Source organism: Nonomuraea sp. NPDC050643 (genome assembly GCF_040654715.1).
Lineage (GTDB): Bacteria > Actinomycetota > Actinomycetes > Streptosporangiales > Streptosporangiaceae > Nonomuraea.
The window spans coordinates 1-48016 of the sequence record NZ_JBFAIM010000097.1; the positions used below are offsets into that span (position 1 = coordinate 1).

At 73.1% G+C, this 48016-nt stretch carries 47 protein-coding genes; 23 read left to right on the forward strand and 24 right to left on the reverse strand.

Features of this window, described 5'->3' with window-relative positions; translation table 11 throughout:
- The 7 genes from AB0I15_RS61270 to AB0I15_RS61300 all read right to left on the reverse strand — a co-directional run.
- Positions 1-499, reverse strand: a 499-nt coding sequence (locus AB0I15_RS61270) for an LLM class flavin-dependent oxidoreductase (RefSeq protein ID WP_358118649.1), incomplete at its 3' end; no start/stop codon positions are given.
- A gap of 74 nt (positions 500-573) precedes the next feature.
- The gene (locus AB0I15_RS61275; protein WP_358118650.1) at positions 574-1566 is read right to left on the reverse strand and encodes a DNA-binding protein; all 993 of its coding nucleotides are present in this window, start codon (positions 1564-1566) and stop codon (positions 574-576) included.
- Between the two features lie 137 nt (positions 1567-1703).
- Positions 1704-2969, reverse strand: coding sequence for an alpha-amylase family glycosyl hydrolase (locus AB0I15_RS61280; protein ID WP_358118651.1), 1266 nt, complete (start codon positions 2967-2969; stop codon positions 1704-1706).
- A 12-nt stretch (positions 2970-2981) separates the two neighbouring features.
- Positions 2982-3626 carry a response regulator transcription factor gene (locus tag AB0I15_RS61285; RefSeq protein WP_358118653.1) on the reverse strand — a complete coding sequence of 215 codons (645 nt, stop codon included), beginning with the start codon at positions 3624-3626 and terminating at the stop codon, positions 2982-2984.
- Positions 3627-3630: 4 nt separating this feature from the next.
- Positions 3631-4908, reverse strand: a complete 1278-nt coding sequence (locus tag AB0I15_RS61290; RefSeq protein ID WP_358118654.1) for a sensor histidine kinase — start codon at positions 4906-4908, stop codon at positions 3631-3633.
- A gap of 37 nt (positions 4909-4945) precedes the next feature.
- Positions 4946-5233 (reverse strand): hypothetical protein, encoded by a 288-nt coding sequence (locus AB0I15_RS61295; RefSeq protein WP_358118656.1) that lies wholly within the window; start codon positions 5231-5233, stop codon positions 4946-4948.
- A 7-nt stretch (positions 5234-5240) separates the two neighbouring features.
- Positions 5241-5687, reverse strand: a complete 447-nt coding sequence (locus AB0I15_RS61300) for a TIM-barrel domain-containing protein (RefSeq protein WP_358118657.1) — start codon at positions 5685-5687, stop codon at positions 5241-5243.
- Between AB0I15_RS61300 and AB0I15_RS61305 the strand changes: the two genes are divergently transcribed.
- On the forward strand, positions 5688-5762 hold the full coding sequence (locus AB0I15_RS61305; protein WP_358118720.1) for a hypothetical protein: 75 nt from the start codon (positions 5688-5690) through the stop codon (positions 5760-5762).
- 2 nt (positions 5763-5764) lie between these two features.
- A complete protein-coding gene (gene rpmF / locus AB0I15_RS61310; RefSeq protein ID WP_358118659.1) occupies positions 5765-5932 on the forward strand; it encodes a 50S ribosomal protein L32 in 168 nt (55 codons plus the stop codon).
- Here rpmF and AB0I15_RS61315 read toward each other — a convergent pair.
- The 3 genes from AB0I15_RS61315 to AB0I15_RS61325 all read right to left on the reverse strand — a co-directional run bounded on the left by AB0I15_RS61315 (position 5919) and on the right by AB0I15_RS61325 (position 8094).
- A complete protein-coding gene (locus AB0I15_RS61315) occupies positions 5919-6578 on the reverse strand; it encodes a Pr6Pr family membrane protein (RefSeq protein WP_358118660.1) in 660 nt (219 codons plus the stop codon). The two genes, rpmF and AB0I15_RS61315, sit on opposite strands and share 14 nt — an antisense overlap.
- A 24-nt stretch (positions 6579-6602) precedes the next feature.
- On the reverse strand, positions 6603-7073 hold the full coding sequence (locus AB0I15_RS61320; RefSeq protein ID WP_358118662.1) for a VOC family protein: 471 nt from the start codon (positions 7071-7073) through the stop codon (positions 6603-6605).
- A gap of 97 nt (positions 7074-7170) precedes the next feature.
- Positions 7171-8094, reverse strand: a complete 924-nt coding sequence (locus tag AB0I15_RS61325; protein WP_358118664.1) for an AEC family transporter — start codon at positions 8092-8094, stop codon at positions 7171-7173.
- 154 nt (positions 8095-8248) lie between these two features.
- Between AB0I15_RS61325 and AB0I15_RS61330 the strand changes: the two genes are divergently transcribed.
- Genes AB0I15_RS61330 through AB0I15_RS61340 form a run of 3 tightly spaced genes read left to right on the forward strand, consistent with a single transcriptional unit; the run spans position 8249 to position 11899 of the window.
- Entirely contained in the window at positions 8249-8743 is a 495-nt protein-coding gene (locus tag AB0I15_RS61330; protein WP_358118665.1) for a (2Fe-2S)-binding protein, read from the forward strand.
- On the forward strand, positions 8736-9722 hold the full coding sequence (locus tag AB0I15_RS61335; RefSeq protein ID WP_358118667.1) for a xanthine dehydrogenase family protein subunit M: 987 nt from the start codon (positions 8736-8738) through the stop codon (positions 9720-9722). Before AB0I15_RS61330 ends, AB0I15_RS61335 begins: the two co-directional genes overlap by 8 nt.
- The gene (locus AB0I15_RS61340) at positions 9719-11899 is read left to right on the forward strand and encodes a xanthine dehydrogenase family protein molybdopterin-binding subunit (protein WP_358118669.1); all 2181 of its coding nucleotides are present in this window, start codon (positions 9719-9721) and stop codon (positions 11897-11899) included. Before AB0I15_RS61335 ends, AB0I15_RS61340 begins: the two co-directional genes overlap by 4 nt.
- Before the next feature lie 117 nt (positions 11900-12016).
- Here AB0I15_RS61340 and AB0I15_RS61345 read toward each other — a convergent pair whose 3' ends face one another.
- On the reverse strand, positions 12017-13462 hold the full coding sequence (locus AB0I15_RS61345; RefSeq protein ID WP_358118670.1) for a peptidoglycan recognition family protein: 1446 nt from the start codon (positions 13460-13462) through the stop codon (positions 12017-12019).
- 68 nt (positions 13463-13530) lie between these two features.
- Between AB0I15_RS61345 and AB0I15_RS61350 the strand changes: the two genes are divergently transcribed.
- Positions 13531-14079 carry an AAA family ATPase gene (locus tag AB0I15_RS61350; protein WP_358118672.1) on the forward strand — a complete coding sequence of 183 codons (549 nt, stop codon included), beginning with the start codon at positions 13531-13533 and terminating at the stop codon, positions 14077-14079.
- A 25-nt stretch (positions 14080-14104) separates the two neighbouring features.
- Here AB0I15_RS61350 and AB0I15_RS61355 read toward each other — a convergent pair whose 3' ends face one another.
- Both AB0I15_RS61355 and AB0I15_RS61360 read right to left on the reverse strand, forming a co-directional pair.
- On the reverse strand, positions 14105-14998 hold the full coding sequence (locus tag AB0I15_RS61355; protein WP_358118674.1) for an aldo/keto reductase: 894 nt from the start codon (positions 14996-14998) through the stop codon (positions 14105-14107).
- A gap of 95 nt (positions 14999-15093) precedes the next feature.
- A complete protein-coding gene (locus AB0I15_RS61360) occupies positions 15094-16272 on the reverse strand; it encodes an FAD-dependent monooxygenase (protein ID WP_358118675.1) in 1179 nt (392 codons plus the stop codon).
- 29 nt (positions 16273-16301) lie between these two features.
- Between AB0I15_RS61360 and AB0I15_RS61365 the strand changes: the two genes are divergently transcribed.
- The 7 genes from AB0I15_RS61365 to AB0I15_RS61395 all read left to right on the forward strand — a co-directional run bounded on the left by AB0I15_RS61365 (position 16302) and on the right by AB0I15_RS61395 (position 22476).
- Positions 16302-17075 carry a TetR/AcrR family transcriptional regulator gene (locus AB0I15_RS61365; protein WP_358118677.1) on the forward strand — a complete coding sequence of 258 codons (774 nt, stop codon included), beginning with the start codon at positions 16302-16304 and terminating at the stop codon, positions 17073-17075.
- Positions 17041-18096, forward strand: coding sequence for a protein kinase family protein (locus AB0I15_RS61370; RefSeq protein WP_358118679.1), 1056 nt, complete (start codon positions 17041-17043; stop codon positions 18094-18096). The genes AB0I15_RS61365 and AB0I15_RS61370 overlap by 35 nt, the downstream gene beginning before the upstream one ends.
- Before the next feature lie 42 nt (positions 18097-18138).
- On the forward strand, positions 18139-18471 hold the full coding sequence (locus tag AB0I15_RS61375; RefSeq protein WP_358118680.1) for a YnfA family protein: 333 nt from the start codon (positions 18139-18141) through the stop codon (positions 18469-18471).
- 39 nt (positions 18472-18510) lie between these two features.
- On the forward strand, positions 18511-19524 hold the full coding sequence (gene speB / locus AB0I15_RS61380) for an agmatinase (RefSeq protein WP_358118681.1): 1014 nt from the start codon (positions 18511-18513) through the stop codon (positions 19522-19524).
- Complete coding sequence (locus tag AB0I15_RS61385; RefSeq protein WP_358118682.1) at positions 19524-20123, forward strand: GNAT family N-acetyltransferase; 600 nt, start codon at positions 19524-19526, stop codon at positions 20121-20123. The genes speB and AB0I15_RS61385 overlap by 1 nt, the downstream gene beginning before the upstream one ends.
- Entirely contained in the window at positions 20120-20608 is a 489-nt protein-coding gene (locus AB0I15_RS61390; protein WP_358118684.1) for an NUDIX domain-containing protein, read from the forward strand. Before AB0I15_RS61385 ends, AB0I15_RS61390 begins: the two co-directional genes overlap by 4 nt.
- A gap of 872 nt (positions 20609-21480) precedes the next feature.
- The gene (locus AB0I15_RS61395; RefSeq protein ID WP_358118686.1) at positions 21481-22476 is read left to right on the forward strand and encodes a hypothetical protein; all 996 of its coding nucleotides are present in this window, start codon (positions 21481-21483) and stop codon (positions 22474-22476) included.
- 86 nt (positions 22477-22562) lie between these two features.
- Here the strand turns inward: AB0I15_RS61395 and AB0I15_RS61400 are convergent, their stop codons facing one another.
- Together AB0I15_RS61400 and AB0I15_RS61405 are read right to left on the reverse strand one after the other, a co-directional pair.
- Entirely contained in the window at positions 22563-23156 is a 594-nt protein-coding gene (locus tag AB0I15_RS61400) for a DUF2867 domain-containing protein (protein WP_358118688.1), read from the reverse strand.
- On the reverse strand, positions 23153-23779 hold the full coding sequence (locus AB0I15_RS61405; protein WP_358118689.1) for a TetR/AcrR family transcriptional regulator: 627 nt from the start codon (positions 23777-23779) through the stop codon (positions 23153-23155). Before AB0I15_RS61405 ends, AB0I15_RS61400 begins: the two co-directional genes overlap by 4 nt.
- A gap of 90 nt (positions 23780-23869) precedes the next feature.
- Here AB0I15_RS61405 and AB0I15_RS61410 point away from each other — a divergent pair, with 90 nt between their 5' ends.
- Positions 23870-24148 (forward strand): antibiotic biosynthesis monooxygenase, encoded by a 279-nt coding sequence (locus AB0I15_RS61410; RefSeq protein WP_358118690.1) that lies wholly within the window; start codon positions 23870-23872, stop codon positions 24146-24148.
- 50 nt (positions 24149-24198) lie between these two features.
- Here AB0I15_RS61410 and AB0I15_RS61415 read toward each other — a convergent pair whose 3' ends face one another.
- The 3 genes from AB0I15_RS61415 to AB0I15_RS61425 all read right to left on the reverse strand — a co-directional run bounded on the left by AB0I15_RS61415 (position 24199) and on the right by AB0I15_RS61425 (position 29104).
- The gene (locus AB0I15_RS61415; RefSeq protein ID WP_358118691.1) at positions 24199-24663 is read right to left on the reverse strand and encodes a hypothetical protein; all 465 of its coding nucleotides are present in this window, start codon (positions 24661-24663) and stop codon (positions 24199-24201) included.
- 185 nt (positions 24664-24848) lie between these two features.
- A complete protein-coding gene (locus AB0I15_RS61420; RefSeq protein ID WP_358118693.1) occupies positions 24849-28580 on the reverse strand; it encodes a helix-turn-helix domain-containing protein in 3732 nt (1243 codons plus the stop codon).
- Between the two features lie 35 nt (positions 28581-28615).
- Entirely contained in the window at positions 28616-29104 is a 489-nt protein-coding gene (locus AB0I15_RS61425; protein WP_358118694.1) for a hypothetical protein, read from the reverse strand.
- A 117-nt stretch (positions 29105-29221) separates the two neighbouring features.
- Between AB0I15_RS61425 and AB0I15_RS61430 the strand changes: the two genes are divergently transcribed.
- The 7 genes from AB0I15_RS61430 to AB0I15_RS61460 all read left to right on the forward strand — a co-directional run bounded on the left by AB0I15_RS61430 (position 29222) and on the right by AB0I15_RS61460 (position 38495).
- Positions 29222-30577 (forward strand): leucine-rich repeat domain-containing protein, encoded by a 1356-nt coding sequence (locus AB0I15_RS61430; protein ID WP_358118696.1) that lies wholly within the window; start codon positions 29222-29224, stop codon positions 30575-30577.
- Positions 30578-30758: 181 nt separating this feature from the next.
- The gene (locus AB0I15_RS61435; RefSeq protein ID WP_358118697.1) at positions 30759-31040 is read left to right on the forward strand and encodes a hypothetical protein; all 282 of its coding nucleotides are present in this window, start codon (positions 30759-30761) and stop codon (positions 31038-31040) included.
- 100 nt (positions 31041-31140) lie between these two features.
- Positions 31141-31668, forward strand: coding sequence for a PadR family transcriptional regulator (locus AB0I15_RS61440; RefSeq protein WP_358118699.1), 528 nt, complete (start codon positions 31141-31143; stop codon positions 31666-31668).
- Positions 31665-32375 (forward strand): ABC transporter ATP-binding protein, encoded by a 711-nt coding sequence (locus AB0I15_RS61445; protein ID WP_358118701.1) that lies wholly within the window; start codon positions 31665-31667, stop codon positions 32373-32375. The genes AB0I15_RS61440 and AB0I15_RS61445 overlap by 4 nt, the downstream gene beginning before the upstream one ends.
- Positions 32372-34669, forward strand: coding sequence for an FtsX-like permease family protein (locus tag AB0I15_RS61450; RefSeq protein WP_358118703.1), 2298 nt, complete (start codon positions 32372-32374; stop codon positions 34667-34669). The genes AB0I15_RS61445 and AB0I15_RS61450 overlap by 4 nt, the downstream gene beginning before the upstream one ends.
- A gap of 7 nt (positions 34670-34676) precedes the next feature.
- On the forward strand, positions 34677-37052 hold the full coding sequence (locus AB0I15_RS61455) for a penicillin acylase family protein (protein ID WP_358118705.1): 2376 nt from the start codon (positions 34677-34679) through the stop codon (positions 37050-37052).
- A gap of 159 nt (positions 37053-37211) precedes the next feature.
- A complete protein-coding gene (locus tag AB0I15_RS61460) occupies positions 37212-38495 on the forward strand; it encodes an MFS transporter (RefSeq protein WP_358118707.1) in 1284 nt (427 codons plus the stop codon).
- On the opposite strand, the gene AB0I15_RS61465 is transcribed toward AB0I15_RS61460, so the two are convergent.
- From AB0I15_RS61465 to AB0I15_RS61475, 3 genes are all read right to left on the reverse strand, one after another.
- Complete coding sequence (locus tag AB0I15_RS61465; RefSeq protein WP_358118709.1) at positions 38492-39073, reverse strand: hypothetical protein; 582 nt, start codon at positions 39071-39073, stop codon at positions 38492-38494. The genes AB0I15_RS61460 and AB0I15_RS61465 overlap by 4 nt on opposite strands.
- On the reverse strand, positions 39073-41034 hold the full coding sequence (locus tag AB0I15_RS61470; protein ID WP_358118711.1) for a tetratricopeptide repeat protein: 1962 nt from the start codon (positions 41032-41034) through the stop codon (positions 39073-39075). Before AB0I15_RS61470 ends, AB0I15_RS61465 begins: the two co-directional genes overlap by 1 nt.
- Before the next feature lie 164 nt (positions 41035-41198).
- Positions 41199-41387, reverse strand: a complete 189-nt coding sequence (locus AB0I15_RS61475) for a hypothetical protein (protein ID WP_358118712.1) — start codon at positions 41385-41387, stop codon at positions 41199-41201.
- Between the two features lie 273 nt (positions 41388-41660).
- Between AB0I15_RS61475 and fxsT the strand changes: the two genes are divergently transcribed.
- Complete coding sequence (gene fxsT, locus AB0I15_RS61480) at positions 41661-44195, forward strand: FxSxx-COOH system tetratricopeptide repeat protein (RefSeq protein WP_358118714.1); 2535 nt, start codon at positions 41661-41663, stop codon at positions 44193-44195.
- On the opposite strand, the gene AB0I15_RS61485 is transcribed toward fxsT, so the two are convergent.
- The 3 genes from AB0I15_RS61485 to AB0I15_RS61495 form a co-directional block, all read right to left on the reverse strand.
- The gene (locus tag AB0I15_RS61485; protein WP_358118716.1) at positions 44192-45442 is read right to left on the reverse strand and encodes an FxsB family cyclophane-forming radical SAM/SPASM peptide maturase; all 1251 of its coding nucleotides are present in this window, start codon (positions 45440-45442) and stop codon (positions 44192-44194) included. The genes fxsT and AB0I15_RS61485 overlap by 4 nt on opposite strands.
- Before the next feature lie 156 nt (positions 45443-45598).
- Complete coding sequence (locus tag AB0I15_RS61490; protein ID WP_358118717.1) at positions 45599-46066, reverse strand: helix-turn-helix domain-containing protein; 468 nt, start codon at positions 46064-46066, stop codon at positions 45599-45601.
- A gap of 166 nt (positions 46067-46232) precedes the next feature.
- Complete coding sequence (locus tag AB0I15_RS61495) at positions 46233-46835, reverse strand: TetR/AcrR family transcriptional regulator (protein WP_358118718.1); 603 nt, start codon at positions 46833-46835, stop codon at positions 46233-46235.
- Between the two features lie 203 nt (positions 46836-47038).
- On the opposite strand from AB0I15_RS61495, the gene groEL reads away from it, so the two are divergent.
- The coding region (groEL, locus tag AB0I15_RS61500; RefSeq protein ID WP_358118722.1) for a chaperonin GroEL at positions 47039-48016 on the forward strand (978 nt) is incomplete at its 3' end.

A 48016-nucleotide genomic window follows, 5' to 3' on the forward strand; every position in this document is an offset into this window, starting at 1 on the left:
TCTCGCGCAGGTCCACCGTGACCGGCACCCCGCGCAGCAGCGGCTTGACGAAGTCCGGCCACTGCTCGCCGTCGAAGCCGATCGTGGCCGGCTCGCCGCGGATGAGCCCCGGCAGCACCCGCAGCGCGGCGTCCGTCCAGGCCCCGCGTCCGGTCGATGGCGCTCCCACCGCCCGCCAGAACGGCGACCCGGGGAACCCGCCGATCCCGACCCCGAGCACCACCCGGCCGCCCGACAGGTGCTGCAGGGTCTGCACCTGCGAGGCCACCCAGGCGACCGGCCGCAACGGCAGGCTGAGCACACCGAATTCCAGCCCGATCCGCTCCGTCGCGCTCGCGGCGGCGGCCAGGACCAGCGCGGGATCCAGCCCCGGAGTGCCGTCCCCGATGATGACGTCGGCCATGCCGACGGCGTCATAGCCGAGCCCTTCGAGGTGGCGCGCCGACGCGAGGTCGGGCAGACCTCCCGGGTCCGTGGGCATGTTCGTGGTCAGCCGCATCGCGAGCCTCCGTGGTCACCTGGGCGAACGGGTACGCGGGCCACGCTAGAACCTCAAGTCCGCTTGACCTCAAGTCAGGCGATGTCGGACGCGATGTGCGTGACGGCCGCCATGGCGCCGTACGCCAGCAGGTACACCGTGCAGTGGTCGCTGAAGCGGCGGTCGGTGGCGCGCCAGGCGGCGACCAGTTCGTCGGTGACGGCCTCCGGCGCCAGGCCCGCCAGCACCGCCACCCGCGCCCCCGCGCGCTCCTGCTCCGGCAGCCCCGCCAGCGGCTCCTCCAGCCAGTCGCCCGCCGTCGGGCGGCGGCCCCGGTGGGCGGCGATCACCGCGCTCGACACGGCCGCAGCCTGCGGGGAGAGCAGGCCGGAGCCCTGGGCGGCGGTGGCGGCGAGGGCGGCGTACGCGGTGCCGATCGGCACCCCGGCCGCCCACTTCGGCGCCTCCCCGGACGGCAGGCCGTCCAGCAGGGGCAGCGTGGCCCCCGGCCGCAGGTCCCGGCGCAGCTCCCGCAGGACCGGGGCGCCCTCGAACGGCGGCTCGTCGGCCGGGTCCATGCTGCCCGGCGTCAGCCCGGCGGGCAGCATGGCGGCCGCCACCCGGTTGACGAAATGCGTGAACAGCACCGTGCCGAGAAATTCGGCGGCCACCTCGGACGGGAACGGCGCCGGCTCCCCGCCCACCGACCCCGTGGAGAACGCCCAGCTCAGCAGCGCCGCCAGCCGGTCGTCGGCCGGCCGGTCCCAGCGCTCGATCGCATCGGCGAGGTCCGGCTCACCCAGCAGTCGCAGCACCGCCAGGAACGCCTGGACGTCGTACTCCAGCCCGTTGGCCTGGGCCACCCCCAGCGCCACCACGGCCTTGTCCAGCGGCGGCACCTGCCCGGCGAGCTGCGCCTCGCGCATCAGCGACCACCCGGCCGCCATCAGCTCCGGCGCGGGCGACATCATCATCACCGCCGGGCCGATGCTGCTGAACTCGGTGTTGACCTGCGTGTACACCTCGGCGAGCAGCCCGCGGGCGCGCTGCGGGGCGACGGGGGTGATGTGACGGATCAGCGACGACATGAACGATGCCTCCAGGAGAGTTCGACAGGCTCGATCGTCGCCGCAGGGGGCGGGGTGTGTCGTCGTACGGCCGGAGACAGTGCGCGTTACTTCCGCCGCCGTAGAGGCGCGCCCGTGTACGGCGGCGGAAGTAGCCCTCAGCCGGACTTGTCGACGAGCACCCGCCACCCGTGGGCCGGGACCAGCGCCGGATCCCCCTCACCGCCGTCGCCCGCCTCGGCCACGGCGCACTCACCGGTGCCGAGCGGGAAGAGGTGGGGCCGGTCCTCCAGGTTGAGCAGGGTGAGCAGCGCCCGGCCCGGCCCGCCGGTACGCAGCACGGCCGTGCGATTGTCCAGGTGCGTCACGCTCGTGCGGGCCCTGGCCAGCCACGGGTGCCGCCGCCGCAGCGCGATCAGCCGCCGGTGCAGCTCGAACACCTCCCGCCCCGCCGCGGGCAGCTCCGCCGGCGTGGCGGGGAAGGCCGGCCTGATGGCGTCGTCGCCGCCCTCCCGCTCCTCCTTCAGGCCCTGATGGCCCAGCTCGTCGCCGTAGTAGACGCTCGGCACGCCGCCGACGGTGAACAGCACGGCCAGCGCGTGCCCCAGGTGGCGCGGGTCGTCCAGGCGGGTGGCCAGGCGGGTGACGTCGTGGTTGCCGGTGAAGGTCAGCGGGGCGAACGTCTCCAGCAGGGCGTCGTGCCGGGTCAGCGCGTGGGCCAGCTCGTACAGGTTGCGGTCGTTGAGTGAGCTCCAGATGGCCTTCCACAGCTCGTACTGGGTGACGGAGTCGAGCCCCGAGCGGGCCACGTAGCCGGCGTAGTCGCCGTGGATGACCTCGCCGACGAACCACGCCCGCGGATGCCGGGCGCGCACGCCGGGCAGCACGGCGCTCCAGAACCCGGCCGGCACGGCGTACGCGGCGTCCAGCCGCCAGCCCGCCGCGCCCCGGTCCAGCCAGTGGCCGAGCACCCCGGCGACGTGCCGCCGCACGCCCTCCTGCGCGTGGTCGAGCGCCACCAGCCGGTCGTGGCCCTCGAAGGTGTCGACGTCGCCGACCGGCCCGCGCCTGAGCCAGCCGGGATCCCCGACGAACGAGCGGCCGACGTGGTTGAACACGCCGTCGAGCAGGATCCGCAGCCCGCGCTCGCCCGCCTGCCGCACCAGCGCGTCGAAGTCGGCGTCGTCGCCGAGGCGCGGGTCGATGGCGAAGTGGTCGACGGTGTCATAGCCGTGCGTCTCGGAGGCGAAGATCGGGCCCAGCAGCAGGCCGGTGCAGCCCAGCTCGGCCGCGTGGTCGAGCCACGGCTCGAGGCGGCGCAACCGGTGGCGCACGGGGCCGTCACCGGACGCCGCGGGTGCCCCGGTGAAGCCCAGCGGGTAGACCTGCCACCAGATCGCCTCATCACTCCACGAAGGGGCCATCCCTTAACGATATTACGGCTCCCTGCGCTCTCCGAGCAGGCCGCTCTCGTACGCCGCCGCCACGGCCGCCGCCCGGTCCTTGACCTCGAGCTTGGCGAAGATGTGCAGCAGGTGCGTCTTCACCGTCGCCTCGGTGATGAACAGCCGGGCCGCGACCTCGCGGTTCGTCGAGCCCCGGGCGATCAGCCCGAGCACCTCCGTCTCCCGGGGGCTGAGCGGCGACGGCCGCCGCCCGGCCTCCCGCGCGCCCCGCGCCAGCACCCCGGCCACGGAAGGCGACAGCACGGTCTCGCCACGGGCCGCCGCCCGCGCGGCCCGGCGCAGGTCGGCGCGCGGCGTGTCCTTGAGGAGGTAGCCGGTGGCGCCCTCGGCGATCGCGGGCAGCACGTCGGCGTCGTCGTCGAACGTGGTCAGCACCAGCACGGGCAGGCCGGGCGTCTGCTCGCGCAGCGCCCTGATGACCTCCGGGCCGCTCATCCCCGGCATGCGCAGGTCCATGAGCACGATGTCGGGGCCGGTCCGCAGGGCGACGGCCAGCGCCTCCGCCCCGTCGGCCGCCTCGCCGACGACCTCGAACTCGCCGTCGGAGGAGAAGATCCCGCGCAGGCCGTCACGTACGACGGGATGGTCGTCGACGATGATCAGACGAACGGGCACGCCTTCACTCCACACGTGTCGGATCCTCCGTTCCCGAGCCGGACTCGGCGGGCAGGGCCGGGAGGGTCGCCGAGATGCCCGTTCCCTGGCCGGGAGCCGATTCGACGGCGAACCGGCCGGCCAGCCGGGTGACGCGCTGGCGCATCGCGACGAGCCCGAACCCACCCGAGCCGCCGGGCGTGAAGCCGGCGCCGTCGTCGCGCACGTCCAAGGCCACCACGTCCTCCATGTACGACAGGGTCAGCCCGGCCCGCCCCGCGCCGGCGTGCTTGGCGACGTTGGCCAGCGCCTCCTGGGCCACGCGCAGCACCGTGTCCTCCACCTCGGCGTGCAACGGCCGCGGCTCCCCGGTGACCGAGACGAACACGGGCACGCCGTTGCGATCCGACCAGGCGGCGGCGATGTCGCGCAGCGCCGTACCGAGCTGCGCCTCCTGCAGCGCCGCCGGCCGTAGCGCCTGCACCGACCGCCGCGCCTCGGCCAGGCTCTCCTTGGCGGTGTCCCGCGCCGCCACCAGCCGCGTGCGCGCCGCGTCCGCCTGCACCCCGGACTCGGCGGCTTCGAGCTGCGTGATGATGGCCGTCAGCCCCTGGGCGAGGGTGTCGTGGATCTCCCTGGCCATCCGCTGCCGCTCCGCCAGCACCCCAGCCTCCCGCGCCCGCCCCAGCAGCCTGGCCTGCAGATCGGCGTTCTCCTGCGCGAGGGCGGTCAGCTTGGCGGCGTTCGCCTCGAGCTGCGCGATCATCACCTTGCGCTGGGCGTTCTGGCGGGAGATCGTCCTGATGAACACCCCGACCGTGGCGGCGACCAGCACCCCGATCAGCACGGAGAGGATCATCTCGCCGGGCCCGCGCCCGTCCGGCGGCCGGGCCACGACCAGCACCCCCGCCGTCGCCGCCACCCCCGCGTACGCCCACCGCCCCGGCAGCAGCTCGAACGACTGGATGAAGGCCCCCAGCGCCGTCACGCTGAACACCGCGTCGATCCTGATCAGCACCGCGACGAGCGACAACAGCACCACGAAGTACGCGACCAGCGCCCAGGGCCGCTCGATCCGCTCCATTTGCTCGGCCCGCCGGATCCGGGCGAACCGCGAGCCCGTCATGAACCAGTGCCACGCCGCCGCGAGCACCGCCGGCCCGGCCGCCACGACCCGCCCCTGCAGCAGGGCGTAGAGCGCGGGCAGCAGAATGAACAGGTAGGGCAGCACCGGCCAGGCCGGATCCCGCCGCGCCCCGTCGACCGCGCCCACTTCTGGGCTCACCACCGCGACGCCCCGCATGACCCGGCCATGCCGCCCACAGTAGCCCGGCCGCCGATCAAGCCCCATCCATCGTCCGGAATCCGGCCGCCGATGCGCGGGGACGGCCTCGATCCACCCGCCTGAACCACGGCAGCCGCGACAGCGGCGCGTCCACCGTGACGACCGCGGGACCGGCCACGGCCACGCCGTCGTCGGCCCGCCACGTGCCGGGCGGCACGACCACCTCGCGAACCGTGGCGTCCTTGTCCAGCACCGGCGCCACCAGGAGATCCGGCCCCAGCAGGAACTGGTCGGTGACCGTCGCGTAGCCGCGCCCCGGATGGTCGAACTCCAGCGGCCGCATGATCGGATCACCGGTACGGGCCGACTCCCGGGCCAGCGCTCGGGATGAGGCTGCTCAGCCCGTCGGGGCCGGCCCAGGCGTGGTGCTTGTCGCGCTGCCGCTGGGCCGGCGGCAGGCCGGCGGCCAGCCAGGCGTCGCGGAACTCGTTCAGCCGGTAGCCGGCGCCGAAACGGTTCCAGGCCACCGTGTACGCCTGCGGATCCGGGCAGCCGAGCGCCGCGTAGAAGGGCGCCTCGCCGCCGTCGAACTCGAACCCGTCCACGCCGATCTCCTGGCGCAGCCGCGTCAGCTCGCCCGACAACCAGCGCAGGGCGCGCGGGTCGAGGAGGTCGAGGGCGGCGCCGTAGCCGTTCCACCATTCGCCGATGGCGACCTTGCCGCGCGCGTCGCGTACGAGCAGGCCGTCGTCGCGCAGCCGCCGGAAGACGGGCGTGTCCGGGCTGATGTACGGCACCTGAGCTCGCGGGTGCGTTTCCGTGCGATGGCGCACCGGGGAGAGCTGCCCGGCGTGTCGAAGGCGAGCTGGTAGCGGTGGCCGTCCCCAAGCGCAGGACCTCCCGCGCCGACACCCGGCACCGCCGCAGCCGGTGGCGGGCGACGGCCCCCGACCTGGTCCCGATCGTGGTGGACGGGCGGGAGCTGCTCGTGCCCCGCCCGCTCGTCCGCGCCTACCAGAGAGGATTGATCACCCCCCGCTGATCCGAACGGGCTCCTCCTCGGGGACGGGTGCCGTGGGGGCGCCGCGTGGTGACGCCAGGCGGTCCAGCCCGAGCAGGGCCGCGCCGAGCACCAGGAAGCCCGCTCCGAGCACGGCCTGCCACAGCAGCACCCAGCCGTAGCCGTGCTCGGACGGGTCCAGGAAGAAGTACGGATACCGGTTCGGCACCGTCGGGAACCACACCGCGCGCAGCACCGACGTCACGCCGTACCCCAGCGGGAACAGCAGCCACAGCGGCAGGTCCCGCCAGGGCACCACGCGGTGCGGCCCGAACGCCACCCAGTCGAACAGGGCCATCAGCGGCACCACGTAGTGCAGCAGGAAGATCGACCGGTGGGCGAGCAGGGTCTCGGGGTCGCCGTGGACGAGGCCCGGCAGCGGGTTCTCGCCGTCGTTGGTCACGAAGTGCGAGACCAGGCACGTGATCATGATCCAGAGCGTGACCGCGCCGCGCAGCCGGGGAGCCGCCGGGTCCACGGTGCGGCGCCGCACCATCCAGTACAGGACACCGGCGTAGTAGCCCAGCACGATGAGGTTGCTCTGGGTGGTGAAGAAGTGGACACGGTGGCTGCCGGTGAGCATTCCCAGCACCCCGGCCGCCACGCCGCCGGCCCGCCGGGTGAGCACCCGGTGGGCCGGTGGCCGTGCGGGTCAGCGGCCGGCGGCCTCTTCGAGGGCCCTGACGTCGATCTTCCGCATCCCCAGCATCGCCTTCATGGCCTGCTGCGCCGCGGCCGGGTCGGGGTCGCTCAGCAGCTCGTGCATGCGCCGGGGGATGATCTGCCACGACAGGCCCCAGCGGTCCTTCAGCCAGCCGCACTGCGACTCCTGGCCGCCCTCGGTGAGCTTGGCCCACAGCTCGTCCACCTCCGCCTGCGACTCACAGTCGACATAGAGGGAGATGGCCTCGGTGAAGGTGAACTCCGGGCCGCCGTTCAGCGCCAGGAACCGCTGGCCGGCCAGCTCGAACGAGACCATCATGGCCGTCCCGGCCGGGCCGGGGCCCGCGTCGCCGTAGCGCCGCACGTCGAGGATGCGCGAGTCGGCGAACAGCGAGGTGTAGAAGGTGGCGGCCTCCTCGGCCTGGTTGTCGAACCACAGGTACGTGGTGATCTTCTGCATGGTGTGTCCCTCCGAGGGGGTCCGTTCGCGTGTACTCCCCAACGCGTCGAACGCCTTGACCCCGGATCGACACCCGCTTCGAAGAACTTTTCCGGGCTCAGCCCAGGACGGCGCCGATCGCGGTCATGATCGGGATCGACAGGCCCGTCGTCAGCAGGATCGTGCCGCGGGCCAGGCGTCGGCCGGTGTCGTACGTGACCGCGTACACGTAGATGTTCTGGGCCGTGGGCAGGGCCGCGAACAGGGTGGCGGCCAGGAGCTGGGTGCCGTCGAGGCCGAGGAGGTAGCGGGCGGTGACGTACCCGACGGCGGGCTGGGCGAACGCCTTGAGCGTCACGGCCAGGGCGATGTCCTTGCCGACGCCGTCCTCCTCGGGGGCGGTGGGGGCGCGGCGGGAGCCGTACAGGCTCAGGCCGTAGGCCAGCAGCGCGACGGGCACGGCCGCGCCGCCGAGCAGGTCGATCGGGCGCATCACCGTGACCGGCAGCGAGAGGCCGCTGAGCGCGAGGGCGAGCCCGAGCAGGGAGGCGACCGTCAGCGGGTTGCGGAAGGGGAGCAGCAGCGCCGTCCGCGGCGACCGCGAGCCCTTGTCGAGGATGAGGAAGGCGACGGGGGTCAGCACCAGGAGCTGGAAGAGCAGCACGGGGGCCACGAGGGCTGCGTCGCCGAGGACGTACAGGGAGATGGGCACGCCCAGGTTGCCGGCGTTGACGTACGACGAGGCCAGCGCGCCGATCGTGGCCTCCCGCGCGGTACGCCGCCACGCAAGCTTCGCCACCAGCACGAACACCAGTTGAGTGAACGCCACCGCGACGATCTCCGTCAGCAGCACCGGCGAGAACAGCGCCCCCAGGTCGGCCTTCGACACCGTGGCGAACATCAGCGCGGGCGTCGCCACGAAGAACGCCAGCCGCGACAGCACCAGCTCGTCACTGGCCCGGAGCAGGCCCGTCACGCCGATGATGTATCCCAGCACGGCGACCGACACCAGAGCGGCGAACGCCGCCACAACCCCCGACAACCCCATTACCTCCCAAAGCGGACGCTCAGGAGCGTATCCGAGGCCGCCGGGGGAGATTTTGCCGGTCCTGGTCGGGCGCGTACGATGAAAATTCGGACACCGGAAGTGGATCTCCCCCCGCAAGACACGGCACCGCCGTCGGGATCGAGGGAGCATGACTCGGACACCAGACAATCGGCCGCACCTCACGGTGACGTTGACGATCAACGGCGAGAAACGTGAACTCGACCTGGACGCCCGCGTCACCCTGCTGGACGCGCTGCGCGACCGGCTCGGGCTGACCGGCACCAAGAAGGGCTGTGACCAGGGCGCGTGCGGCGCCTGCACGGTGATGGCCGACGGGCGGCGCGTCCTGTCCTGCTTGACGCTCGCCGCGCAGTGCGAAGGCCGCGAGATCACCACCATCGAAGGGCTGAGCGCCGACGGCGCCCTGCACCCGGTGCAGGAGGCGTTCGTGCGGCACGACGCCTTCCAGTGCGGCTACTGCACGCCCGGCCAGGTGATGTCCGCGGTGTGCCTGCTGACCGAGGGACGCGCGGGGTCGGACGCCGACATCAGGGAGTTCATGAGCGGCAACCTGTGCCGCTGCGGGGCCTACCCGAACATCGTCGCGGCCATCCGCGAGCTGGCGGGAGACGGCGATGCGTGAGTTCGAGTACGTCAGGGCCGACGAGATCGGCCAGGCCGTCGCCACGGTCACGGCCGACCCGGCCGCCTCCTACCTGGCGGGCGGCACCACCCAGCTCGACCTGATGAAGGACGGCGTGCTCGGGCCCGAACGCCTCGTCGACATCACCCGGCTGCCCATGCGCGGGGTCGCCCGCGAGGGCGGCACGCTCCGCGTCGGCGCGCTGACCACGATGGAGGAGCTGGCCGCCGACCCGACCGTGGCCGGCCGCCTGCCGCTCGTCCGCCAGGCACTGCTGCTGGGCGCGTCGGTGCAGCTCCGCAACATGGCCACCATCGGCGGCAACCTGCTGCAGCGCACCCGCTGCCGCTACTTCCGCGACCCGACCGTGCCCGCGTGCAACAAGCGCAGCCCCGGCACCGGCTGCGCCGCCGTCACCGGCGCCGCCCGCATGCACGCCGTCCTCGGCGCGGGGCGCGCCTGCATCGCGCTGCACGCCTCCGACCTGGCCGTGGCGCTGGTCGCGCTCGACGCCGTCGTCCACGTCCAGAGCCGCGACGGCACGCGCTCGATCCCGCTGACCGGCTTCTACCTGCTCCCGGGCGACACCCCCGACCGGGAGAACGTGCTCGCCCACGGGGAGCTGATCACCGCCGTGGACATCCCGCTGCCGCCCGAGGGCACCCGCTCCGGCTACCTGAAGGTCCGCGACCGCGCCTCTTACGAGTTCGCGCTCGCCTCCGCCGCGGTGGCCCTGATCCTGGACGACGGCGTGATCCGCGAGGCCCGGGTGGCGCTCGGCGGCGTCGGCACCGTGCCGTGGCGGGCACGGGAGGCCGAGGACGTCCTGCGCGGGGCGCCGGCCGCGGCCCCGGCGTTCCTGGCCGCCGCCGAGGCGAGCGTGCGCGACCCGTTCACCGTGCCCGGCACCGCGTTCAAGGTGGAACTGGCGAAACGCACGCTGGTCCGGGCCCTGCGCACCGTTGCGGAGGCGTCATGAACACGAGTGTGGACCGGGTGGACGGGCCGCTGAAGGTGAGGGGCGCCGCGACGTACCCGAACGACGTCGACGTGCCCGGCCTGGCGTACGCCGCGGTCGTGCGCTCCACGATCGCCGCCGGGCGCATCGCCCGCCTCGACACGCGCGCGGCCGAGGACTCGCCGGGCGTGCTGGCGGTGCTCACCCACCTCAACGCGCCCAAGCTGGAGCCGGGGCCGCAGTCCTTCCTCGGCACCCCGCCGCCGCCCCTCCAGGACGACCGGATCGTGTACCACGGCCAGTACGTCGCCGTCGTGGTCGCCGAGACCCCCGAGCAGGCGAGCGCCGCGGCCCGGCGGGTCGAGGCCGGCTACGAGGCGGTGGAGCCGCGCCTGCGGATGGACGACCCGCGGGCCGAGCGGCTGGTCAACCCCTGGGGCATGGACGCCTCCTGGGGTGACGTGCGGGCCGCGCTCAACGACGCCGAGGTCATGGTCGACGCCGCGTACACGACCGCGGAGAACACCAACAACCCGCTCGGCCCGTTCGGCACGGTGGCCGCATGGGAGGGCGACGCCCTGACCGTGCACGACTCGACCCAGTGGCCCGTCCACGTGCGGGCCACGCTGGCCCGGATGTTCGGGGTGCCCGAGGCCGGGGTGCGGGTGCTGGTGCCGTACGTCGGGGGCGGGTTCGGGACCGGGCTGCGCGTCTGGCCGCACGTGGCGCTGGCCGCGCTCGCGGCGCGCGAGGCCGGGCGGCCGGTCAAGCTCGTGCTGACCCGCCCGGAGATGTTCACCGGCGTCGGCCACCGCACCGCCACGACGCAGCGCGTCAGGCTCGGCGCCGCGCGCGACGGCCGGCTGACCGCGATCGAGCACGAGAGCGTCTCGACGCTGTCGATCGAGGGCGACAACATCGAACCCTGCTCGTCCGTCTCGACCGGCGCGTACGCCTGCCCGAACGTCGCCACCAGCGACCAGCTCGTACGCCTGAACATCCCGTGGACCAGCTCCATGCGCGCCCCCGGCGAGGCGCAGGGCAACTTCGCCCTCGAGTCCGCCATGGACGAGCTGGCCCACGAGCTCGGCCTCGACCCGCTGGTGCTGCGCCTGCGCAACTACGCCGAGACCCACCCGCAGCACGGCCTGCCCTACTCCAGCAAGGCGCTGCGCGAGTGCTACGAGGCGGGCGCCGAACGTTTCGGCTGGTCACGACGCCCGTCCCAGCCGCGCTCGACCCTCGACGGAGACGAGTACGTCGGCTACGGCATGGCCGGGATCAGCTACTTCTGGTACCAGGCGCCCTGCCAGGCGATGGCCACCCTGCGGGCCGACGGCACGGCGTACGTGGGCAGCGCCGTCACTGACATCGGCACCGGCACGTACACGGTCATGACCCAGCTCTCCGCCGAGCTTCTCGGCCTCGAACGGGACCAGGTCACCTTCGCCCTCGGCGACACCGCCCTGCCGCCGGGCGTGCACGCGGGCGGGTCGGGCCTGACGGCCGCCGCCGGCAGCGCGGTGTACGCGGCCTGCCGCAATCTGATCCAGGCCTTCCTCGACGCGGCGACCGCCGACCCCGGCTCGCCGCTGGCCGGCTGCGCCCTCGACGACGTCACCGTCGCCGGCGGGCGCATCCACCGGCGCGGCGAGCCGGAGCGGGGCGAGTCGTACACCGCGCTGCTGGCCGCGCGCGGCCTGGCCGAGCTGAGCGCCCACGGTGAGAGCACGCCGCGTCAGCCCCAGGAGGCCGGGATGGCGCCCGCGGGGCCGTTCGGGGCCCGGTTCGTGGAGGTACGGGTGGATCCCGAGCTGGGACGGCTGCGGGTGACCCGGGTCGTCTCGGCGATCGACGGCGGCCGGATCCTGAACGAGAAGCTGGCCAGGAGCCAGATCATCGGCGGGACCGTCGGCGGGATCGGCATGACGCTGTTCGAGGAGACGGTCACGGACGCGGACACGGGCCGGGTGGCCAACGCCACGTTCGGCGACTACCTGGTGCCGGTGAACGCCGACATCCCCGACCTGGAGGTGATCTTCGTCGGCGGTCCCGATCCGTTCAACCCCATCGGGGTGAAGGGCGTCGGGGAGATCGGCCTGGTCGGGATGGCCGCCGCCATCGCCAACGCGGTCTTCCACGCCACCGGCAGGCGCATCCGCTCCACGCCCATCACGATCGAACGCCTGCTCATGTGAGCCACGACCCATCAAGGCCGGCCCGCGTGCTCGACGGCGTCGAGGCCCGCGTCCGGCACACGTGAAAGGTGGCGCCCGGACCGAGGCCCGGACGCCACCTTCAGGTAGGAGAGGCTGCTAGCCGCAGTGCTCCGGAGGGCTGTCGTAGACGGACGCGCCCGCCTTGCCGCCCCACTTGACGCACTTGTCCGCCGCGCTGGCCCGCACCGGCCCCGCGAAGTACGCGAAGTTGCCGCTGTCGGTGGCGCGGGTCTGGCCCTCGACCTCCAGGTAGGCGCTGACGGCGCTGGCCGTGCCGATCGAGGTCTTCTTGATCGTGGTCACGCAGTTGTTGCCGTTGTCGGCGTTGTAGAGCAGGAAGACCGTGCCCGCCGTGCCCAGGGCCGCCTGGTCGATCACCTTGTAGCCGGTGCCGCAGACGGACTCGGGGGTGTGGGGGTTGGTGTTGCCGCCACCGCCGGTGACGAACTGCATGTAGCGGTTCCAGTCCCAGTGGCCGCCCGGGTCGGTGTGGGTGGCGCCGGGGACCTGGTTGTGGCCGACGATGTGGGTGCGGTCCTTGGGGATGCCGTACCGGTCGGCGATGTTACGGGTCAGCGCGGCCGAGGAGCGGTACATGGCGTCGGTGAACCAGGACGCGTTGTTGACATAGCCCTCGTGCTCGATGCCCACCGAGCGCCGGTTGTACGAGCCCGCGTGGAAGGCCCGGTTCTTCTCCCTGACCATCTGCGTCACGGCGCCGTCGGAGGAGCGGACGACGTAGTGTGCGGAGGTGGGGTTCGGGCGGGGGCCGGTCTGGAACCAGTCGATCGTCCCGGCGTAGGTGCCCTGGGCGACGTGGATGACGATCCGGTCGATCGCGTCGCTCGTCGGGCGGTTGGAGACCGCGTAGTTCGAGCTGTGCGCCGCCACCCAGGCGGCCCCCGGGTAGTCGGTCGAGGCCGCGAACGTGCTGGGGTTGTCGAGGTCCTTCGCCTTGGCGTACGAGCCGCGGTCGGGAGTGACGGTGCGGGCCTTGACGGTGACGGTCTCGCCGCCCGGCGTCGGGGCCTGGATACCCTTGGCGAGCTGCTCGTACACGGTGTCGGCGTACAGGCGGGCCACGTCGGGGGAGGAGGCGCCGCCGTACTTGGCGACGGCCTGATACCACTTGCCGGGTTCCTTGCGGGCCGCGGCGTCCAGGCCGAGCTGGTCGGCGTACGCCCGCAGCACGGCGGCGCCGCCCGCGATGTTGGCCGCGTCGTTCGTCTTCAGCGCCGAGGCCGCCTTGCCGGTCAGCGTGGCGGCGCGCTCGAGCGACTTGGAGGAGACCAGGTGCATCACGCCGTAGCCGCCGCTGGCGCTGGGCTCGCCACGGTGGCCGTCGAGATGGGTCTCGGCGTACGCGAGCGACACCAGCAGGTCGCGCGGGACCTCGTAGGTGGTGGCGGCGCCGGCGAACGCGTCGGCCATGGGGCCGGCGGTCACGGCCGCGGCCGGTCCGGCCACGACCAAGGACAGGGGGATGAGCGCGCCGGCCACCAGCGCGGCGGTACGGCGACGTCCGTTCGTGTGTTCACTCACGGGATCAAGATTGGGACGTGCACGTACAGAGAACCTCCAGAAACGGCACAAGCCCAGATGGGAAGGTCATGAAGCGATACATCCTCACCGGTACGCCGGGCTCCGGCAAGACCACGATCCTGCGGCGGCTGGCGGCCCTCGGCTATGCCACGGTCGACGAGGCCGCCACGGAGGTCATCGCGGTCGAGCAGGCACGGGGCGTGGACGAGCCGTGGACCCGGCCGTCCTTCATCGACAAGATCGTGGCCCTGCAACGCCGGCGGCAGCTCCAGCCGGTCACCGCCGGGCCGCCCGCCCAGTTCTTCGACCGCTCGCCCGTCTGCGCCCACGTGCTGAGCACCTGGCTCGGGCACCCGGTCCCGCCGGCGCTGTCCGCCGAGATCGAGCGGATCACCCGGGACGAGGTGTACGACCGGGACGTGTTCTTCGTCCGCAATCTCGGCTTCTGCGAACCGACCGAGGCGCGGCGGATCAGCTTCGAGGACTCACTGGAGTTCGAACGCCTCCACGAGCGGACCTACCAGGAGTTCGGGTTCCGGCTCATCGACGTCCCCGCCGCGCCGGTCCCCGAACGGGTGGCCGCCGTGACCTCCCGGCTCGCGCCGGCCGAGCCCTAGCCGTACCGGTTCCGGCGCGCCTGGCTCACATGAGGGCCAGCCGGGCCAGGTCGTCGTCCGTGAGCCGCAGCGCGGCGGCGGCCACGTTGGCGGCCAGGTGCTCGGGGTCGCCGGTGCCGGGGATGGCCAGCACGTGCGGGCCCTGGTGGAGGGTCCAGGCCACCCGTACCTGCGCGGGGGAGGCGCCGTGGGCGCGGGCGACGTCGAGCACGGCCTGGCCGTCGGCGCCGCTCGGGCCCGCCTCGCGCCCGGCGCCGGCGATCGCGAAGAACGGCACGAACGCGATGCCCTGCTCACCGCACACCCGCAGGACCTGCCGCTGGCCGGCCGAGGCGCCGACGCCGAAGGGGTTCTGCACGCACACCACCGGCGCGATGGCCTGCGCCTCGGCCAGGTGCGCGGTGGTGGCGTTGGACAGGCCGAGGTGGCGGACGAGGCCGGCCTCGCGCAGGTCGGCCAGGGCGCCGAAGTGCTCGGCGATCGAGCCGTCCCGGCGGCTCGGGGGGATGCGCAGGTTGACGACGTCCAGGTGGTCGCGGCCGAGCTGGCGCAGGTTCTCCTCGACCTGGCCGCGCAACTGCTCCGGCGTGGCCCACCACCACTGCCCCGAGGGGTCGCGGGCGGCCCAGACCTTGGTCGCGATGACCAGGTCGTCCGGGTACGGCGCCAGCGCCCGGTTGATGAGCTCGTTCGCCGAGCGCAGCGCCGAGAAGTAGAAGGCCGCGGTGTCGATGTGGTCGACGCCCAGCTCGACGGCGCGCCGCAGCACGGTGATCGACCGCTCCCGGTCGCTCGGGACGCCGAGGTCGAAGGCGGCGCTGCCGGTGAGCCGCATCGCGCCCAGGCCGACGCGGTTGACCGTCAGGTCGCCGAGTGCCCAGGTGCCCGCGGCGGCCGCCGGGCTGGTGTGCGAGGTCATGGAGCTCCTTCGGAAGGCGTTTTCGGGCATGAAAAAAGCCTTCCTGGCGGATGGGGATCCGGGCCGGGAAGGCTCAAGTGACGAAAGGGATCATATCAGGACGCGACGGGCTCCCAGTCGATGTGGTGGTCGTAGATCCACTGGCTGGGGTCGTGGCCGGTCCTGGCCATGTGCGACATCGCCAGGCGCATGATGAGGTCGCGCGGCACGCGGGCCAGGGGATTGAGCGCCTTCCACGCCCCGGTGCGGTTGCCCTGGGCGACGACCTTCTCGACGCGGGGGCGGCGCGCGCGCTCGTAGGCGGCGAACGCGGCCTCCACGCCGGGCTGGTCGCGCAGGCAGGTGGCCAGCACCACCGTGTCCTCGATGGCCATGGCGGCGCCCTGCCCGATGGACGGGGCGGTGGCGTGGGCCGCGTCCCCGATGATGATCATCCGGTCGCGGTGCCAGCGCGGCACGCGGGGCAGGTCGTAGGTGTTCCAGCCGGGCAGGAAGGTGGCGGTGGCGCCGATGATGTCGACGGCGGGGCCCTGGTCGCGGCGGAACAGCTCGACGAGGCGGGCCCGCCACTCGTGCGTGCTGATCTCGGCCAGTTCGGTGGACTGCGCGGGGTTGGCCGCCCACCACACCTCGCCGCCGGGGTGGGTGGTGTGGGAGAAGAAGCACCGCTTGCCGAAGACGGCGTTCATGACGCCGGGCGCGCTGCCGGTGGTCACGCCGCGCGCGTAGCCGCCGAGGGTGAGCAGGCCGGTGTAGCGGGCGGGCGGGGCCTCGGGGTCGATGACGTGACGGGTGCGTGAGCGCAGGCCGTCGGCGCCGATCAGCAGGTCGCCGTCGGCCGTGCCGCCGTCGGCGAAGCGCGCCCGTACGCCGTGGCCGGTCGGGGTGGCGTCGGTGAGGCGTTTGCCGTACTCGATGCGCAGGCCGCGGCTCAGGGCGTGCTCGCGCAGCACGCGGTAGAGGTCGGCCCGCTTGACGGTACGCGCGGTCGTGCCGTCGTCCAGGGCGCTGCCGTAGGACAACCGGCCCAGCTCACTGCCCGAACCGTTGCTCAGGATGATCGACGGGGTGTCGAAGCCCAGGTCGCCGAGGTCGATGTCGAGCGTGCGTAAGGCGTCGAGCGCGTTGACGGCGAGGGTCAGGAAGGCTCCGGCGTGGTCGGCGGACTTGTCGTACGCCTCGTAGATCACCGCGTCCATGCCGGCCTTGCGCAGGGCGATGGCGGAGAGCGTCCCGGCGATGCCGCCGCCGATGACCATGGCTGTGTATGTCATACACCGAGTGTATGACATACACTTGACTCATGAGCGACACACTGCCACCAGGACTCGGCGCCCTCTGGGCGCGCTACGGGGAGGCGGCACCGGAGCCGCGGCAGGGTCTGAGCCTGCCGGCGATCGCGCGCGCGGCGGTGGAGCTGGCCGACGCCGGCGGCCTGGAGGCCGTGTCGATGGCCAGGGTCGCCGAACGGCTGGGCTACACCACGATGTCGCTCTACCGGCACGTCAAGAGCAAGCAGGAGGTGCTGCTGCTCATGCTGGACGCGGTCGCGCCCGTCCCGCCCGAGCTCGGCGAGCCGTGCCCCGACTGGCGCGCCGGTCTGGAGCGCTGGTGCCGGGCCCAGTGGGAGATGCTGCGCGCCCACACCTGGATCGTGCACCTGCCCACCTCCGGCCCCCCGATCACGCCCAGCCAGCTCGAATGGACCGACCGCGGGCTGGCCGCCCTGCGCGGCACCGGCCTCAGCGAGAGCGACAAGGTCGGCGTGATCCTGCTGGTGGCCAGCTACATGCTCAACGCCGCCCGGATGAGCGCCGAGCTGGGCCAGGCCGCCTCCGACGAGTCGATCACCGCCTACACCTCGCTGCTCGGCGACCTGGTCGACGAGCGGCGCTTCCCCGCGCTGCGCACCGCGCTCGACGCGGGCGCGTTCGGCTACCCCGAGGAGACCGCCGAGGAGGAGCGGCGGTTCGACTACTCCTTCGGCCTGGCCCGCATCCTGGACGGCGTGGCCGTCCTCATCGACGGCTACAGTGATCACGATGATGGACGAGCGGCGGCTGACCACCCACGGTGACGTCTCCACGGCGCTGGCCCGGCTCGGCGACGCGGAGCTGGCCGAACTGCTCGAGCGCGACGCCGTGCCCCTCGGCGTCGGCATCGGCGGGGCGGCGGCGCGGCTGGAGGTCGGCGGCGCCCCGGTCTTCGTCAAACGCGTGCCCCTCACCGAGCCGGAGCTCCGCGCCGAGCACTCGACGGCCAACCTGTTCGGCCTGCCGCCCTTCTGCCAGTACGGCATCGGCTCGCCCGGCTTCGGCGCCTGGCGCGAGCTCGCCGCCCACACCATGACCACCGACTGGGTGCTGACCGGCCGCTTTCCCGGCTTCCCCGTGCTCCACCACTGGCGGGTGCTGCCGAACACCGCACCCGCCGCCCTCTACGAGGAGCTGGCCGACGTCGACCGGACGGTGACCTTCTGGGAGGGCGCGCCCGGCGTGCGCCGCCGCCTCGAGGCCCTGGCCGAGGCCCCGGCGAGCCTGGTGCTGTTCCTGGAGCACTTCCCGTACAACGCCCGCCAGTGGCTGGAGGAGCAGGTGCGCGCCGGCGCCGCCGACCGGGCCGTCGCCCAGGTGGACCACGGCCTGCGCGAGGCCGTGTCCTTCATGAACGCCAACGGCCTGCTGCACTTCGACGCCCACTTCGACAACATCCTCACCGACGGCCACCGCCTCTACATCGCCGACTTCGGCCTGGCCGTCTCCACCCGCTTCGACCTGTCACAGGAGGAGCGCGACTTCTACCGCCGCCACCGCACCTACGACCGCACCTACACGCTCTCCTACCTGGTGAACTGGCTGGCCAGGGCGTTCTACGAAGCCGACTGGGAACGATGCCGCGCCCTGGCGGCCGCATGGGCGGCGGGCGAGGCGCCCACCGGCGTGCCCGGCGGCGTCGCGGCCCTGCTGTCGAGATACAGCCCGCTGGCGACCGTGCTGTTCGCGTACTACCACGCTCTGCAGACCGAGAGCAGGAAGACCCCCTACCCGCTGGAGGAGATCCGCCGCGTCGCCGAGCGGCACGCCCTGCCGCTCGACTGATGCCGCCCGCTGCGCCGCCTGGCCGCGCCCTAGGGTGATCGCATGACCGTGCTGCGCTCCGTCGCCCTGTTCCTGCTGGCCGCCCTCGCCGAGATCGGCGGCGCGTGGCTGGTCTGGCAGGGCTGGCGCGAGGAGCGCGGCCTGCTGTGGATCGGCGCCGGCGTGCTGGCCCTGGCCGCGTACGGATTCGTCGCCACTTTCCAGCCCGAGGCCCACTTCGGCCGCGTCCTGGCCGCGTACGGCGGGGTCTTCGTCGCCGGCTCGCTGCTGTGGGGCATGGTCGCCGACGGCTTCCGCCCCGACCGCTGGGACGTCATCGGCGCCCTCATCTGCCTGGCGGGCGTCGCGGTCATCATGTACGCCCCCCGCGGCTGATCGGGAAATCCCGCTGGACATGATCGATACTCTGGACGAATGGCGCGTTACGGAGCACAGTACGGCCCCGACTTCACCTTCCTCGGCATCCCCCGGTGCGACCTCACGGACCCCGCCTCCTACGCCGGCGCCGACGTGATCATCGTCGGCGCCCCCTTCGACGGCGGCACCTCCGCCCGCCCCGGCACCCGCTTCGGGCCGCAGGCCATCCGCTCGACCGACTACATCGGCCACAACGGCTCGCGGCCCAGCCTCGCCCTGCGCACCGACGGCCTGAAGGACCTGACCGTCCGCGACGCCGGCGACGTCGAGATGTTCTCGGGCGACGTGGTCAAGTCCCTGGCCGACCTGCGGGCCGCCGTCGCCACCGTGGTCCGGGCGGGCGCGATCCCGGTGATCCTCGGCGGCGACCACGCGATCGCCTACGCCGACGCCCGCGGCGTGGCCGACGTGCTGGGCCAGGGCCGCGTCTCCATGGTCCACTTCGACGCCCACGCCGACACCGGAGACATCGACTTCGGCTCGCTGTGGGGGCACGGGCAGCCGATGCGCCGCCTCATCGAGTCCGGGGCGCTGCGCGGCGACCGGTTCCTGCAGATCGGCCTGCGCGGCTACTGGCCCGGCCCGGAGACCCTGGCCTGGATGGCCGAGCAGCGCATGCGCTCCTACGAGATGACCGAGATCGGCGTACGCGGCCTCGACGCCTGCCTCACCGAGGCGTTCGCCATCGCCACCGACGACTGCGACGGCGTGTTCCTGTCGGTCGACATCGACGTGTGCGACCCCGGCCACGCCCCCGGCACCGGCACACCCGAGCCCGGCGGGCTGAGCGCCAGGCAACTGCTCGACGCCGTGCGCCGGGTCTGCCTGGAACTGCCGGTCGTGGGCGTCGACGTGGTCGAGGTCAGCCCTCCCTACGATCACGCGGACATCACCGCCGCGCTCGCCAACCGCGTGGTGCTCGAAGCCCTGTCAGCCATCGCCCGTCGCCGCCAGGACGCACGCGACGGCACGACGTGGGATCCCGGCCGGCCACTGCTCGAAGGACGTTGATGCCCGAAATCCTGCCCTGGGTGGTCGCTCCTGGCACCCTCAGCGCGGGCCCGCAGCCCGTGCTCGCCTCGGAACACGGCCTGCTGCTGCGGCCCTGGACCGTCGCCGACGCCCCCATGATCGTCGACGCCTTCGGCGACCCGGCCACCCGGCACTGGCACGGCCGCAGCGTCGAGTCCGTCGCCGAGGCCGAGGGGCTCATCGACGGATACACGCGCGGCTGGCAGAGCGAGTCCAGCGCCAACTGGGCCGTCGTCACCGGCGGGGGAGAGGTGCTGGGCCGGGTCGGGCTGCGCGCGTTCGACCTGGCGCAGGGGGAGGCGGAGGTGGCGTACTGGATGCGGGCCGCGGCCCGGGGAAGGGGCGCCGCCCCGGCCGGAGTCCGTACGCTGAGCACCTGGGCCTTCGGCGCCGGCCTGCACCGGCTCATCCTCCACCACTCCGTCGCGAACGCGGCCTCCTGCCGGGTCGCCCAGAAGACCGGCTTCGACCTGGAGGGTGTCCGGCGCAGCGCCTACCTGCACACGGACGGCTGGCACGACGTGCACCTGCACGCTCTGATCAGCCCGCACCCGTCCGAGGGGCCGGATTCCCGATGATGCGAAGCTCGGTCCGGGCCATCGTCCTCGACCCCGGCGATCGCATCCTGCTCTGTCGCCACGACCTGACCCGGGTCGACGGGCCGGTGGTGTGGGCCATGCCGGGCGGCGGGATCGAACCCGGCGAATCGCGGGCGGCGGCGCTGCGCCGCGAACTGTCCGAAGAGATCGGCCTGCGCCTCGACGGCGGCCCGGCCCCGCCGCACGTCTGGCACCAGAGCGTCGCCGGATCCGGCTACGCGCCCGGCTACGACGGGGTGATCAACGACTACTATCTGATCAGAACGCGTACCTTCGAGCCACGTGGCGACTGGAGTGACGAGCAATTGGCGGCCGAGCACATCACGGACATCCGATGGTGGACATTCGCCGGGATCGCCGCGGGGTCACCGGGCGAGCTCTTCTCGCCCCGAGCCCTCGCCGGCTGTCTGGGCTCACTCCTGACCGAGGGCGTCCCCGACGCGCCCATTCACATGGGTCTGTGATCCACGTGCATCCCCCCGTCCCGTTCCCCTCGTGAGAAGATCGAGTTCATGACTGCACTGCCTGGCTCAGACCGCCGGGGCTCGCACGCCCGCGCGGCGTCTCCCGACACCTCCGTGACGCTCATGGCGCGACCGGGACGGTCCACCCGTGCCGATGCCCGGCCGCTCGGCCCCACGGAGCGGCCCGGTGACCGCGACCTCGGCGGACCGGCCCGCCTCGCAGGCAGTGGCCCCTACCACCCATACCGCCCCGCCCGCCCATCCGCCGGGATCCGGCCGGGCGCCGCGCGGAGAACGGGTACGGTCGAGTGCTGATCACGCCCCAGCCCCCCGGCATCACCCCCACCACCTCGCCTGACGTCACCGTTCCAGGCTCCGCCCCCGCGCCGGCGCCGGGAGCCGGGTTCAGGTCCGTGTCCGGAGACGGGCCCGTCTCCCGCGACGGGTCGGGTCCCAGCGAGCTGCCCAGCCGCGTCTCCACCCGCAGATCGGCTCCGGCCGCCGGGGCGACCCCGCAGGCCGGTTTCTTAATCGCCGCCGGCGACCGGGGCACCGGCCGCCCAGCCGACCAGGCACCCGGCACGGGTTCCACCGCGAAGGGAGCCGCCGGCCGGCGCCCGAAGCCCGACGAGCCCGAGACGACGAACCGCACACCAGACGGACCCGGCACGGCGCGGGCGACACCGGCCCGGCCTGACACGGCGGAGGCGACACCGGCCCGGCCGGCGGACGTGCACGAGGCGACCGAGGGAGACGGGCAGGCGCCGCGACAAGGGACCACGCCCGAGCAAGGGACCGTGTCCCCGCACGGCACCCCGGCCGGGCCTGGTACGGATGGCGGGTCCGGGGCGGGTGGTGGGCGTGGTGATGAGGTGGCGCAGTCGCCGGCCGGTCCCGAGATGACGAGTGTCGGGGAGATCGCCGGGTTGCGGCCACGTCGCCGGCCGGGCGACGGCGGCGAGGTCCGGGGCGTGGACGTCGATCTGGTGGACGGCCTCACCCCGCAGAGCCGCCACGCCGTGACCTCCTGGCTCCAGGACGGCCCGGCCGCCGCGACGCGCCAGGTCAGGCTCCAGGTGCTGGCCGCGTTCCTGCGCTGGCTGGACAGCGCCGAGCCGGCCGTCGAGCCGCTCGGCGTCACCGGCGCCCACCTGGACGCCTACTGCAACGCCGCCCTCTCGGGAACGCTCACGATCGGCGTCCGCCGGCCGGGCAAGCCCCTGTCGACCACCACCGTGACGAGGAAGCGCGCGGTGCTGTCCTCGTTCTACCAGTTCGCCTGGCGTCACGGCCTGGTCCAGCACGACCACGCCATCGGACACCAGCCGGTCGACGCCCGCGACGGCCGGCTGCTCACCCGGCAGGACCGGCGGTTGCTGCGCCGGGGCATCGCCCGGCTCGCCGCCGACGGACAATACGCGGCGGCGACCGCCGTCGCCCTGCTGGAGGCCACCGGCGCCCCCGTGGACGCGCTGGCCAGCCTCACCCCCCAGGACCTGCGCGCCGACGATGCGGACGGGCCCGTCCTGATCACCGTGCACGACAGCCGGGGCGACATCGTGGCGTTCCCGGTGCCGCCGCTGGCCCGTCCCCTGTTGCGGGCCCTGTCGGAGGGGCGTACGGCGGGGGAGCTGCTGATCAGCCGCGGCGACGGGCATCCCGTGGACGTGCAGTGGCTGCGGCGGGCGCTCACCGATGCCGCCCTGGCCGGGGGAATCCCGCGCCAGCGGGCCGAGCTGCTGCACCCGTACATGATGCGCGCCACCACCGTGGCGGAGCTGCTGCGTGATCGCGCCGCCTCCGCAGGGGGCGGCATGCAGCCGGCGGCGGGAATGACGGCCCTGGTCGGCAGCGGCCGGCGCGCGTAGCGGGAGAGAAGCGGCGGCTGCCAGGCCACAGCCGCCGCTTCAGTAGAAGAGCAGCGGTTGTCACGTCACTGTCGTGGTCTCGCGTTCTAGGTGTGCAGGGGTGGGGCGCCGCCGGTGCCCGCGTGCCACTGGCGCTCGATCCGTTTCAGCAGCGCCGGATACACGAACGCGTACCGGAACGGCTTGATCGCGGCCATGTAGGCGGCGCCGAACCACCCGTTCGGCCTGACCAGGACCGCCATCTGCCCGCGGTGGCCGCCGGCCCCGTCAGGGACCCAGCCGACGTGCATGACCGTGTGCACGGTGCCGTTCGCCAGCTCGGCCGCCCATTCGTCCGCGAGCAGGTAGAGGGGCGTGAACGGCAGGTTCGCCGGCCCGGGGCCGGGGGGTACGGACTCGGGCAGCCGCTGCCTCAGCGACGTCACCCGGGAGCCGAGACCGGCGCCCGGACGGTCCCAGCCGAACAGCGCGCCGAGCCTCCACCGGGTCGCCCAGAGCACGCGCACGATGAGCGGCGCGCCCCGAGGGAAGTCGCCCGACACGAACTGCGACACCAGCCGGGGCAGGTCGCCGGGGCCGCCCGGCGTGGCCAGCGCCCATACGTCCTCGACCTGGAAGTCGCCGGCGATCTCGTGGATCAGCCAGGGGCGCGAGGTGTGCGCGGTCTTCGGCAGCCTCATGAACGGGCCTCCGTGCCGGGGGAGGGAACGGGCGGCAGGCCGAGCACGCCCCGGACCGCCCTTTCGGTGAGCTCGACGTCGTAGGGCGCCTGACCCGCGAACTGGATCGCGACCGCCTCCATCACGACCAGGTAGGCCCGCGCGATCTCCACGGGCGGCGGGCCCGCGGGTATCGTCCCGCGGGCACCGGCGGCGGCGACCAGTTCGGTGCAGTCGGCCACGAGCCGGCCCAGGATCTCCGTGATCGCCTGGCCGACCGGATGGTCCTGCCCGGCGAACTCGACGCGCAGCGTCATCAGGACCCGGGCGATGTCTCGGCGGCAGTAGACGGCGTGCCCCCGTGCCATCGCCATCAGGGCCTCGACGGGGTCGGCCTGCTCGGCGACCAGCCGGCCCACCTCGGCCCGCCACGTCTCCTCGACCCACCGCACCACCGCCAGCGCCAGATCCTCCTTGTTGGCGAACAGGTGGTAGAGCGCGCCGCGGGTGTAGCCGGCCTCGCCGGCCACGCGTTCCAGCGACAGCGTCGCGTATCCGTACGTGGACAGGCCGCGCGCCGCGGCCTCCAGCAGAGCGTTCCTGGTATGGGCGCGCCGATCCGCCTGCTTGCGGCGAACCGTCATCCCATTTCACCTACATACATGTATGTAGGTTATATTCGGCCTCGCCGGTCCGCAATCCGGGCCGGGCCGACACGTGAAGGAGAGAGCAGCATGAACGTGGGCATGGTCGCCTTTCACTATCCGCACGCCGCGTACCAGGAGGAGTTCGTCTCACGTGTGCACCGCGTGGCCGAGGAGTTCCGCCGGACGCCGGGCTGCCTGTCGGCCGGCTGCTGGGTGTCCGGCGAGGCGGTCGTCTCGATCGTGCACTGGGAGTCCGAGGAGGCGTTCACCGCGTCGTTCGCCACCGTGCTGGCGGCCGGGCTGGACCTGGACTACGACGAGCGCGAGGCGCGGCCCCGCGAGATCCACCGCCTCGTGGCCGCCTGACCGAGCGGCGGCGGGGACGGCCCCCGCACCGCCCCCGCCGCGTCAACCCGTCAGGGCCTCGGATACTCGACGGCCTTGCCGCAGTAGCTGATCCCGACCGGCGAGTTGCTGAAGCGGCACACCTGGACGACCACGCGGTCGATCGCGCTCACCCCGTTCGGGTCGGACAGTGCCACCGCCACCGGCACCACGCCGTTGTCGGCCTTGACGATCCCCCGGTCGACGACCGTCTTGCCGTTGTAGGCGACGAAGGCCGCCTGGGAGTGCATCTGGTCCGGAGAGCAGACGGTGATGCCGCTCTCGTCGGACAGTTCACCCTTGACCTGGACGACCGGCCTGATCACGGGGCCTTCCACCCAGTTCAGCGTTCCCTCCGTGAACCCCCGGCGGCACGAGTCCCCGGAGTCGGCGTAGTACTTCACCATCGCCGCCGCCTGGGCCGACACGACCGGCTGCGCCCCCAGCAGGCCCGCGGTGACGGCGGCGCCCAGCGCCAGCCAAGTACGTAAACGCATGGCATTGACCCTTTCGTGTGGTTGATTCGGCCCCTCATCGTCAAACAACCGTCCGATGAGTGCCACCCCTGTTCCTGGCGCGCGGCCGTGCTTAGGGGTGGCCGGCCTTCCGGCTGCCGATCCCAGCCTCGGTGGGCGAGGGATTGTCCGGCAGCCCTGTCGCGTCACCGTGGACAAAGCCGGGTTCAGCAGGTGGGCCGGAAGGGGTCGTGCGGGAGGGCGGTCCGCCACTCCTCGGGCGACAGGCCGCCTCCGGCGCGGCGGCACAGGGCGGCCGCGGTGGTGGCGGGGGTGAGGTCGTACCGCTGGAGGGGGACGTGCTGGCCGGCGGCGTACAGGGTCCGGCCGTCGGGGCTGAAGGCGAGCGCGAGGACGGCGTCGCCCGGCGTGGGGAGGGGCGAGCCGATCGGGCGGCGGGAGGCGACGTCCCACAGTTGCAGCGTGCCGTCCGCGGAGCCGACCGCCAGCACGTCGTCATCGGGGGAGAACGCCAGCGCCATGACCGCCGTGCGCGAGTCCGAGCCGGCCGCGCCCAGCACGCCGAGCCGCCGCCGCACCCGCCCGTCCCACAGCGCGGTCCTGCCGGTGTCGTCGCCGGCGGCCAGGTAGCCGCCGCCGAAGGCGAAGGCCAGCGCGGAGAGGGGGCCGGGCCCGCCGGGAGCGGTCGCGCCCGACGGAAGATCCACGACGTCGCCCGAGGAGGTCACCATGAGCCGCTGGTCGGGATGGAGCCTGACCTCGTTCGCGGTGACGCCGTCCAGCGTCTCGGTGACGGCTCCGCGGCGCAGGTCCCAGACCACCGTCGAACCGACCTGCGGCCCCTTGGCGATCAGCAGCGACATGTCGCCGGGGCCGAAGGCGATCGCCCCCACCCGTCTGAGCTCCTCGAGCGTGAGCGTGCCGGTCGTGTGCCCGCGAGCCACGTCCCACAGCGACACGTGGGTCGGCTCGTCGGCCTGCTCCTGTGCGGAGCCGCCGAACGCGAGTGTCCGCCCGTCGGAGCTGAAGGCCAGGAGCGGCGCGCAGCTCGGCATGTCCGGCGGTTCGGGGCAGGGGATCGGCGGCAGGTCCGCGGCGGCCTTCCCGGGTTCCGTCCGGTGCAGCCGGACCTGTACGTGGGATCTGTCCCGCACGTACGCCGACGCCATCGCGGAGCCCCCCGGCCCGAACACGGCCGAGTCCGCCGCCTCCTCCCGCCATCCGGACGTCAGGGCCCTGCCCAGGTCGAGCGTGCGGACGGTGGCCGGCCACGCCCAGGGAGGACCGGCCAGGAAGCGGACCCGGTTCGCCTCCAGGTCGATCCGCAGGTCGCCGACCTGCTCGCCCAGCAGGGCATGACGGAAGACGGGGAAGCCGGGGGCCGAGATCCGCCACAGCAGGAGGTCGACGCCGTCGGAGGCGACCAGGAACGCGCCGTCCGCGCTGAAGCCGATGTCCTTGACGTTGCGATGGACGATCGAGGCCACCTCCTTCCCGGAGGCGAGGTCCCACAGGCGTACCTTCTCGCGGGTGATGACCGCCAGGCGCCGGCCGTCGGGGGTGAAGCGGACCTGCTCGTACTGACACTGCCGCCGGTCCAGGCGCGGCGCCCAGGGCGTGGCCAGCCGGCGCTTCCCGGCCACGTCCCAGAGCTGTAGCCGCTCGCCCGGCACGCACAGCGCGAGGAGCCGGTCGTCGGGGCTGAGCGTGACGTCGGGGAAGGCCGGGTCGTCGAAGTCGCGCCTGTCGGCCTCGGCGCGCACGTATGTCGGCCCGGATTCCCATGCCACGTGGCCGCGGCCGGGCAGGATCGGGTGGGGAGCGCTCACGGTCAGGAGCTCGCGCCGCCGGTCGGTGTCCCACACCCGGATCCGGTAGCGGGAGCCGTCGCCGTCGTAGCCGATGACGCTGCGCCCGCTCGTCCCCGTCTCGTAGCCGTGCTTGGCCGGGCCCAGTGGTCTCGCGTCCCGGGTGCCGGAGGTCAGGTCCCACAGCGTCACCGTCAGGCCGTCCGAGCGCAGGGGCAGCTTCCACGCGTCGCCGCTGCGCGCGCCGGCCTTTTCGAGCTGGGCGCCCAGGCCCGGCAGGGAGGCCGTCTTGCGATGGGTGTCCAGGTCCCAGGCGGTGACCTGGGCGGCGCCGACGCTGAGCAGGGTGCGGCCGTCCATGCTCAGATGGCGCATGGTGTCGGCGGCGCCGTCGGGGTCGATGAAGACGTCCTGCTGTCGTTGCGCGCTCGCGGCCAGCAGCGCCGAGCGGGTCTCCGGCAGGTCGGCCAGGCGCCAGGCGGCCAGGCTGAGCCGCATCGCCGTGACCGGGTCGGTGTCGCGCAGGCCCTCCGCCACGCCGACCACGCGGCGGGCCTCGGCCTCGCGCTGCCTGTCCCGGCCGTTCTGGTTCTCCTGCCAGGCCAGCAGGCCCGCGACCAGCGTGAGCGTCAGCAGGACCGAGATCGCCGTCGTACGACGTCGGCGCGAGCGCCGCTCCCCGTCCCTGGCGGCGACCGCGGCGGTGAGGAACTCGCGCTCCAGCGGCGTCAGCTCGTCCGACTCCGCGAACCGCTCCCACGCGATGGACAGGCGCACCCCGCGATACAGGCCGCCGGGGTCGCGGTCGTGGTCCCGCCAGGCGGTGGCCGCCTCGGTGAGCCGGCGCTGCAGCCGCATCCGCTCGCGGTCCTCCTCTATCCAGCCGCGCAGCCGCGGCCAGGCCGTGAGCAGCGCCTCGTGCGCCAGGTCGACCCGGCTCTCGTCGAGGGTGACCAGCCGGGCCTCGGCCAGCCGCTCCAACAGGGGCCCGGCGTCCTCGGTGGCCAGCTCCGCGCGCTCGACCGGGCGGCGGGTGTCCTGCGCGTCCTCGCCCGGGGTGACCAGGCGCAGCAGCAGGTGACGCAGGCGTTCGCGCCGGCGCGGGGTGAGGCCGGCGTAGAGGTCTTCCGAGGTGCGGGCGATCGAGGAGCGGATGCCGCCCGCGGCCTCGTACGCGGCCAGTGTCAGGGTCCGGCTCCGGCGCCGCCGCCAGGTCTGCAGCAGGGCGTGCGACATCAGCGGCAGGCCGCCGGGCTCGCCCTCGACCTCGGCGACGATCCTGGCCGTGAGCTCCCGCTCCACGACGAGCCCGGCGCCGGCGGCGGGCTTGATGATCGCCTCGCGCAGTTCGGCGGCGTTCATCGGGCTCATCAGCACGGTGGCGTCCCGTACGGCCTCGGCCAGTTCCCGGTGCCCGGCGCAGTGCCCGAAGAAGTCGGCCCGTACGGCGAGCACGACCCGCGACCCGCCTCCGTCCGACGCGAGCGCCAGCAACCCGCCGATGAACTCGCCGCGCCGCGCCGGGTCGCCGCACAGCGCGAACACCTCCTCGAACTGATCCACGACGATCAGGTCACCGCTCAGCCCGGCGTGCGTACGCCACGGCTGCGCGCCCGGCGTCACCACCCGCACCGAGCGCGCCCGGTCCGCCTGCCGCAGGTACGGCACCAGCCCCGCCCGCAGCACCGACGACTTGCCGCTGCCCGACGGCCCGACCAGCAGGACCAGCCGATGCGCGCCGACCAGCTCGGCCAACCGCCCGACCAGCGCCGCCCGGCCGAAGAACCGGTCGCGATCCCCGTCCTCGAATCCGGCCAGCCCCAGGTAGGGCGCCGCCCCGTCGTCTTCTTCGGCCGCCCGCTCAAGAGCCTCCCGGCTGGCCTCCTGCCAGCGCAGCCGCCACTCCTCGGCCTGTCCGCCGCACGCCTGCGCGTAGGCCAGGGCGACGGGCAGCGACGGCAGCCGGTCCCCGGCGGCGGCCTGGGCGAGGGTGGCGGGGGAGTAGTGCGCCCGCCTGGCCATGGCCCGGTAGGTCAGGCCCCCCGCCTCCTGCCGTAATTTGCGCAGGTCGCCGGCGAAGCGGGCGATGGGCCCGTCGCCCGGATCCAGTGGTCGCTCACTACGCCCCAATGCCGTCCCCGTTCAGCCGATCACGCCCCCGCGACCTACGGAGTGATCACGGAACCGGATACGGACATTTCCCGGCCGGAAATGTTCAACCCCCGTTCCGGCCGAACGGGGGTTTCCCCTCCGGCACCAGGACCGGGGCTACGGGGACCGGAGACCGGCGGGCGCCACGCCGCGTCCCAGCGCCCGTCGGCCTGGGCGCGCTCGACCTGCGCGAGCCCGGCCGGCCGCATCCGGCCTGCCCGCGTGAGCCGCTCGACCCGGGCGACGTTCCGCCGCGACCACGCGCTACGCGGCCGGCGCGGGCTGAACCGCTGCAGGTACGTCCCCTCGTCCCTGGACCTGGCCAGCCCGTCGATCCAGCCCTGGCACAGGGCCTCCTCCAGGGCCTGCTCGTACGTGAGCGTGGTGGGCTCGGTCGTGCCCTTCTTGGCGAGCACCAGCCAGGCCTCGTTCGCGCGGTCGTGGTGCTCGGACAGCCAGCTCCGCCAGGCGGCGGCGTCCGCGAGGATCGTCATCGTCGTCATATGACCATCGTCCCCGGTAAAGTGCTCACCAATTGACCACTTTACCGGCAGCCTGGCCACGCCTCCGGGCGGGCGCATGATCGCTTCTGTCGGTACGACCCCCTACGCTGCCGTGCCATGACCTTCTCCCCAGCACGGCCGGATCTGTCGGCCCACCGGGCCAAGCTAGGCTCGGTCTCGCCCGCCCGCGCCTGGAAGGCGGCCCGCGAGCTCGCCCTCGACGGCCGGGAAGAGGCCCTCGAACTGGCCGCGGAGTTCGCCGAGATCGCCGAGCCGGCCACCGACAAGCTGCTCAGGCTCTGGCCGGAGGCCCCCGACCCCGACGGTTTCGCCGAGTTCCTCCTGGCGCCCGCCTTCGCCCGCGAGGGGCGTACCAAACTGGAGTTGCGCCGCCGCGACACGATCACCGGGGTGCGGCACCTGACCATGCTGCGCACGCTGCGCCTCGACCACTGCAAGAACCTGACGGACCTGTCCGACCTCGCCGCGCTGACCGGGCTGTTCCGGCTCGAGCTGGACGGCTGCGCGGCCGTCACCGACCTCACCCCGCTGTCGGCGCTCCCCGTCCTGAAGACGCTCGTCCTCCGGAGTTGCCGCGCCCTCACCGACATCACCCCGCTGCGCACCCTGCGCACCCTGCGCCATCTCGACCTGCGCAGCAGCGGCGTGACCAGCGTCGAAGGCGTCGGCGACGCCTACCCGCACCTGGAATACCTCAACCTCGACCACTGCCGGGCGATCGACGACGTAGGGGGCTTGTCCGGGTTGCGCCGCCTGACCGAGCTCGACCTCTCCGGCACCAAGATCCGCTCCATCGCCGGGCTGCGCGACCTGGGCTCCGTCGGCGAGCTGAGCATGCACTGCGCCCGCCTGACCAGCCTCGACGGCATCGACGCCATGCCCGGCCTGCGCCGGTTGTGGCTCGCCGGCTGCACGAAACTCACCAGCCTCGACGGCCTCGGCCACCACCCCCGGCTGACCAACCTCGGCCTGCCGAGCGCCCGCATCCCCGACCTGCGCCCCCTGTCGCGCCTGCCCGCCCTCACCACCCTCGACATCGACCAGTGGCAGGGGCTGACCTCGCTGGACGGGCTGGAAGACCACCCCTCGATCGCCGACCTCAGCCTGACCTACGCCGAGGACCTGCGCGACTTCTCCGCCCTGGCCCGCATGCCCGCGCTGCGCGAGCTCACCCTGCAGGGCCTCGGCCAGCTCGCCGACCTGGCCCCGTTCGCCGGGCTGTGGCGGCTCGAAGAGCTGCACGTGGCGTTCGCCGACGACCTGCGCACCCTCGGCGACCCCGGCGACCTGCCCGGTCTGCGCACCCTGAGGCTCTACCGCTGCGCCGCCCTGACCGACCTCGGGACGCTCATCGACCAGCCGTCCCTCAAGGAGGTGCGGGTGGATGGGTGTCCGGCCCTGCCGCCCTCCGTCATCGCCGGCCTGGAGACCCGGGGCCTGCTCACCGGCTGAGGGCTGCACTAGGCTGAGCCGGGTCGCCGTCCGAGCGGCCCGCTGGAGGCGACGGGGATGGTCGGCCGATGGGGGATCGGCCGGGCCGAGGCCGACAACATCGGGATGCTCGGCACCGTCATGAACGCGCTCATGCTGCGCGGCGTGGCTGACGGCCCGCTGCGAGTCGGACGTGCGGGTGATGACCGCGGTGCCGATCCAGAGCGTGGCCGAGCCGTTCATCCGCCTGCGGGCCGACAGCCATCTGCGGCGGGGCCTGATGGTGCTGCTGGCGGGCGGCATCGGGCAGCCGTACGTCACCACCGACTACCCGGCGGTCCAGCGGGCGCTGGAGCTGGAGGCGGACGCGCTGCTGGTGGCCAAGCGGGGTGTGGACGGCGTGCACGTCTTCGACGTGGCCGCGGTGGGCGCGATGAGCGCCATCTGCCAGGGCAAGGACATCGGCACCCGCATCACCCCCTGACCGCCGGCCCCCTCCACCGTCCTGCGGCGTGGGTCACGGCGTACGGGCCTTCTCGTCATTCTTATACGCCGCGAATATACCCCGGGTATATAGTGCCGCCATGAGTGTTCCCCTGGCCCTGCTGGGCCTGCTCGATCGCGAGCCCAGCTACGGATACGACCTGAAACGCGACTACGACACCTACTTCGGCAGAGGCAAACCGCTGCCGTTCGGGCAGGTGTACTCGACGCTCGGCCGCCTGGCCAGGGACGGCAAGGTCACCGCCGGGCAGAGCGAGCCCGGCGACGGCCCCGACCGCAAGCGCTACGCCATCACCTCCACCGGCAGGCAGGAGGTCGAGGGATGGCTGGCCGAGCCGGTGGCGGCGGAGCCGTACCTGCAGACGGTGCTGTTCACCAAGGTCGTGCTGGCGCTCATGCTGGGCCACGACGCGGCCGGCTACCTCGACGCCCAGCGCGCCACGCACATGCGGCGCATGCGCGAGCTGTCCGACATCAAGCGCGGCGGCGCCCTGGTGGACGCGCTGCTCGCCGACCACGGCCTGTTCCATCTGGAGGCGGACCTGCGCTGGATCGACGTGACCTCGGCCCGGCTGTCCGCGCTGGCGCAGACGGTGCGCGGCGCATGACCATCGACGGCGTCCCCCTGTCCCGCCCGCTGCTCGAAGCCCGCGCGATCACCCGCTCGTACGGCCGCACGCCCGCCCTGCGCGAGGCCAGCGCGTCCGTGGCGGCGGGTGAGACCCTGGCGATCATGGGGCCGAGCGGGTCCGGGAAGAGCACGCTGCTGCACTGCCTGGCCGGCATCTTCACCCCCGACGCGGGCGAGGTGTGGTTCGACGGCCGGCGGCTGGACACGCTGAGCGACGCCAGGCGGTCGGAGCTGCGGCGCACCGCCTTCGGGTTCGTCTTCCAGTTCGGTCAGCTCGTGCCGGAGCTGACCGTGGCCGACAACGTGGCGCTGCCGCTGCTGCTCGGGCGGGTCAGGCGCAGACAGGCCTACCGGCGGGCGTCCGGGTGGCTGGAGCGGCTGGAGCTCGGGGAGCTGGGCGAGCGGCGTACCGGGGAGTTGTCCGGCGGGCAGGCACAGCGGGTGGCGATCGCCAGGGCGCTGGTGACCGGGCCCAAGGTGCTCTTCGCCGACGAGCCGACCGGCGCGCTCGACTCGCTCACCGGCGAGAAGGTCATGGAGTTGCTCGTCGGCCTGGCCCGGCAGGAGGGCACGACCGTGATCGTGGTCACCCACGACGCCCGCGTGGCCGCCTGCGCCGACCGCGAGGTCATCGTGCGCGACGGCAGGGTCACCGACCCCTACGCCAGTGAGGTCGTCCGATGACGGTCTGGCTGGGGGTGCGGCTGACGTTGCGCGGAGGCAGGGAGGCGCTCGTCCGGCTGGCGCTGGTCACCGCCGCGGTCGCGACCGGGGTCGTGGTGCTGCTGGCCACGGTGTCGCTGTTCAACGCCTTCCAGTCCACCACCGACCGGCCGTGCTGGGAGTGCACGACCGGCTCCGCGCCCGGCGGCTGGGCCCTGGGCGCCACCCCGGGCGCCGTGCTGTGGAACTACCGCCAGGATTTCTACGCGGGCCGGCCGATCAAACGCCTCGACGTGGCCACCCTCGCCCAGGATGCGGGCGCCTCTGGGCGGAACGTGGTCGGGTTGCCCGGTGCGGCCGGCATGCCTGGGGCGGGGCGGTACCACGTCTCGCCCGCGCTGGCCGAACTGCTGGACTCCGTGCCGCGCGAGCAGCTCGGCGACCGCTTCCCCGGCACCCGGGCCGGGCTGATCGGGCGGGCGGCGCTGGCCGGTCCCGGCGAGCTGGTCGTCATCGTCGGGCAGACGCCGGAGCGGCTGGCCGCCATGGCCGGCACCGTGGCCGTCGACACCGTCGCCACCAGGCCGTACGCCGACGACACCACGGCGCTCTACCGGCACGGCTTCGGCCTGGCCGCCATCGGCCTGATCTTCCCGCTGCTCGTGCTCGTCGGCACCGCCACCCGGCTGGCCGCCGCCCGCCGCGAGGCCCGCTTCGCCGCGATCAGGCTGGCCGGCGCCACCGCACGGCAGATCAACGCCATCGCGTCGGTGGACGCCGCGCTCGGCGCGCTCCTGGGCGCGCTCGCCGGAGTCGCGATCTTCCAGGCGATACGACCGGCCCTCGCCGGCGTGACCATCACCGGCTCCCGCTTCTTCCCCGACGTGGTCGCCCCCACCGCCCTCCAGTACGCCGCCGTCCTCGTGGGCGTGCCCATCGCCGCCGCCGGCGCCGCCCTGTGGTCGCTGCGCCGCGTACGCATCACCCCGCTCGGCGCCGCCCGCAAGGTAGGCGCCTCCGCACCGGGCTGGTGGCGCGCCCTCCCGCTCCTGGCCGGGCTGGCCCTGTTCGCGGGCCCCGTGTTCGCCGGGGAGGACCGCGAGCCCGACCCCGTCCTCCTGTACGCCGGGCTGGCCCTGATCATGATCGGCCTCGTCGTCGGCGGGCCCTGGCTGACGATGCTCGCCGCCCGCCTGGCCGCCCGCGTCACCAGGGGCGCGGCGACCCTGCTGGCCGCGCAGCGGCTCGCGGCCGACCCGAAGGCCGCCTTCCGCTCGGTGAACGGCATCGTGCTGGCGGTCTTCCTCGGCACGGCGGTCGCCGGCATCGTCCCGGCGGTCGTCTCCGGCCAGCAGGCGGCGGGCGGCGGCACGCTCAGCGAGGTCATGCGCGTCTCGTTCGGCTTCAACGGCAGCCCGGTCATCGCGGCCATGCCGCCGCGCATCGGCGACGGGCTCCTGTCCGGGCTGCGCGCCAAGCCCGGCGTCACCGTGCTCCCGGTGTACGCCAGGGCCGGCATGCCCAAGCTCGAGGGCCCGCCGCCGTGCCCGCCGGACAGCCCCTGCGAAGCCGACTTCCTGAGCCGCCACGTCGTCGGCTGCCAGGCCCTGGCCCTGCTGCCGGCGCTCGGGCACTGCGCCCCCGGCTCCGAAGCCGTGGCCGTGAACTTCGCCCGGCTGCTGACGGGCGACAACATGCTGACCATCGGCCGCGACCTGCCGATGGTCACCCCGGACAGCCCGGCCGTCAGCGGCGGGGTCGCGGGGCTGAAGCTGGCGGGCGTGCTGGTCCGCGCGCACGACCCGGCGGTGCGGGAGGAGGTCCGCACGCTGCTGGCGTCGTACCTGGCCGGGGCGGGGAGCACCGACACGCCGCTCACGTTCGCGGAGGTCGCCGAGGTCCGGGCGGTCCTGCTGGACCAGATGGAGCGCGTCGCGCTCGCCATCGTCGCGCTGACCCTCGCCGTGGCCGGCTGCGGCCTGCTGGTCGCGGTCGCCGGCGGCCTGCTGGAGCGCAGGCAGCCGTTCACGCTGCTGCGCCTGTGCGGCACGCCCACGCGCGTGCTGTCCAGGGTGGTGCTGCTGGAGACGGCGGTCCCCCTGCTCCTGGCCGCGCTGCTCGCGGCCGCCGCCGGCTTCGGCGTGGCCGCGCCGATGATCGACCAGCTCGACATCAAGAGCGCGCCGGTCGCGCTGCCCGGCCCCGGCTACTTCCTGACGGTCGGCGCCGGGCTGGCCGTCTCCCTGCTGGTGATCCTCGCCGGCCTGCCCCTGCTCAAGCGCATGACCGCGCCCGACAACGCACGCTTCGAATAGGACCAGAATGAACCCGAGGACCATCAGGCGGACGGCCGCGCCGCTCGTGCTCGCCCTGCTCGCGGCGCTCGTCGTGACGCTGCCCGCGTGGGCCGTCACCGGCCGCCACGCCGCCGACATCCGGCGCACCGAGTACGGCATCCCGCACGTGACCGCCCAGGACCACGGCGGCCTCGGCTACGGCTACGGCTACGCCTTCGCGCAGGACAACCTGTGCGTCATGGCGTCGTGGGCGCTGACGTTACGCGGCGAGCGGTCGCGCCACTTCGGCGGCGAGGCCCTGTCGGACGACCCCATCGGCCCGGTCCCGAACCTGGCCAGTGACGTCTACTACAAGAGCGTCGAGGCGTCGGGCGTCATCCGCAGGCTGCTCGCCCGCCCCGCCCCCCACGGCCCCACCGTCGAGCTGCGCGCGCTCGTGGACGGCTACGTCGCCGGCTTCAACCGCTACCTGAGCGACACCGGCGTGGCGAAGCTGCCCGACCCGGCCTGCCGCGGCAAGGAGTGGGTCGGCCCGATCACCGCGAACGACGTCTGGATGAACCTGCTCGACCTCGGCCGCCTGGCGGGCAGCTCCCGGTTCAAGGAGGCCATCGCCGCCTCCGGCCAGGAGGAAGGACCGGACGGGCAGCAGGAGGAACAGGACGGGCCGCGCAAGAGGACGGCGGGCGCGCCCGGCAGCAACGCCTGGGCGCTCGGGCGCGAGGCCACCCGCGCCGGCCACGGCATGCTGCTGGCCGACCCCCACTTCCCCTGGAACGGCGCCCGCCGCTTCTACCAGGTCCACCTCACCATCCCCGGCGTGCTCGACGTGTCGGGCGGCAGCATCTACGGCACCCCGATGGTCCAGATCGGCCACAACGCGAGCCTGGCCTGGACCCACACGGTCTCCCACGCCCAGCGCTTCACCCTCTACCGGCTCGCCCTCGTGCCCGGAGAGCGCACGGCGTACCTGGTGGACGGCAGGCCCGAGCCGATGGGCCGCCAGGAGGTGACGGTCACCGTACGCGACGCCGCCGGCAAGACCTCCACGGTCACCACCGCCGTCCACACCTCGCGCTACGGCCCGGTCCTGGCCACGGGCTGGTCGGACGAGACCGCGTACGCCCTGGCCGACGCCAACGCCGCCAACCTGCGCCTGGCCGACGAATGGCTGGCCATGGGAAGCGCCCGCGACGTGGCCGCGCTGCGCCGGGTCCAGGCCGCCCACCAGGGCATGCCCTTCGTGTACACGCTGGCCGCCGACACCCGGGGCACGGCCTACTTCGCCGACGCCTCGGTCGTCCCGCACGTCACCGACGCCCAGGCCGAGCGCTGCGGCGTGCCCGCGAAGGGCCTCGACCCCGATGTGGTCGTCCTGGACGGCTCGAAGCCGGACTGCCTGTGGGGCGGCGACGACGACGCGATCGTGCCCGGCATCTTCGGCCCCGGCGAGCAGCCCCGGCTGACCCGTGCCGACTACGTGGCCAACGCCAACGCCAGTCCCTGGCTGACCAACCCCGAGGCGCCGCTGACGGGCTACCCGCGCGTCTACGGCGACGTCCGCACCGAACCGGACCTGCGCACCCGGGTCGGCCTCGACATGATCGACCGGCGGCTGACCGGCGCCGACGGCCTCGGCGCGCGCGGCTTCACGCTCGAGACCCTGCAGGCCACGGCCACCGGCAAGCGCAACCTCGGCGGCGAGATCCTGCGCCGCGACCTGCTCGCGCTGTGCCGCGCCCGCCCGGTCCTGACGGCGGCCGACGGCGCGCGGATCGACGTGCGCCGGGCCTGCGCCACGCTGGCGGCCTGGGACGGCCGCGCCCGCCTCGGCAGCCGGGGCGCGATCTTGTGGCGCGAGTTCTTCAGCCGGCTCAACGGCCCGGTGTTCCGGCCGGACGACGGCGCGCCGGTTCCGCCGGAGAGCTGGTGGAAGGTGCCCTTCGACCCGGCGCGCCCGCTCACCACGCCGCGCGGCCTCGACACGTCGAAGCGCGCGGTACGCGGCGCGCTGGCCGACACCGTGCAGTTCTTCCACGCCGGCGACATCCCCCTGACGCTCACCCCCGAGCAGGCCCAGCGGTACGGCAAGATCCCGATCCCGGGCTGCACCGAAGGGGAGGGCTGCTTCGACCGCGTCCGCACCGGCGGCCCGCTCGGCAGGGACGGCCGCTACCCGGAGGTCGACACCGGCTCCAGCTTCATGATGGCCGTCGAGCTGACGCCGGAGGGGCCGCGCACCCGTACCGTGCTGACCTACTCCCAGTCGGCGAACACCGCCTCGCCGCACCACGCCGACCAGACCGCGCTGTTCTCCCGCGGACGGTGGGTGACCGAGCGGTTCACCGAGGCCGAGATCATGACGGACCCGCAGCTCCAGACCACTTCGCTGCGGCAATGAGCGCGACGCGCGGCGCCAAAGTGGAGATTTACGCTAGGAGGCGAGGTGAAGTAATGTACGGTCCCTCGGGGGGCGCCGATACACCGCACGTGCGGCGGCGTGATCCCACTCAGCAAAACACTCTGACCATTCCGGTCACCTGCGCCTTGGGGATAGAAGGTGGCCGAGCGAGAACCGACGTGGGAACGTGATTTCCGGCTGCTGTGGGGCGGCTCGGCGATCTCCCAGCTCGGCTCCGTCAGCGCCACGGTCACCGCGCCGCTGCTGGCACTGTCGCTGACCGGCTCACCGGTCTTCGCCGGGTGGGTCACGGCCGCCGGCACCCTGCCCCGCATCCTGCTGCACCTGCCGGTCGGCGTGCTGATCGACCACTCCGACCGGCGGCGCGTCCTCATCGTCACAATGGCCGCACGCCTGGTGCTGGCCGCCTCCGTCGTCGCGGCCATGCTGGTCACCGACCAGACGATCTTCCTGCTGCCGGCCATCGCCGTTTTGCAGGGGGTCTGCCTGGTGGTGTGCGGCACGGCCGAGACCACGCTCGTCCCGCGCCTGGTCCCCCGTGAACGCCTGCCGGGGGCGATGGCCAGGAACGAGGGCCGCACGCACGGGGCCGGACTGCTCGGCCGCCCCCTCGGCGGCCTGCTGTACGACCTGCACCACGCGCTGCCGTACCTCATGGAGACGCTGACCTCCTGCGTGTCGGTCGTCGCGTTCACCAAGATGCGCGGCGAGCCGAAGGAGCCCGCCGGGCGCGGGCAGGCGCTGCGGATGGCCGGGCGCGCCCAGGAGCTGTGGGCGGGCCTGCGCTACCTGGGGCAGGACCGGCTGCTGTTGTGGGTGCTGACGGTGTGCGCGCTGGCCAACTTCTGCTTCCAGACCCTCGGCCTGGTGCTGGTCCTGCTGGCCCATCAGCAGCAGCTCTCCATGCTGGTGATCGGCTGCCTGATCGCCGCGTCGGGGTTCGGCGGGGTGGTGGGGGCGTTCACCGCGCCGCGCGTCCTGCGGCGGCAGAAGGACCAGCGCAAGGTGATCGTGCAGAGCGTGTGGTCGTGGATGGCGCTCAGCTCGGTGCTCACCCTGATGGAGCCCGGCACGCTCTTCTACGTCGTCTTCGCGCTGCCGCTGGTGTGGGGCGGCATCGGGTTCACCGGCGCGCACATCAACGTCGCGCTCGCCCTCTACCAGGTCGAGCGGGTGCCGCAGCACCTGTACGGCCGCGTCACCGGCGCCGGGCGCTTCTTCTCCGGCAGCGCCGTCCCGCTGGGCGCCCTGGCCAGCGGATACCTCATCACCGAGCTGGGCACGCAGGACGCCGTCATCTTCGTGGCGGTGGTCGTCGCGGCACTGGCCGTGGCCATCACGGTCCTGGCGCGCGGGCCGGACGAGCGCTGCACCCGGATGCGCGCCGCCCTGGCCTGGGTGACGCGCGGCGGACGCGGCTAATCGGGCCGCCGCCCGTCCAGGGCCTCGTAGGACAGGACGTGATCGGGAAGCGCGGGCAGGCCGTTGTCGAACAGTTCGCCGGTCAGCGCGCACAGGCTCGACTCCAGGTCCGCCTCGACCTTCTCCGAGCTCACCGTCGGGCCCGCCACCGAACGGGCGTACTCGAACGCCTGGCTCACCGCCCGGCTCAGCTCCTCCAGCCGTTCGACGGCCACCGCCGGGCACAGCGGCTGGAGCTGCCGGATGGCCGTCTTGGCCGCCCAGTACTCCGTCCGCGCCTGGCGGATCTGCGTGGGCAGGTCCTCGCCGTCGAGCCGGGCGTGCCCGCTGAGCCGCATGTCGAGCATGATGCCCAGCGTGATCCCGAGCTTCAGCACGGCCGCGTGCGCCTCGGCCAGCGCCGCCCGCAGCGCGGCGTCGCGCGCCTCGAACCACTCGGCCCGCCGCTGCTCGGCCGCCGCCAGCCGGGCCTGTCTGGCCTTGGCCCGCTCGGTGATCGTGGTCCAGCTCGCCCCGCACAGCGCGGCCAAGAAGGTGGAGCCGCCGGTGATCAGGGCCACCAGCGCGATGTCGGGCATCAGGTGCCGTCGCGCAGGTGCTCGGCGGTCTTGCGCTGGTGCCGGGGCAGCCGCGGATGGCGCGCCGAGATCGCCTGTCCCGCGAACTCGGCCGCCGTGCCGGCGTCGCCGGTCAGCTCGTGCACGCGGGCGGCGCGCAGCAGGACCGGCCCGTTGTCCTCGGCCTCGGCGACGGCGGAGCTGAGCTCCTCGCCCGCCGCCTCGGCGCGGTCCAGCGTGGCCAGGGCCAGCGCGCGGGCGGCGCGGGTGGACGGGTGCGGCCAGCGGCTGGCCGACTGCCCGATGTCCTGCAGCGCCGACTTGGCCTGTCCGAGGTCGGCCAGGATCTCGCCCCGGGTGCGCCGCGCCTCGCACGCGTCGCCCTCACGGTCGAGCACGTCGGTCAGCACGTTGATGGCGGCCTGCGGCTGGCCGGCCTCCCAGAGCGCCTGCCCGAGGGTGGTCCGCACCACGGGATCGTGGGGCGAGCGGCCGACCGCCACGTTCAGCTCCTCGATGGCGTCGCTCTGTTTGTCCTGCGCCAGGGCGATCCGGCCGATGGCCGCCAGCGTCCAGCCCACGGCCGTGCTGTCGGGCAGGGCCTCGTACAGTTTGGCGGCCTCGCGGTAGCGGGCGGCGGCCTCGTCCAGCTCGTCGCGCTCGTAGGCGATGTTGCCGAGCAGCGACTGCAGGTCGGCGCGTACGCGCAGCGCGGTTCCGGGGGCGTCGAAGACGGCCTCCTCGGCGATCCGGCGGGCCCGCTCGGGCTGGCCCTCCCAGCAGGCCCGGACGGCGGCGCCCAGCCGGGCGGCCGGATCGTCCGACGGCGTGGGCCAGTGGGTGGCGTCGAGCCTGCGCAGCGGGGCCGCCAGCCGCCGCCGGCGGAGCTGGTGCAGGCGTAAACCGTGCTGCTGCAGGGCCTTGAGCAGGTGGCGGTCCTCCATCGCGTGCAGCAGGGCGCCGCGCACCTCGACGAGCGGCGCGAACGCGCGGCCGTCGTGCAGGACCTTCTGCCGCAGCCAGGCGTCGAGCCGGTACGGCGACAGCTCGTAGTCGGCGGCCACCTCCGCCAGGGCCCGCCCGCAGAACCCGCTGATCGCCCGGTCGACCTCGAGATCGAGCCGCGCGTTGACGAAGTGCTCCCGATCCGGCGGATCCCCCCACAGATGGCTGCCCGCCACCTGCAGGAGCAGGGGGTCGATGTCGCGTTCGCAGGACCGGTCACGCACCCGGCCGGTGTCGTCGCGCACCTTGCGCAGCTCGTCGACCAGCTCGGCCACCTTCTGCGGCGCGGCCCGGTGCCCGGTGACCTCCATGGACCTGCGTACGATCTCCGCGGCCTGCTCCGGCGTGAACGGCTGCAGGCCGAACTCGGCGTGGCCGGGGTTGCCGAAGTCCTTGAGCACGCGCAGCAGGTCGTCGAGGTAGTCGGTGCGCACCGACAGCAGCAGGTGCAGGCGGGGGTGTCGCTCCAGCGTCTGGAACAGCTCGTCGAGGAAGCGGGTCCGGTGGTGTTCGTGGGCGGCCGACTGCCGCAGGAACGTCTCCGCCTGGTCGATCGCCGCCAGCGTCGGCACCGGGTCGCCGTGCCGGTCGAGGCCGTCGTGCCGGCGCAGGAAGTCGCCGATCGTCCATCCGGCGACGCGGGCGGGCGGCTCGCCGGCGCCCCAGGAGGAGAGCAGGGCCAGCACGTACGGGTTCTGGTCGGGCAGCGTGGCGGCGGGCCAGACGCGGGTGGAGGTGGCCCGGCCGACCGGTAACACCCGCGCGCGCTCACGCTCCAGACGGGGGATGAGGCCCGCCCGCAACAGCGAGGTCTTGCCCGTCGCCGCGCCGGAGTGCAGGATCGTCAGCCGGTTGTGCCGCCACAGCGTGGACAGCTCGCAGATCTCGTCCGACCGTCCGGAGAACAGCATCTCATCGCGGGCCTCGTACGCCCGGACGCCGATGAAAGGGCCGCGTGGCGGATGCGCAACTGTCATATGGCCGAACCTTGTCTGCGGAGGACCTGAATTCCGTTCTCCTCAGAAGAACGGAAAATCCACGTCGCCGGATCACGCCTCAAGGGGGTGCTGTAATAGTACGGCATCCCCATTTATCTGAGACGGATTCGGGAAGACCGGAATCCCCACCCGCCGACGATCGGTTATCCGGGCGCGGTGGTCCCGCAGTCGTTGTCGAACCGCGCGTACGGCTCCTCTTCCTCCTGCTCGGCCCCGAGAAGGTCCCATAACGCGTGCGGGACCGCGGAATCTCCGAGTTTTCGCAGGTCGGGGCCGGACAGCACGGACAGGTCGACCAATGCCCGCGACCGTGTGGCGATCTGATGCCGCATGGGCGCTCCCTCACCGGGGCGACGTCCGCCCCGCAGCGTCGATGATGGTGCTCTACAGGCATGTATCACATCTGCCGGGCGCCGCCTACCCTGGGAGAATTTCCCGGCGTCGAATACGCGAAATGGATGGACCCTAATAACGGGCCGCACGCGAAAAGACTCGGTGCGAAGCCGGCCCACCGGGCCGCGCGCGGGACTACTATCGTCATTATCCTGCGCATGTTCTCGATTTCTCTGCTGTGATTCGCATCGAGTGGACGGGAGGCGGAGCGCGTGTCGGTCTCATGGCAGCCCGCCACAGAGCGGTCGGCGACCGGGTTTCCCGAGGTGTGGAAGGTCCCGCCGCGCAACATGAACTTCACCGGCCGCGATCTGCTGCTCGGCAGGCTCCGCGGCGGCATCGGTGAGAAGATCACCGCGGTGGTGCCCCACGCCCTGCACGGCCTCGGCGGCGTCGGCAAGACCCAGATGGCCATCGAGTACGCCTACCGCTTCCGCGAGGAGTACGACGTCGTCTGGTGGATCCCCGCCGACCAGCCCGGCCTGGTCAGATCGAACCTGGCCCAGCTCGCCACCCGCCTCGGGGTCCCCGGCCCGACCAGCACCGGCATCGAAGACGCCGCCAACGCCGTCCTGGAGGCGCTGCGCCGCGGCGAGCCGTACGCCCGCTGGCTGCTGATCTTCGACAACGCCGACGAGCCCGAAGACCTCACCGACCTCCTCCCGCCGGGGCCGGGCGACGTCCTGATCACCTCCCGCAACCACCGCTGGGCCAGCGTGGTCGAGGCCGTGGCGATCGACGTGTTCACCCGCGAGGAGAGCGTCGAGTTCCTCAAGAAGCGCATGCGCCGGGCCATCGGCGACGCCGAGGCCGACCGGCTGGCCGAGGCGCTGGGCGACCTGCCGCTGGCGCTGGAGCAGGCCGCCGCCCTGCAGACCGAGACCGGCATGCCGTCCGAGGAATACCTGCGCCTGCTCAAGGAGCAGACGGCGAGCCTGCTGAGCGAGGGCAAGCCGAGCGAATACCCGGTGTCCATGACCGCGGCGTGGGGCCTTTCCGTGGCCAAGCTCAAGGAGTTCCTGCCCGAGGCCATGGAGCTGCTGCGCTGCTGCGCCTTCTTCGGCCCCGAGCCGATCCCGCGCGCGGTGTTCCGCCCGGTGCGGGGGCCGGTGCGGCCGGAGATCACCGAGTTGCTCGCCGACCCGATCCGGCTGAGCAAGGCCATCAGCCGCCTGGGCCGCTACGCCCTGGTCCGCATCGAGTCGGAGACCGGGGAGCGGACGCTGCAGGTCCACCGGCTGATCCAGGCCCTGCTGCGCGAGGAGTTGCCGGCCGACCTACAGGAGGAGATCCGGCTGGAGGTCCACTCCCTGCTGGTCGGCGCCGACCCGGGAGACCCGATCAACCCGGACCACTGGCCACGATACGACGCCCTGCTCGCCCACGTCGGGCCGGTGCGGGTCGCGTCGAGCCGCCGCGAGGAGGTCCGCGACTTCGCCCTGAACATCCTGACCTACCTCAACTCCTCGGGTAACCACGCGGCGGCGAGCACGCACATGGCCACGTTCCTGCGGCAGTGGACGGCCGACTCCGGCGCGCAGGACGTGCACGTGCTGCGGGCCCAGCGCGCGCAGGGCAACCTGCTGCGCGACATGGGCCGCTACACCGAGGCGTACGAGCTCAACCAGGCCACGCTGAGGCTGACCCGCGATACGGTCGGCGACCGGCACTCCGACACCCTGATCCTGCTCAACGGCATCGGCGCCGACCTGCGGGCGCGGGGGCTGTTCCACGAGGCGCGCGACCACGACGCCGAGTCCGTCCGCCTGCACCAGGAGGAGCTGGGGCCGGAGCACCCGGCGACCCTGCGCGCGATCAACAGCCTGGCCCTCGACTACGGCCTGACCAGCGACTACCAGGGCGCGAGGACGCTGCTGGAGGAGGCGCTCAACCTGGCCCAGCTCGCCGAGCCCACCGTGAGCCGGGGCACCGTGCTCAACATGTGGACCGGTCTCGGGCGCGTGGTGCGGCTGTGCGGCGAGTTCGACTACGCCTGCGACGTGAGCGAGGACGCGCTGGCCTACGGATTCGAGGCGTTCGACGCCGACCACCCGCGCATCCTGCTCGCCCAGAAGGACCTGTTCATCGCCCGGCTCCGCACCGGCGAGCGGGAAAAGGCCCTTGCGCTGGCCTCCGACGTCCACACCCGCTACACCCGTCTCTACGGGCTCGACCATCCCGGCACCCTCGCCGCCGCCACCGGCCTGGGCAACGCGATGCGGCACAACGCCCTGGTCGAAGAGGCCTTCGCGCTGGCCGACGACACGATGCGGCGCTACCCGGCCATGTACGGCGAGGAGCACCCGTACAACTACGGCTGCGCCAGCAACGTGGCCCTCATGCACCGCGTGCTCGGCCGCCCCCGCCAGGCCCGCGACCTCAACCGGCGCTCCCTGGCCGGTATCGAGGCCAAGCTGGGCCGCGACCACCACTACGTCCTGACGATCGCGCTCAACCTCGCCAGCGACCTGTCCGACCTGGGCGAGATCGACGAGGCGATCGCCCTGGAGGAGGACTCCTACCGGCGGTTGCGCGCGCTCCTGGGCGACAAGCACCCGACGACCCTGGGCGCCGCCGCCAACCTGGCCGCCGACCTGGCCACCGCCAGCCGCAAGGAGGAGGCGCAGCGCCTGTACGAGGAGACGATGCGGCACTACGCGGCCACGCTCGGCATGGAGCACCGCGACGCCCAGGTGGCGGCCGAGGGACGGCACCTGGACTTCGACTTCGACCCGCCGCCGGTCTAGGCCGGGGCGCTCCTGGCCAGCAGCTCCACGTCCGCGGCCACCACCCGCCGGATGTGGGTGATCAGCCGGTACAGGTCCAGGCAGTAGACCGACGGGTTGCGGAAGCCGCTGCCGGGCCGGTAGCGGTGCGGGTACAGCCCGCCCCCGCACACCTGCGCGATGTCGCACGCCAGGCAGGTGGGGGAGAGCGCCTTGGCGCCGATCTGCCGGGCCGCGATCGCGGGCAGCAGCAGCGCCGCGTCGAAGGAGTCGCGGTAGACGTTCAGCGGGGTGCCCGTGGCCCCGTCGTAGGCGGACTTGAGCGTGTCCACCTGCTCCATGCCGCCGTTCGTCTCCACCACCAGCACCGCCACCGGCGACAGCCCGATCGACTCGCTCCTGGACGGCCGCCCGCACACGAGCCGGACGATCTCGCTGAACAGCCGGATCCGCGTCTCCCGCCGGGCCGCCCGGTACCAGTGGTCGAAGATGGGGATCAGCCACTCGCCGTAGACCGCCCCCGGATCGGGCAGGCCCGGCGGCGGCGCGCCCCAGTGCCCGTGCGGCAGCAGGAAGTCGACCATCGGCGGCGCGAACTCCAGCAGCGCCTTGTACGTCACCAGCGGGTCGTTGGCCAGATCCACCGTGCACAGCAGCCCGCCGAACAGATGCCGGTACGCGGGCGAGGCCAGCCGCTCCAGACCGGCCCGCACCTCGTCGTAGCTGCCCCGGCCGGTGGCGCGGCGCCGGTGCCGGTCGTGCCCTTCGGCGTCGCCGTCGAGACTGACCCCCACGGCCACGCCCAGCTCGTCGAACATCTCCAGGAACGCGTCGTCGAGCAGCACGCCGTTGCTCTGCACGCGTACGACGAGCCGGGCGACCCCGTCCAGCGCCGAGCGCAGCGACTCCACCGCGTAACGCGTGTGATCGACGCCGGCCAGCAGCGGTTCGCCGCCGTGCAGGATGACCTCGACGCCGCTGAGCCGGTGGGCCACGGCGTGCTCGGCGATGCGCGTGGCCACCCGGTCGATGGTGGCGCGGGCCATGCGGCGCGGCTGACGGCGCCAGCCCTGGTCGGCCATCTCGTACATGTAGCAGTAGTCGCAGGCCAGGTTGCAGCGGCTGTGCAGCTTGACGATGAACTGGCGCAGCGACGTGGGCCGCCAGCCCTGCTCGAGCAGCCTGTGGACGTCGAGGTCGGCGGGCCACTCCACGGCCCGCCCCGCCTCGTCCTGCCCGGGCTCTTCTCCCACGCGCATCAGCTCCATCACGGATCCTGGTAGCGGGGCACCGGCTACATGATGACTGAGGGCCGGGGGTCGCGCCATGCGCGGGCGAAGTGAATCAGGACCGAAATATTGGCTCTTGGATTGAATCTGGGCCGTTTGGCGGGGTTCGGGCGAGCCGTATCGCCGGGTGCGTGGTCACTCCTCGATCGGGGGGCCGATTGGGGGGCCGATTGGGGGGTCGGTGGCCAGGTTGAGCGCGGTGGCCACGATGGTGAGGAGGGGGATGACGGCCACGGCGGCGAGCTCGTACTCGCCGCGCCGCCGTTGCACGATCAGCCCAGCGTTCTGCAGGGCGCGCAGGTGGTGGTAGAGCTGGCCGCTGGTGGTCTCCGCGCCGTCACCGCCGAGGGCCTCCTGGAGGTCGGCGCGGGTGCGCCGGCCGTGCCGTACGAGTGTGCCGAGCAGCGTCAGGCGGGGCGGGCTGCCGAGCGACTCGAGGATGCCGGCCGCGGGCATCCAGTCGGCCGGCAGCAGCTCGGTGAGCTGGTGCTCCCTGGCCCACAGGTAGTCGCCGTCGGGCAGGAAGGCGGCCCCGACGTATCCCACCGTTCCCGGTGTGGAGGCGTCCTCGGCCTTGTGGCGCATCTCGTGGAGCACTCCCATCAGGGAGGTCGAGGGCGGAGAGTGCTCGGTTGTCTTACCCCGGGCCTCCAGAAGGGCCACCCGGCGCTCTAAGCCGGCGAGTCTTTCCTCACTCACAGCGATCCCCTTCGCTATTCCGTAATTACGGAACATCGTAAGAAGCCGCTCCCGGTCGCGGCAACTCCATTTACTCCGGTGGCCGGCCGGGGAAGAAGACGCAGGAGAGGGCGCGGCGCAGTGCCGTGGCGAACGAGACGGTGTTGCCCGGCTCCAGCCAGTGCCGCCCCGCCACCCGGATGGCGCCGGCGACCGCGGCCGCCGTGACGGCGGGGAACAGATCCCGGGCAGGGTCGGAGCCGGTCCGTTCGGCGATCGCCGTCGCCAGCGGGCCCTCCGCCATGGTGAACGCCTTCAGCGCCTCACCCTGAAGGGCGGGCGTGTCCATGATCATGCGCAGCCCGGCCCGGTCCGGCTCGGGGTCGGTGAAGTGCTCGATCACGGCCGCGACGACGGCCTGGTCGAGCGGCTCGCCGGCGGGCCGGGCCCGCAGCGCCTCCCCCACCCGCCGGGACTGGTCGGACTGGAAGGCGCAGATCGCCTCCTCCCGGCTGGAGAAGTAGTTGTTGTACGTGCGGGGCGAGACCCCGGCGGCCTCGGCGATGTCGTGCACCCGCACGAGGGCCAGCCCGTGCGGGCCCTGCTCGATGGCCAGGCGCAGCGCCGCGAGGCTGATCGCCTCCCTGGTGGCCTGCTTGTGCCGGGTCCGGAGGTCCATGGCGTCGTCGTTCATGCCTCGACTCTATCCGATATTGCGTGGCGCGCACTGGATGCGTGACACGCAACTTATGGGTAGAGTGCGGAGGCAGCCGCCCGGCACTCGTGCCGGGCGAGTGCCAATCCCTGGGGGCGTGCCGGGCCGGTGAGGCCTGCTCGCGGGCCGTCCGTCGCGGGCGCCGTCCCGGCCCCCTCACCCATCACAGAGCAGGAGCAGTGATCGCCGTGAAGATGATCGCTTTCGACGAGGCCGCCCGGCGCGGTCTCGAACGCGGTATGAACCAGCTCGCCGACGCCGTCAAGGTGACCTTGGGCCCGAAGGGCCGCAACGTCGTGCTGGAGAAGAAGTGGGGCGCTCCCACGATCACCAACGATGGCGTGTCCATCGCCAAGGAGATCGAGCTCGAGGACCCGTGGGAGAAGATCGGCGCCGAGCTGGTCAAGGAGGTCGCCAAGAAGACCGACGACGTCGCGGGCGACGGCACCACCACCGCCACCGTGCTCGCCCAGGCGCTGGTACGCGAGGGTCTGCGTAACGTTGCCGCCGGCGCCAACCCGATGGCCCTGAAGAAGGGCATCGAGGCGGCCGTCGAGCGGGTCAGCGAGGAGCTCTCCAAGCTGGCCAAGGAGGTGGAGACCAAGGAGCAGATCGCCTCCACGGCCTCCATCTCCGCCGCCGACCCCGAGATCGGCGCGCTCATCGCCGAGGCGATGGACAAGGTCGGCAAGGAAGGCGTCATCACCGTCGAGGAGAGCAACGCCTTCGGCCTCGAGCTCGAGCTCACCGAGGGCATGCGCTTCGACAAGGGGTTCATCGCCCCGCTCTTCGTGACCGACCCGGACCGCCTCGAAGCGGTGCTGGACGATCCGTACGTGCTGGTCGTCGACGGCAAGGTCGCCGCCAACCGCGACGCGCTGCCGCTGCTCGACAAGGTCGTCCAGTCGGGCAGGCCGCTGCTGGTCATCGCCGAGGACGTCGAGGGCGAGACGCTGGCCACCCTCATCGTCAACAAGCTCAAGGGCGTCTTCCGGTCGGTGGCCGTCAAGGCTCCCGGCTTCGGTGACCGGCGCAAGGCCATGCTGGCCGACATCGCGATCCTGACCGGTGGCCAGGTCATCTCCGAGGAGGTCGGTCTCAAGCTCGAGAACGCCACCCTCGACCTGCTCGGCCGCGCTCGCAAGGTGGTCGTGACCAAG

Coding starts and splice junctions, on each gene's coding strand:
- AB0I15_RS61425 (WP_358118694.1), bottom strand. CDS start 29,104: ATGACGACGATGACGATCCTCGCGGACGCCGCCGCCTGGCGGAGCTGG.
- AB0I15_RS61455 (WP_358118705.1), top strand. CDS start 34,677: ATGAACCCGAGGACCATCAGGCGGACGGCCGCGCCGCTCGTGCTCGCC.
- AB0I15_RS61475 (WP_358118712.1), bottom strand. CDS start 41,387: ATGCGGCATCAGATCGCCACACGGTCGCGGGCATTGGTCGACCTGTCC.
- AB0I15_RS61410 (WP_358118690.1), top strand. CDS start 23,870: ATGAACGTGGGCATGGTCGCCTTTCACTATCCGCACGCCGCGTACCAG.
- AB0I15_RS61275 (WP_358118650.1), bottom strand. CDS start 1,566: ATGTCGTCGCTGATCCGTCACATCACCCCCGTCGCCCCGCAGCGCGCC.
- AB0I15_RS61495 (WP_358118718.1), bottom strand. CDS start 46,835: ATGAACGACGACGCCATGGACCTCCGGACCCGGCACAAGCAGGCCACC.
- AB0I15_RS61290 (WP_358118654.1), bottom strand. CDS start 4,908: ATGCGGGGCGTCGCGGTGGTGAGCCCAGAAGTGGGCGCGGTCGACGGG.
- AB0I15_RS61385 (WP_358118682.1), top strand. CDS start 19,524: ATGCCCGAAATCCTGCCCTGGGTGGTCGCTCCTGGCACCCTCAGCGCG.
- AB0I15_RS61405 (WP_358118689.1), bottom strand. CDS start 23,779: ATGACGGTTCGCCGCAAGCAGGCGGATCGGCGCGCCCATACCAGGAAC.
- AB0I15_RS61445 (WP_358118701.1), top strand. CDS start 31,665: ATGACCATCGACGGCGTCCCCCTGTCCCGCCCGCTGCTCGAAGCCCGC.
- AB0I15_RS61370 (WP_358118679.1), top strand. CDS start 17,041: ATGATGGACGAGCGGCGGCTGACCACCCACGGTGACGTCTCCACGGCG.
- AB0I15_RS61355 (WP_358118674.1), bottom strand. CDS start 14,998: ATGACCTCGCACACCAGCCCGGCGGCCGCCGCGGGCACCTGGGCACTC.
- AB0I15_RS61320 (WP_358118662.1), bottom strand. CDS start 7,073: ATGCAGAAGATCACCACGTACCTGTGGTTCGACAACCAGGCCGAGGAG.
- AB0I15_RS61450 (WP_358118703.1), top strand. CDS start 32,372: ATGACGGTCTGGCTGGGGGTGCGGCTGACGTTGCGCGGAGGCAGGGAG.
- AB0I15_RS61390 (WP_358118684.1), top strand. CDS start 20,120: ATGATGCGAAGCTCGGTCCGGGCCATCGTCCTCGACCCCGGCGATCGC.
- AB0I15_RS61415 (WP_358118691.1), bottom strand. CDS start 24,663: ATGCGTTTACGTACTTGGCTGGCGCTGGGCGCCGCCGTCACCGCGGGC.
- AB0I15_RS61365 (WP_358118677.1), top strand. CDS start 16,302: ATGAGCGACACACTGCCACCAGGACTCGGCGCCCTCTGGGCGCGCTAC.
- speB (WP_358118681.1), top strand. CDS start 18,511: ATGGCGCGTTACGGAGCACAGTACGGCCCCGACTTCACCTTCCTCGGC.
- AB0I15_RS61280 (WP_358118651.1), bottom strand. CDS start 2,969: ATGGCCCCTTCGTGGAGTGATGAGGCGATCTGGTGGCAGGTCTACCCG.
- AB0I15_RS61295 (WP_358118656.1), bottom strand. CDS start 5,233: ATGCGGCCGCTGGAGTTCGACCATCCGGGGCGCGGCTACGCGACGGTC.
- AB0I15_RS61465 (WP_358118709.1), bottom strand. CDS start 39,073: ATGCCCGACATCGCGCTGGTGGCCCTGATCACCGGCGGCTCCACCTTC.
- AB0I15_RS61400 (WP_358118688.1), bottom strand. CDS start 23,156: ATGAGGCTGCCGAAGACCGCGCACACCTCGCGCCCCTGGCTGATCCAC.
- AB0I15_RS61430 (WP_358118696.1), top strand. CDS start 29,222: ATGACCTTCTCCCCAGCACGGCCGGATCTGTCGGCCCACCGGGCCAAG.
- AB0I15_RS61360 (WP_358118675.1), bottom strand. CDS start 16,272: ATGACATACACAGCCATGGTCATCGGCGGCGGCATCGCCGGGACGCTC.
- AB0I15_RS61435 (WP_358118697.1), top strand. CDS start 30,759: ATGACCGCGGTGCCGATCCAGAGCGTGGCCGAGCCGTTCATCCGCCTG.
- AB0I15_RS61330 (WP_358118665.1), top strand. CDS start 8,249: ATGACTCGGACACCAGACAATCGGCCGCACCTCACGGTGACGTTGACG.
- AB0I15_RS61485 (WP_358118716.1), bottom strand. CDS start 45,442: ATGGAGCTGATGCGCGTGGGAGAAGAGCCCGGGCAGGACGAGGCGGGG.
- AB0I15_RS61350 (WP_358118672.1), top strand. CDS start 13,531: ATGAAGCGATACATCCTCACCGGTACGCCGGGCTCCGGCAAGACCACG.
- AB0I15_RS61440 (WP_358118699.1), top strand. CDS start 31,141: ATGAGTGTTCCCCTGGCCCTGCTGGGCCTGCTCGATCGCGAGCCCAGC.
- AB0I15_RS61375 (WP_358118680.1), top strand. CDS start 18,139: ATGACCGTGCTGCGCTCCGTCGCCCTGTTCCTGCTGGCCGCCCTCGCC.
- AB0I15_RS61490 (WP_358118717.1), bottom strand. CDS start 46,066: ATGGGAGTGCTCCACGAGATGCGCCACAAGGCCGAGGACGCCTCCACA.
- AB0I15_RS61470 (WP_358118711.1), bottom strand. CDS start 41,034: ATGACAGTTGCGCATCCGCCACGCGGCCCTTTCATCGGCGTCCGGGCG.
- AB0I15_RS61340 (WP_358118669.1), top strand. CDS start 9,719: ATGAACACGAGTGTGGACCGGGTGGACGGGCCGCTGAAGGTGAGGGGC.
- AB0I15_RS61335 (WP_358118667.1), top strand. CDS start 8,736: ATGCGTGAGTTCGAGTACGTCAGGGCCGACGAGATCGGCCAGGCCGTC.